The sequence below is a fragment of the Thermostilla marina genome (assembly GCF_054657455.1).
In genome coordinates, this window is the sequence record NZ_BAAHYR010000001.1 from 3054338 (window position 1) to 3112008 (window position 57671).

Consider the following 57671-nt stretch of genomic DNA (forward strand, 5'->3'; position numbering starts at 1 on the left):
GCGCCCGCACCGGTTTCTTGAACCGGGCGGGCACAAACCCTTGGGAATCCTGTTTCGTCAGCTACCGCATCCCGCTATGCCGATCAAACATCGGGCAATCGAATCGCGGTGCTCAATGACTCAAATCACACCACCGTGCGTCCGGTAGGGCGTGCATTGATCCGGATGGTCGAGCATCCATGCTCGTTCCCATTCATCCAGGATCAAGCGCAGGTTTTCTGATGTGAAGATGAGTTGCTGGGTTCGCCGGGCAGGATCCGCCGAGTAAATCGGCACGACGCACCCGACGGTCGAGCTGACCAACAACCCGAGCGCCACCACCAAGAACAGTTTGCGAATCATGACCAACTCCCAAAGGGTTATGCGACTCGTCCGCCGCGAGTCGACCCCGACTCCAAACCCGGGGTCACCAATGTTACTCACTCCGATCACGCACCGCGTCTGTCGCCGGTGCGTGCGCACATACCGTTACCCCAAACGCAGCAAGGGGTTGCGCTGCACTTCACCGAGAGTGAGCCAAAGCCCAACGGGGAGAAGGTCAAGCTTGTCGTCGAGGAGTCAGGCCCCGCAAATTCAGCCGAGAGAGGCCTCGGCCGACGGCGTGACGGCGGATTCGGAAGAAGCCTCGCGACCGTTGTCGCCGACGTGGCCCACCTCCCCGCCGGCGGCCGGCTGAGCAGGCTCCGCAGAGCCGACCGTATTGCCTTCGCCTTCCGAGAATTCTTCCAGCTTGCCGGTTTGAGCCAACTGCTCCGCCTCGAGCTGCCGAATTCGCTCCTCCATTTTCTTACCCGGCTTGAACGTAACGACGAATTTCGCCGGCACGTCCATGGGTTTCGACGTCTTGGGATTTCGCGCTTTTCGCGGCTGGCGCAATTTCACTTTGAACACGCCGAAATTCCGCAGCTCGATCTTACCGTTCGTGACCAGAGCCTCGATGATCGCGTCGAACGTCTTCTGGACGATTTCTTTCGTTCGAAGCTGAGTCATCCCCAGCTCTTCCGAGATTGTCCGAACGATCTCTTTCTTGGTCACTGTATATGCTCCCAAAACGACATTCCCAGGGGCTGAAGGCACCGATCGACCGGCACCGCCAAGACGCTCCAAGTGTAGACGCACCAACAACTAATGTCAAGCGGCCGCCGCTTCGGCCACCGCCTGCACCGAGGACCGTCCCAGACACAGCAAATCGCCGGACGAATATGGCCGGACAACCGACCACCCGGGAAAATGCAGCGCAAACCCTTGTTATCAAAGAACTTACGGCCAGCAACCGAAACCAGCCGAATATTGATTCACGTAACCTCTTTTCATTTAATAAGTTACGCGCAAAGACCGGCGCGGTCTCAGCGTCGGCTGCCGTCGTAATTCTCTATCGGCCGCACATCCGGAAAACTTCAGCCAGCCTGCAAAATCCGTCCAATCTGCAGGCAGCCGATAGAAAGCTCGCACACCGACGGACGATTTACCGGGGCACAGAAACCCCAAGATGGCCCGGAAGCCCCAAGATGATCAGACGTCGATGATATCTCGAAGACGGTCGATCTCGTCGGCGGAATGCCACGTACCGCGACCGCATCCGGGACATCCTCGGCACGTGTCGTCCCATGCTGTCTCGTCAGCCAGATTTGAGTTCCAGAAGGGCCAAGTTCGGCATTGACGGGGCCGCAATTCGTAGACGCGACACCCCTTGGTCACGGGGTCGAAGAAAACGCAATCGCCGTTGGGCCGCTCGATTAGGCTCTTCTCTCGGCCGATCGGGCGCACAAATTGCGCCTCGAACTCGGCAACCGTCATCCCGCAACGTTCGGCCAGGGCTGCGATTTCGCCGTCGTCGACATAGACGAATCCCGGCTCACCGGTGCAGCAGGCACCGCAGCCGGTACATGCAAAGCGCAGGCCTCCTTCGTACCACCGCTTTTTGGATCCCAAAACGTACGCTCCTGTACTTCGAACTCCGAATTTTCCCGCAGCCTTTCCCAAAGACAGTAACTTCTCGAGAGACGCATCAGCCGCCGATGTCGTTCATCGCACGACCGCCGCGGACCAGTACTCCTTCCTCGTTGCCGTGTTGACGATGTTTCGACAGCACCGCCTGTCGGATGGTTTGGATCACCTCTTCGTCGGTCGCGCCGCTGCGCAACAAGGATTTTACATCGACCGGTTCACGACAGAAGAGACAGTTCAGAATCTTTCCGTCGGCGGTGATCCGCAGTCGGGTGCAGCGATCGCAAAACGGATGTGTCACCGTGGAAATCATCCCGACCGCCCCACCCCCGTCTCGATAACGATAGACTCTCGCCGGACCGTCGAGTTCGACTTCCGATTCGGGTACCAATTCCGCGACCGAGGTGTGAATGATCCGGTAGATCTCCTCTGCCGACAGCACTTTCTCGGGCCGCCATTCCCCGGATGCATCCAGCGGCATGAATTCGATGAAACGCAACTGAAGGCCGCGATCACGAGCAAACTGCGCAAGTCGCGGAATCTCCGTTTCCGTCTGTCCGCGAATGGCCAGGGCGTTCAGCTTGATCGGTGTAAATCCGGCCTGAATGGCCGCATCGATACCTTCGAGAATCATCGGCAAGAGATCACGGCCGCTGATCTCTCGAAAATGCTCCTCACGTAACGTATCGAGACTGATATTTACCCGTTGCAATCCCGCGTTTCGCAGCGGACCTGCAAGTCGAGGCAACAAGGTGCCGTTCGTCGTCATCGCGAGATCTTCGATCCCTTCGATGGCGGCCAATCGTCGCACCAAATCGCAAATGTTCCGCCGAACCAGCGGCTCTCCCCCGGTAAGGCGAACCTTCGAAACTCCGAGATGCGTGCAAAGTCGGACAACTCGTTCGATTTCCTCGAACGACAGGATTTCTTCCCGCGGACGAAACTCGGCAACTTGCGCGGCGATGCAATATCGACAACGGATGTTGCATCGGTCGGTCACCGACAATCGCAGGTCGTCGTGGATTCGTCCGAATCGATCGATCAGCAGATGCGGGTCGGGCATGGTTTCCAAGCTCAAAGCGCCGACGCCGGACGTGTCGCCCGGCCAGGTTCCTCTCAATGCATGACGACAATTGCGTCGGTCAAAACTTGCATTATCCCTATTGTACCGCTACCGGTCACTGCGACACCGTTCTGCCTCAAGAAGTCTTCGATTTCTCCCCATGCCGCACATCACAGCCGCCCCGTATCCCGTGTTCGAGGATGTCCGCTGCACTGTGGTCCCACCGTTGTGTCCCAGCTCACTGTAAGGGATAATCAAGCCGATCCACGGAAGCCGTCATGAGCTGCCTTTTCGCCCGAACAACATCATGCAAGTTCTGGGAATTGGAACCGACATTACGGAGTGCTTACGAATCGCCCGCATGATCGAGCGGCACGGAGAGCTATTCCTCACGCGAGTCTACACCCGCGTGGAAATCGACTACTGCTCGAATCGCAAGCAAGCAACCGAACATTTCACCGGCCGTTGGGCGGCGAAAGAGGCAGTCTTGAAAGCCCTAGGAACGGGCTGGGTCCGGGGAATCAGCTGGCGGGACATCGAAATCGTCAATCAGCCCGGCGGCAGACCGATCGTGAACCTCTCCGGTGGTGCCGAAGCCGCCGCCAAGCGCCGGGGAATCGCGCACGTATTCGTCAGCATTTCTCATTGCCGAACGCACGCCACCGCCTTCGCCGTCGCCGTGGGCGAGGACGACATTCCTTGATTCGGGCTCCCCACAACGACGACGCTCACGACGACTTCTTTTTGGCCGACGCTTTCGCCGTGGACGTCTTTTTCTTCGCTTTCTTGCGTTTAGGAGGGCTGGAAGCCGCTTTTTCGGCCAACCATTGCAGTGCCTGTTCGAGCGTCACGGTTTCGGGGTCGGTACCCTTCGGTAGGGATGCGTTCGTCTCGCCGTCGGTCACGTACGGGCCGTAGCGCCCGTCCATTACCCGAACTGGTTGCTCGGTCACCGGCGACGTTCCCAACTCGCGAAGCGGTTCACTCCGTCGGCGCCCTCGCGTTTTCGGTTTGGCCAGCAACTCGAGGGCTTGGTCGAAAGTGATATCGAGTACGGAGACGTCGGCAGGAATCGAGCGGGTCTCGTCGCCGCACTTGATATACGGGCCGAATCGACCGTTTTGCGCCACAATCGGTTCGCCGGTCTCGGGATGCTTACCGAGCGTGCGAGGCAGGCTCAGAAGCTTGAGAGCGACCTCAAGCGTGACATCTTCAGGCTTCATGCCTTTCAGGAGAGAGGCGTTTTTCGGCTTCTCTTCTCCGTCGGCATCCCCCAACTGCACATAAGGCCCGAACCGCCCCATCTTCAGATACACCGGCTTGCCCGTTTCGGGACAAGTGCCGATCGGTTTGTCCCCCTCTTCGGCCTTCTCGAAAAGCTCGAGCGCCTTTTCGACGGTCAGCTCATCGGGAGGCAGCCGCTCGGGAATACTTGCACGACGATTGCCCCATTCCAGGAACGGGCCATACCGCCCCACGCGAACGCGAATCTCCGGATCATCCGGTCCTGCGTCGGCCGGTTTGCCGATCGGAATGGTACTCGCCGACCGAGCGTCGATCTCAGAAACCTTGTTCTCGAGCAACTGCTTCAGCCCCGGCCGATCGTTCCCAAAATAAAACTCGCGCAGGTAGTCTAAGTATTCCAACTCGCCGCGACTGATCGCGTCGAGTTCGTCCTCCATTTGGGCCGTAAAACCGTAATCGACCAGCGCCGGAAAATGCTCTTCAAGCAACCGGCAAACAGCGAATGCCGTCCAGGTGGGGATCAACGCATTGCCCCGCTTAAACACGTAATTACGTGCCAAAATCGTGTCGATGATCGAGGCATACGTGCTCGGCCGACCAATCCCGAGTTCTTCCAGCGTGCGGGTCAGTGAAGCTTCGGTGTATCGATTCGGCGGCTGCGTCTCGTGTCCCTTCGGTACAACCTCGTCGATGCGCAACACATCCCCCACCTTCACCGGCGGCAAAATAGTTTCGCGGTCGGCCAACTCGGCTTCCGGCGAATCTGCGCCTTCGACGTACGCCCGCAAATACCCCGGAAAATCGATCGTCTTACCGCTGACCTGGAACACGACGCCGTCGGCATCGATCGTCACCGTGGTTCGGCGCCCGCGGGCATCGGCCATTTGGCAGGCCATCGTTCGTTTCCAGATCAGTTCGTACAGCTTGAACTCGTCATCACTGAGTTCGTTTTTCAACGACTCAGGATGCGCAAACGGGTGTCCCGCAGGACGAATCGCTTCGTGGGCTTCCTGGGCATTCTTCACCTTGGTCCGATAAACGCGAGCTTTTTCCGGCAAGTAATCCGAACCGTACAGTTCACGAATCTGATCCCTTGCAGCGACGATCGCCACATCGGCAAGGTTGGTTGAGTCGGTACGCATGTACGTGATATGCCCCGTCTCGTACAACCGTTGGGCGACGTCCATCGTTCGCCGTGCCGTAAAACCCAACTTGCGGTTCGCTTCCTGCTGGAGTGTGCTTGTCGTGAACGGTGGATACGGCCGGCTCACGAACGGTTTTTCCACAACATCCTTGACCACCGGTTGCGACGCCGAAACACGTGCCGCCAACTCGCGTGCGGCCTTTTCATCCAGCAATAACGGCTCTTGCGACTTGAGTTGACCGGTATTCGGGTCGAAGTCTCCGCTTCCCGCGATGCGCCGCCCATCGACCTCGATCAAGTCGGCAGCGAGGCATCCGTCCGCGGCGGTGAGGAACTTCGCCGAAAGATCCCAATAACTCGCGCGCACGAATTTCATGCGCTGCCGCTCGCGGTCGACAATCAACCGGACGGCCACGCTTTGAACCCGGCCTGCCGAAAGCTTGGACTGAACTTTTCGCCAAAGCAAGGGCGATACTTCGTAGCCGAACAGGCGGTCGACGATTCGGCGAGCCTCTTGTGCCTTCACCAGATGCTCGTCGATCGAGCGGGGATGCTTCAACGCTTCGAGGATGGCGTCGCGTGTAATCTCATGAAAAACGAGTCGTCGGACCGGTACTTTGGGCTCCAAGACCTGGCACAAATGCCAACTGATCGCTTCCCCTTCACGGTCTTCATCGGTCGCCAGATAGAGTTCAACCGCTTTGCGAAGCAACGACTTCAGTTTCTTGACCTGCTTCCCTTTTCCGCGGGGAATCACGTACACGGGGTCAAAATCCTTTTCGACGTTGACCCCCAGATGTGCCCACGGCTCTTTGCGAATCTCTTCCGGGCACTCCTTGGCCCCTTTCGGCAAGTCACGAATGTGACCGATACTTGCCTCGACGACGTAGTCCGACCCCAAGAAACGACTAATCGTCCGTGCCTTGGCCGGTGATTCCACAATGACGAGCTTCTGCGTCGCTTGCGATTTCTTTGCCATAATCAGCCGCCCCCGCCGATGGGGGAATCTGTCCTTTCCTATTTCAGCGTGCGACGGCTCCTAGCAACTGCCGACCTGTCGCACGTTCCTGTACAACGTCACCAAGGCTTCCGCTTGCCCCACGCGAACACCGCTTCCACTTTGACTGCTTCGGCGCGACGGCCATTCTTACCCCTCTACAAAGGGAGGAGCGTTTAGAAATGCACCGTTTTCCTCTATTCGGCGCATGTCCGCCCAGCGTGAAATGGTTTCGCCCTCAAAACAAGGCAGCAATCGGCTATTCGTGTGCGGCAACCGCGACACAATACACTTTATTGGTCCGAACCGCAACCGAAAACACCCCTCTAATAGGGCAAACCAACTGTATCTCCTCGCATCCACATCGACTACTTCCCATCAGAGGCAAACGGAAACGCTGGTTGGCATTGCAATTACCACGATTGATTTTAGAATGACCGGATTCAGTCCGGCCGTTTTCTCCCTTTCGCCTCCAGGGCCCGCTGGAGGAAACAGCCCTTACGATGGATCGCATTCTCAGTAAACATCGGTAGGTTGCACAAGATGGCAAGCCCTTTCAAGGTATTTCGCAAGAATGCCACCATCCTGATGGTTGGATTGGTGATCCTCTCGATGGGCGGCTTTGTCGTCCTCCCTAGCCTCCTCCAAATCCTGGGGGGTGGAGGAGGCGGACAGAGCCCGACGGCGGTGGTCGTTCGCACGAACAGGTACGGCAATTTGACCGAACAAGATTTGCGCACGCTTCAAGGCGAACGGCTGCAATTGCGGCGGTTTTTCCAACTGCTCGCGGAGTCCGTGGCCGCGAAGCAGGGAGATTATATGACCGTCCTGCGGGAGGTGGATCGGCTGTCGCTGGGGCAAACCGATGAGCAAGGATGCGTCGACGCCTGGCTACTTGCGCAGAAAGCCAAAGAATTGGGTTTGCGCATTTCGGATGAAGCCATCAACACATACATCACCGAGCTGGCGACCAGCGAATCGCAAAAACTGACGATCGACGACGTCGTCGACGTTCTCCAGCGGATGGGGCTCAGCGAAGGTCGCTTGTTTTACTTGTTGCGACGTGAACTGGCGGCGGCGTTGGTTCGCGACCAATTCTATCCATCGTTGGGCGCGCTGACGCCGGTGCAACGGTGGGATTATTTCCTGCGGCTCCGTCAAAAGGCACGCATCGAGCTGTGCGGGGTCGAGGTAGACGAGTTCCTCGACCAGGTTCCAGCCCCGTCCGAGAGCGAACTCCGAGAGTACTTCGAAGAACACAAACTGGACCTCCCGTTGCCGAACAGCCCGGAACCGGGGTTCCGCGTCCCCAATCTGATCACCGTCCAATATTTGAAGGCCGACATTGCCGATTGGGTGAACAAAATCCAACCGACCGAGGAAGAAATCCGAGCCTACTACGAAGAGCACAAGGACGAAAAATTCCTTGCCCCGCTGGCCCCCGAAGTCGGGAACTCGTCGTTGCCTGTCTCGGAATCGGAACTTCTCGGCACCGGCACCGAGTCACGCATGGTACCGGTCACTCCTCCAGCGAAATCGGGGGATGCCGAATCGACGGAAAACTCTCCACCGACGGGTGATGACGCCACGTCGGAGGAGGAGGAGGGAAGTAATCCCGTCGATGCCGCCGGCACCGAAGACGTTTCGGAGGAAGACGCCGACGACGCCGGCAATGACAATGCCTCAAGCGGCGAAGCCGAAAAAGAACCGGCCCAACCCTCTGCAACGCCTGAAACCCCGGCCGCGGACGAGCAGTCGTCGAATGTACGAACACCGATTCGCTTCGTTTCCTTGCAGGAAGACGACGAATCGGCCGACGCGAGCAACGATGAAAAAAGTTCGCAATCCGACGCGCCGGATGCCGCACAGTCGGACGATTCTTCAGCAGGAGAGGAGACGCCTTCGGAACCCGCGCAAGAAACGTCGTCCGGCCAAGTTGCTGATGGAAACTCGGCCGAGGACGGATCGGCTCCCGCAGCCGAACCGTCCACTTCCCCCGAGGGCGAACAAGCAGACCTTGATTCTGCTGAAAACGATTCCGAAACCGCTTCGAACCCGAAGTACCGACCACTGGAAGAGGTCCGCGACGAGATCATCACCGATTTGGCGCGGACGAAAATGAGCGAGGCAATCAAAGCAGCCGAAAGTGCGATGAGCGCCTACCGCGAAAAATGGTTGAAAAACCAAGAAGACATCGAGAAGGCGAAAGAGGAGGATGTCCCGGAAGACGAATGGCCTGCCGAGATCGAACCGCTCGACCTGGAAGTGCTTGCGCGTGATTTAGGACTGATCGCCCGCAAACTACCGCCGATGGCTCGCTGGGAATTAGCCGAGATCAAGGGGCTCAGCGCCTCGAACACGGAGGACGGCCGCGGTTTTCTCGATGCGGTTTTCGGTAGTCAACGCCGCCTCTACCTGCCGATCCGCACGACCGACCAAGACTACAATATCTACGTCAGTTGGGTCGTCGATCGCGTGGAAGACCACGTACCGAAGTTTGAGGATGAAGGCGTCCGCGAGCGTGTGCTCGAAGCGTGGAAGCGTAAAGAAGCTCGAATCATCGCCGAACGGACGGCCCAAGAGTTCGCCGACAAGGCGAACGAATCGAACCAATCGTTACGGGAGGTGGTCCCCGCCGACCGAAAAGACAACGTCGCCGAAAGCGAACCGTTCAGTTGGTATACGTACGGCGATATGGAATTCGCTTGGCTCCAAGGCGCATCGCCCTGGTTCGATCAAATCGTCGCGCGAGTCAAAGACCCTGCCAGCGGTCTGATCACAACCAAGGAACTAGTCGACTCGCCGGGCGACAAATTCATGGAATCCGTCTTCTCCCTCGAGGTCGGCAAGGCGGGTGTCGCATGGAACCAACCCGAAACCGTGGTGTATGCCGTTCGGCTCCTCGAACTGGCTCCACCCGCCGAAGAACTGGCCGACACGTTCCTCTCGCAAAACGTGCAAACCTATTATGGAGCAAGCCGAAACGAATTCACGGGCGCGTTCCGAAAATGGTATGATTTGCTGCGAGAAGAAGCCGGCCTGAAATGGGAAAGGCCGCCGATCACCACCGGCGAGTGACCGCGAGCCGACGGTCAACCTCTACCTCATACCGAGAAAGCCGCCGGGGCTTCGCAAGAAGTCTTCGGCGGCTTGTTTGTTCTGATCGCTCGGTGCATCAACCGTCACATTACGGTGCGCTATGTGTTCGGTCCTTCTGCCTCGCCGTTTTTCGGCGTCGAAGTTTCGGGCTCACCGGACGGCTTTTCCTTCTCATCATCGGACGGCTTGCTCGCCAGCCGCCAATCCCGACGTTTCCTCGAACTGGGGATTCCCATCATTTTTCGATACTTGGTGACCGTCCGCCGAGCCACTTTGACCCCGTGCTTCGCAAGCTCTTGGACCAACTCGTCGTCGGTAAACGGATTGGAACGATCTTCGTTGTCGATGATCTCTTGGAGTTTCATGCGGATGACATCCCAGGCAACTTCTTCGCCGTTTGCATCCGTCGTGCCGCTCACGAAAAAGCGTCTTAACGGAAAAATCCCCTGGGGAGTTTGAATCCACTTGTCATCGACTGCTCGGCTGACCGTGGTCACGTGGACCCCGACACGATCCGCAATCTGCTGCATCTTCAACGGCTCGATGGCGGCGGGACCTTCTTTCAAGAACCGCCGTTGATGCTCGACAACCGCTTGGGCGACCTTCAATAGCGTGTTGCGTCGTTGTTCGATCGCGTCGACCATCCATTGCGCCGCGGTCAATTTTTTCTTGAGATATTCTTTGGCCTCGGGCGTCAATTGGCCGCGGGAAATGAGACGCCGATAATACGGACTGATCCGCAGTTGAGGCGTTCGACCGTCTTCCAGATACACGTGATAGTTGCCGGACTCGTCCTCTTCGACGTACACATCGGGCGTGACCAGAGGCGCACGTGTCTCACTGAAAGCGGCTCCCGGCTTGGGATTGAGACGCCGCAACTCCTGGATCACGGCGTCGAGCGTCTCGATCGAAATCCCCATCTTCTTTGCGATTAAAGGCAATCGATTCCGCTCCAGATCTTCTAAGTGATCGCGAATCAATTGCCGCAATTGATGCTCATACGGATCGCCCGGTCGCACCTGCAGCAAAAGGCATTCCGCAAGATTTCTTGCCCCCACCCCGGGCGGATCGAGTTTTTGCACGACTTGAAGCGCCTGTTCGGCCAGTTTTCGGTCGTCGTCGCTCGCATCAGGTCCGAGAAGATCGTCGAGGCTGGTTTGCAGGTAGCCGTTCTCGTCCAAATTGTTGATGATCCGTTCGGCCATTGCCCGCAAATCATCGGGCAAGTCGAACCAGGCGAGTTGATCGCACAGATAATCTTGAAGCGTCTGCGGCTGGGCGGGAGCATTCGCCATCGTATCGTGGTACCGCTCTCCGGCTTCCTCAACACGATTCCGCGAAGGCTGCGATTGCTCGTTCAGCACCTCGTCCCACTCTTCGCCCAACGCTGAAAGGCGCTCGAAGTCTTCTTCGTGGTTCTCGTCTTCGCTGATGACCAACTCGCGTTCCGATTCGTCGTCGCGATCCGACACGTCCTCTTCCCGTTGCTCGGGAAGATCGGGATCTTGTTCGCGAAGTTCCAGCGTCGGGTTTTCCATCAATTCCTGCTCGATGCGAGCTTCCAGCTCCAAGATGGGCAACTGGAGGATCTCCATCGACTGAATCATGCGAGGTGCGAGAATTTGCTTCTGCACCTGCTTCATTTGCTGGCCGAGTGACAGCCGCATGATCGCACCTTTTCTCTCTGAAAGGCTGGTCCTTGCCGGTCGACAAACGTCGTCTGTTGCTCGCTTACAGGGAGCAACTCCCGCTACGCAATTCTACCGTTTGCCGACGCAAAGCCCTAGCCGAAAGCATCAGGAAATGGCCCGCACGTCCGCTTCCGAAGTATGCGCCCCGGAACGCAACCCACCGCCCACAAACAGGTTACATCAACGGGCCATACAAGCGATAGAATCTGCGTCTCAGAGGGGCAGGACCGTAAAGTCGCTATAGATTGCACTCTCGTCGGGCTCCGCGACACAGTCTTGTGCCTACCCCCGATCCGGAAGCCACGCTCTTTCGTTAGAACTGCTGCCTGCCCTCGAGCGCGTCCGTCAAGATTTCCTTATTGGCAAATTCGATCACGCTGCCCGGTGTGATGCCACGGGCAAGGCGTGTCACCTTGACGGGAAACTGCGAAAGTTGATTCGAGATGTACAGCGCCGTACCGTCGCCCTCGGTCGTCGGATTCGTGGCCATGATGACTTCTTCGATAGGCTCCTCCTGGACACGCTGGACCAGTTGGCGGATCGTCAAGTCCTCCGGCCCGACATGTTCCAAGGGCGCAAGGTGCCCCAACAACACGTGGTACAGCCCGTGATAGACGCCGGTGTTTTCAAGGGCAATCAAGTCTCGCGGTTGCTCGACCACGCAAATCACGTTTTGCTTCCGAGAAGGATCTCGGCAAATCTCACACAATTCGTCTTCGGCTAAATTGAAACAACGTCGGCAGTGTCGCACGTTTTCTTTGACGGCCCTTATGGCGTCGGCCAGTTGGAAGGCCGTTTCTGCCGGCTCGCGCAGCAGAAAATAGGCAATTCGTTCGGCCGACTTCCGGCCGATCCCCGGCAGCTTCGAGATCTGTTCGATCAAATGGACAACCGACTGCGTGAGTTCCGCCATCCGTCTCCTCCGTGTTGCCCGCGGCGAATCACGATTGCGGTACGGCCCTCACGACGGCTGGGTATCGGAAGGCTCGGTCGCTCCGAAAAAGGTTCCCATCGCTTGATCCAAGCCGGGAATTTCCAGGCCGTTCGTCATTGCGCGAATCTCTTCTGCATGCGCCTGCTTGGCCTTGGCAATAGCCTGGTTCATGGCCCCGACGAGCAAATCCTCCATGAGCTCTCGGTCTTGCCGCGCGACTAATTCCGGATCGAGTTTTACCGAAAGCACTTCGAGGAGACCGTTGGTTTCGATTTCAACCATTCCCCCGCCCGCCGACGACTGAAGGCGCATCTCGCGCAGTCGGTCGGACATCTTTTTCATCCGCTCTCCGATCTCACCGGCATTTCGCAAAATCGATCCCAACGCGGAAAGTCCCGAAAGTCCTTTGAACACGTAACACCTCCTGTTTGATCGTTTTCGACACTAACTTGCCGGAGACGTTCACTCCCGCAGATCGTGTGGCCACATCCCTGTAGCGTCTTCGCCACCAGCACGATCGAGCTTGGGGAATTATTGACCAAACTACTTTTCCCGCAGTTCCGGCGTATTTTACCTAGATACGGCATGGCGTGGAACGATTACTTGATCGCAGATTTTCTCAGCCGAGGTTCGTCCCACGAGCGTCCCCGGCATCAACCCTATTCCTCGTGGTCGGTATCTCCCCTCGAGTCGGGTTCCTCAGCCGGCGGTTCCGGCCTCGATTTTGTTTTCGCGACACCGGTCGGTCGTGCTCCGAACTTGTCGATGGCGTACTTCACCAACGGATGCTTGGCCTTTTCGAACAAAAGCTGCTGCGGCGCAAGCGTGTTTCCCCCGCCGATCGCCGTTCGCCGCGCACTGCCCTCGACCACGGCAAATTCGATTCGCACGCGTGTGCCCAGTACCTTCGAAACCGCCGCCTGCAATCGAGCGAATTGCTCGGGCTTTTCGCAGTAGTTTTTCGAGAACGAATTCTGAGAACGAAAATATACGACCATTCGTCCCGGTTCGGGCACATCGATTCGTTCGTACCGCTTGGCCTGATCGGCCGTCAGCGAAGGAACGTGCTTGAGAGCCCTGCGCCACACTTCCATGGCGGTTTCCCGCGTCAGCTCGACCGAACCGCTTTGCGCGGCATCGACTTCTTCAGCCTTATCGGACGCCGCCTCAGTCGACGAGACACTGCCCCCCACCCGGGGCAAATCTGCGGCACCGGATGACGCGGGGCGGGGCGATCGCCTTACGGCCTGAGGAGCTACCGGTTGGGGATCAACGAAGTTTTTTTTTACGCCGGGATCTCCACCACCCGGCCCAACGGCACCGGCCACCTGCAATCGACGCAAAACTCCAGCAATATCATCCAGATTGGCAAGATTGGCCAATCGCACGAGAGTCAGGTCGGCCAAAATCAAGTCATGCGTAACCAAACGCAACCGCGCGAGCGTCTGATCGATAAGCTGCATTGCGGTAGTAAGCCCCGTCACCCCGAGTTTGTTTCCAAGTTCCCGCAACGTGTCGAGCGAACCGGGTGAAGCCGCAACAAGATATTCCCCTGAACAGCCGACCGACGCCACCATGATATCGCGGTAGTAGGCCAACAGCTGCTCAAGCAGTAACGACGCATCAACACCCGCGGCAACGGCCGCGTGCAGCTCTTCGATCGCTTCCTTGGCACGTCCGGCAACCAAGTGCGAAACAATCGCTTCGAGTCTGTCCGTGCCTGCGGTTCCCAGGGCACGATGGACGTCGTCAGTCGTCAACTCCCCCTCGCAAAAGGCCAACAACTGCTCGAGTAACGACTGCGCGTCGCGCATGGAACCGGCCGCACGCCGAGCCACCAATTCGAGCGCCTCGGGTTGGGCCGTGATGCCTTCGGCCTCGGCAATTTGTGCCAGACGTTGGACGATCGCGGTGGTCTCGATCCCGGCGAAATCGAATCGCTGACATCGCGAAAGGATCGTGATGGGAACTTTGCCGGGCTCTGTGGTACAGAAGATGAACTTGACGTGCGGCGGCGGCTCTTCCAGCGTTTTCAGCAAGGCGTTGAAGGCCTCGCGGGTAAGCATGTGGACTTCGTCGATGATGTAGATTTTCATCCGGGCCCGCGACGGCCGAACGGTCACGTTCTGACGAAGTTGCCGGATCTCGTCGATCCCGCGGTTACTGGCACCGTCGATCTCCAAGACATCGACGTCTTCCCCTTCCGCAATGCTCCGGCAAATATCGCAGACATTGCACGGCTGGGGAGTCGGCCCTTTTTCGCAATTCAGGGCCTTCGCCAAGATGCGGGCAGTCGACGTTTTCCCGACTCCACGCGCGCCGGTGAACAGGTAGGCATGCCCGACCCGATTGTGCCGAATCGCGTTGACCAGCGCTTTGGCGACATGGGATTGTCCGATGAGTTCATCGAACGTCTGGGGACGATAACGCCGTGCCACGACGACGTATTGCCGTGCACCCTCATCGTTCGGCGTCGAAGCGGTTGACTTTTTGCGACGCCCAGCCATGACCACATCTCACCGGAAAGAGCTTCGTAAACAGCCCATCCCGCCGACTCCACGACAGGATTACGGCAGGCCCTTTAATTTTAGAAAAATCGCCGGCGTCGGGCGAGGAACCCACCACACATGAGGTTGGCTGCTTATGGCTGCTGGCTTTCGCCCCTGACCAGATTCACAGCTCCCCATTGTGGGGGCCCCTCGCCTGACGTCGGCAAGGATAATGTCCTTTCTCAGCACCGTCTACACCGCCCGGCCACACTCATGTTTTACGCGGTTTGCTCGCGGCCGTCAAAGGGGACACACCATCATCCCACAGAAGTGCTTCGCCTTGGATCTTCAACGCGGCTGCACTTTCATCGGCGAAAGATCTTCGCGCCCGGGCGAAGGAAACCGAGCCTCGAGACACTCTGCATCGCGCACCTCGGAACCAAACTCAGCGTTACCTTTCAATTGAAATCCGCATGCGTTGAAAAAGTTGTACAAGAGAGAGAATCCCTGCGGTGTAAGCAACGATTCAGGATGAAACTGAAGACCGCAAATCGGCAAGGCTCTATGACGAATCGCCATCACGGTGCCCGGATCGTCTCGCAATCGAGCCGAAACTACGAAGGTATCGGGGAGGCTGTTATCATCCACGACCAACGAGTGATAACGTCCGACCAACAAGGGGTTCGGCAAACCGCCGAATTCTCGCTCCCCATCGTGGTCGATCCATGACGCACGACCATGATACGGATCGCAAGAACGAGTCACCTCTCCCCCGCCGACGACGGCCACAATCTGATGTCCGAGACAAATTCCCAGGATGGGACGTCGCCCCCAAAAACGTCGAGTGATCTCGCACGCTTCCGGCGCGTCTTCCGGCCTCCCCGGTCCGGGCGAAAGGACAAGGGCCGAATACTCCTTGGGGCGAATCGACGCCAAACGCGGATCATTCCGCCGCAGCACATCGACACGCAATCCCAAGCGAACGAGATAACGCCCGAGATTGTGAACGAAGCTGTCCACGTTGTCGACGAGCAAGACGGGACGATCCGAGGCATGCATCGAGGCAAACGAGCAAGCACCCCGATTCGAGGTGCGAATGGAATTGAGCCTACCGTCACACATCGTCAACCGACTTCCTCCGTTTGACGAGCGTGACTTCGTTTCCCTTATCGTTGAAGCGCACCTCGTCCATGAAGGTTCGCATCAACGAAATTCCTCGGCCTTGCCCCAGTGATTTTTCATCCGACGGTTCACGTGTCAGGGCCGAAACGTCAAAGCCCGGTCCATCGTCGCGGACCACAAACACGGTTTCGTCGCCTCCGGCCGTCACCCGCACGTGGATCCGCCGCTCGGAATACGGTGACTCGGACGACCGCTTCTCGACCAGGCTGAGATCGTCCTCGGCCAACAAATGATCGGAAACCGCTTCGATTTCTTCCTTGCCGATTTGCAGGTTGCCGTGAAACAACGCGTTCAGCAGAGCCTCTTTCAGGGCGATGCCCATCTGCAACCGGCCTGCAAAATCGGCGAATCGCATGCCGCTGAGAATCTGCTGGACAAACGAAACCAACGGCTCGATCAGTTCGGGATCGTTTTCCAAGACAAACTCGAATTCCATCTGCTTGAGCGACTGCATCAGCCGCTCGCGACTGCGTGTTTGCTCGGCGATCCGCAGTACGCTGTCGGCCGTCTCCGGTAAGCGGACGGCAAGTTGTGACTTCGGAACGTAGCTGGCCGCTCCCAGTTCCAAGGCTTCGACCGCCAGCGCGTCACTTCCGTAGGCAGTCATCAAGATGACGGGAACCTCGGGATAAAGCCGTTGCAGTTCCCGCACGAGCCCCAAACCGTCCATCTCGGGCATCGTCAAATCGGTGATCACCAAATCGGGATTGACCATCCCCATCCGCGCCAGCGCTTCGATACCACTGGCGGCATACTCGATCTTCCATGCGAATCGCTTCTCGAGCAGTCCGCCCACGAGCTTCCGGTCGACGGGCGAATCGTCCACGACAAGTATGGTCGTCATTGTCAGGCACTCCCGCAGCCGAATTTTCTCCGGCCGACACGTGTCACCGTCTTCGCCTCAGCCCCGCGGCCTCGTTCCTGAGTCCACCGATCAGTGTACCGCCGGACGACGATCGAGGAAACCGAATTGTCGGGCTCGCCCCTACTGCTGTCGCAGCCGCAGCTCCCCCGTCAGGTTGCCGCTTGAGAGACCGCCGTTCAAGCTGCCGAGTCAACGGACGCTTCCTCGGTTCGCTCCTCATCGCCGTTCAACGTTTCTTCTTCAGATTCTCGAGCTTTGCCGTTTGCCAGTTTTCCTTCTTCGGAAATCAACCCACTGGTCAGCGCCTTCTCGACTTCTTCCTGTTCGACCTCAATCGTAACGACTTGCGAATACAACAGATAGAACGTAGGCGCGAGGAGAAGCACCAAAACGGTGGTCGCCATCAACCCAAAGGCCAAGCTCGCCGCCATCGGGATCAACACTTGGGCCTGAAACGATTTCTCGAACATGATCGGTCCCAAGCCCCCCACCGTCGTTACCGAGGTCAGAAATACGGGCCGAAAACGCGAACGACCGGAATCCACCAATGCCTGGAACACCGGCACGCCGGCACGCACGCGATGGTTGATGAAGTCGATCAACACGATCGAGTCGTTCACGACCACTCCTGTCAAGGCGACGATCCCGAAAAGGCTGAACAACGTAACCTGAAGGCCCAATAAATAGTGCCCAAAGATTGCCCCGACCATGCCGAAGGGAATCACCGCCATGATGATGATCGGCTGCGTGTAGGAGCGGAATTCCATCGTCAACAACGCAAACATCGCCACCAGCGCGATCAACAGCCCGCGAATCAGTCCGCTGATGGATTCCTGCGTTTGCTGTTGCATTCCTTCCCAGCTCACGCCGAGGCCGCGGTATTCGGTGCGACGGAGCAGCTCGGGCAGGAATTTGGATTTCATTTCCGCGATGATTTTGGCGGAGTTGCCGACATTCTCGTCGACGTCTGCCGTGATTGCGATCGACCGACGCTGCCCTAGACGGTTGATCTGTGAGTAACCGCGTTCGACTTTCACATCGGCAACCTCGGTGATCGGCAGCATCCGTTCCCCCACACGAATGCGGATATCCTCGAAGCGATGCAACGAACGGCGTTCTTCTTCGGGATATCGCACCATCAGCTTCACTTCGTGGCGTCCGCGCTGGAGCCGCATCACTTCTTCCCCGTAGTATGCCGAGCGGATCGTGCGCGCGATGTCCGTCGTCGTGATTCCCAGTGCTTTGGCCTGGTCTTTCACGCGAATCTGAAATTCCCATTTTCCCGGCCGGGAATCGTCTTGAATGTTGTAAACACCTCGCTTCGACGCGAGGTACTCCTTGCATTCTTCAACGGCTTTTTCAAGCACCTCCATGTCACGAGGAACGGCCGTCAGCCGAAACTCGATCGACTTGCCGCCCGGCCCCATGGCCTGGGCCGCGAATTCGACGCTTTCCGCCCCGGGAAAGTAATTCCCCATCGCCTCCGCTCGGGTTCGCCACAGCTTGATGATCTCTTCACTGTGCAGCTCCCGCTTGTCGGGCTCGACGAGCTCGACTTCCACCTGCCCGGAATGACTTCCGGAAGGCAGCTCGTTTCCGATCCGTAAGGCATCGGCCACCAAGTCGCCGACAAGACGATGCGTGGCAACGATCAGGTGCCGTCCTCCATGCTTTTCAGCCCATTCCTTATCAATGTCCAAGATGGCCTTTTCCATGATCTCCACCGCTTCGGCCGTCACTTGGACCGGAGTGCCGTCAGGATAGTAGATCTTGGCGTTGATCGTCGGAGAATCCATTTTCGGGAACGAAACGAACGGTACGATCCCCGACCGCACGAATCCTATCGAAATCAGCAACACGGCAACCGCCGTTCCCACGGTTACCATCGGATGCCGCAAGGCCGATTTGAGAACAGGAGTGTACAGACGGTCGATCACCCATTGCATGCCTGCGTCGGCCTTCTCGTTGACCACGCGAGAAAACTGCAACAGCTTTTGCCACGCGACTCCGAAATTCGACAACAAGGCAATAACGGCGATGACCACGAATACCGTCATTCGCAGCTCAAAGGAAATCTGCGAATCGCCCGCGCCGCGCGCCCATCCGAACACGGCGATCAACAGGCCGAATGTGATGAAACGCCAAATCCACATCAGACGGCGCCGCAACCGCAGTTTTTCCGGCGGCACGTCCTTTTCTTCATCGTGCGCCAGATGGCACGGCAAAACGAAGAAGACCTCCAATAGCGAAATCGTGAGCATTGTGATCACACCGATCGGCATGATCGCGATAAACTTGCCCATCACTCCCGGCACAAACAACAAGGGAACGAATGCGATGATGGTCGTCATCACCGAAGCGAATACCGACGGCAGTACTTCGTACGTCCCATCGATCGCTGCCCGCAAATAGCTTTTGCCTCGCTGTCGATGCTCGTATACGTTCTCGCCGACTACGATTCCGTCGTCGACCAAGATTCCCAACGCCATCAAAAAGGCAAACATCGAAAGCATGTTCAATGTCTGCCCCATCGACAAAAGTACGGCACACGCCCCCAGCATCGAGACGGGAATACCCAACGCCACCCAGAAGGCGAGACGCAATTCGAGAAACACCGCCAAGACGACGAACACGATAACCAACCCCTGCGCTCCATTCCGGAGCAACAGGTTCAAGCGATCTTTCACGTGGACGGAAATGTCTTGCCACGTGATCAACTCGTACCCCGGCGGTAATTTTTTCTGTGCAAGGTACTCACGAACTTCGCGCGTGATGGCGATCAAGTCTTCCGATTGTGTCTTGCTTACCAAAAGCGCAATGCCGGGACGACCGTTGATCAGGCTGATCGTCGACAAGTCGGCGAAGCCGTCTCGCACTGTCCCCAAGTCGCCGACGGTCAGCACACTACCATCGGGCCGCATGATCACGGGAAGTTCCGCGATTTCCTTTCCCGTCAAATACTTGTTTTTGCCGCGCAGCAAGATCTCCTGCGACGACGTCTTCATCGTCCCGGCCGGCAACTCGATGTTCTGCATTCGCAGAACCTGAGCCACTTGCTGCAACGTCAATCCATAGCGGCGCAACGTCGATTCCGATATCTCGACCGAAATCTCATAGGGCTTCGTACCCATCAAGCTGACTTGCGACACCGAGGGCAGCTGCAACATCTCGTCGCGAATCTCCTCGGCCAACTCTCGGAGCGCGATTTCGGCCTTCGGGTCGTCGCTGTTCGGCCCGAGCAGCCCTACCGTGATCGCCTCGCGGCGAAGCGTGATTTGCTTGATCACGGGATCTTCCGCCAACTCGGGAAAGCTGGGAATGCGATCGACTTCGGCACGCACTTCATCCAGCACCTTGGCCGGATTGGCCGAAGCCTCGAGTTCCAAGATCACGGAGCCTGCACTTTCCCCGGCCACCGAGTACATCTTTTTGATGCCGGCGATGCCCGAAACGGCCTCTTCAACTTTCTGGCAGATGCCTTCTTCGACCTCCGCCGGACTGGCCCCCGGATACGGAACCGTCACAAGCACGATTTCCAAGGCAAATTCGGGAAAGACCTCGCGGCGCAAATTCACCGCACTGACGACGCCGATGACCATGGCGCCGACCAGCAGCGTGTTCATTGCCGGTGTATTTCGAACGGCCCACGTCAATAGGGATTTCATCGGACCTCTTGCTCCTCGACCTCGATCCCCTCACCCTGCGTCGTCAAAGGTGCGTTCTCCAAGAACGGCGTCGGCGATACAGCCACGCGATCCCCGAGCCGCAGCGTGTCGCTGTCGGCCAACACGATCACCATGCCGTCTTGCGCATCGACCGGTTGCACCGAAACCATTTTCAAGAACCCGTTTCGCACACGTCCCACTCGGTCGCCCGGCCGCAAAGCGTCTTCGGGAATTTCCCACAACGTTCGCTGCGGATCGACCTGCACCTCTACGGACACAAACATGCCGCGAACCAGCGCCGGCGGCGTGAACGCGCCGCTTTTCCCCTCCGCTTGCACGGCAAACGGATCATCGACGCGAATACGGCACGGCACCATGCGGGTCAGTTCATCGAACCCGGCGTTTTCGTATCGCGCCAACCGCCCCGTCCATGTGAATCGTTCATCACCCACCTCGTAAGTCACGCGAGCGGGCAACGGCGGCAACCGAAAAGCTGCCGGTCGCCGATCGCCCGGTTGCTGTGACAACTCGCGTCCGACCATCGGCCAAATCCAACTGATCTGATCCGTGCGAAAACTGCACTTCACCTCGACCGCCGACGTATCTTCGACCATTACAACCGGCGTCCCTGCCCGCACATAGGAGTCTTGTTCGACCATGTCTTGTACCACGACCCCGTCGACGGGCATGACAATCTTCGTTCGCTCGAGGTCCAACCTCGCCTTTTCGAGCATGACCATCACGCGGTCTCGGGCTGCTTCCAACCGCGACTTGCTGACGTTTTTGGCCCGATATTGATTCTCAAGCTGCAAGAGAGACGATTCGGCCTGGAGCAACGTTCGACGGGCTTGATCGAACTCGGCGTCCGTCACGACGCCCCGCTCGTGCAGCTCCTGCAATCGCTGAAAGTCGCTTCGCTGCAATTCCAGTTGTGCCTTGGACACGTCGATCAGCTTTTGCGTGTTTTCCAGATCGACCTGCAATTCGACCAATGCGTTGGCCGCCTGTTCCAAATCCTCCTCCAGTTGCCGAACCTGAATGCGATAGTCGCGATCATCGAGCTGCAAGAGCAACGTTCCAGCAGGCACGAAATAGCCGGCCCTGCAAACGTCGGCTTTTTGGACGATTCGGCCGCCCACTTCGGCCGCCAACTCGATCTGCCGGTACGGGACGACGACGCCGTCGGTCTCGAGCGTCAGGCCGCCTGCGTGCTGCTGGATCGCTGCCGTCTTGACTCGATAGACCGGCTCCGGAGGCACTACCTCTTGCGGCGGTTCGCGCATACTTTCGAGCACGAAGAACCCACCGATGCCGACGATCAACACGGCAACCAACAACCCGACGTCGATCAGGTTTCCAATCCAACCTTTTGCGGTAATTCCAGAAACGCTCATGGCCCGAGCGGCCTCCTCAGTATTGACGGCAATCTCAAGAGAAACCCTGCGGCGTCGCCTGCCGCCCCCAATGCAGACGATGGTCACCCGCCGCAGCTGCTGTCTGCGTCCCCGCTCACTTTAACGTTCGCCTCACCGCACGAGCCGGATTCGTCGTTCCGCTGAAAAAGGTCTCTCAGCGTAGGCCCGAGCCCGAGCGAGGCAAACACGAATTGGGTGATGTGCTCGGCTATGCAAGCCGGTGTAAAGCGGGACGCATACAGATCGGGCGGCACCAACTCACGAATGATCTCCGCGGCTCCGCGATAGTGCACGCACTGCGAAATGACACTGAACGCTGTTTGGTAACGGCGATGTTCAGGCGTGCCCGGCGGTAACAACTGATCGAGGATCGACAACAACGCCTGGAAATTCATCCGAATGTGAGCAATGAACTGTTCGCGGCACAAAGACGACTGCGAGAGCATCTCCCGCATCACGAGCATCGCCTTCCAAACCGGTGCGGGCCGGCCCAACATATGCTCGACCAACGTCCGAATGAACAACCGCAGTTTGTCTTCCGGCGTCATGCCCGCATCGGACGCCACGGTGGTGAAATCCTCTGCCAAGACAGGCATCGCGCTGCGGACGACCTCGGCATACAGGTTTTCTTTGCTGCCGAAGTAGTAATTGACGGCCGCAACGTTGACGCCGGCCGCATCACAAATCTCGCGCGCGGTGGCGCCCTCGAAGCCCTTTTCCGCAAAAATGGGCCCGGCCGCTTCTATGATTCGTGTTTTGGTATCTGCTTCTTGCGCCACATCAAACCTCCATTTCAAACAGCCGTTTAAAACAATCGTATCAAACGGCCGTTGAAAATCAACGAAAATTCCACCCCAATTTCTCTACCTCTCCAGATCCTCGCCTCCAGTCCGACCTTGACCGAGATCATCCTGGTCGCATTTCTGTTTTTATCCTCCCGTTCGGAAATTCCAGCTCGACTGAATACGACCGCCCTGATTGGTCGATTCAGTGGAACGGGCAGATCCGGCACAACCGGTGCGCGCGATACATCTCCGCCCACCTGGGGGCAAGATAGCGCTTGCCGAGCGGATCGGTGCCAAACTATCCCGCTTCGGACGGCAAAAAACGAACACAGAGTTGATGGATTTTTTCAGAGATCCGGCGATAATTTGGCAAAATTCTTTCAAGCAACTGCTTGAAATCTCGCACAAATCGAAACACAATTGAGGTAACGTAAACCTGGAGAACCTACAAAGCACATGGCGACGGGAAACTCCGCGGTCGGCGTCCAAGAGCGTCGTGCCCAGCTACTTGAGCTGATCAGGACGCATCGATTTGCCACGCTGGACGAGCTGGCAAAGGCGCTGTCCGTCTCGGAATCCACGATTCGCCGTGATTTGGACTACTTGGAAGAGCAAGGGGACGCTCGCCGCATCCACGGCGGCGTCCTTTACACGGGAAGTTCACCGAAGCTGCCCGACTTCGACGTTCGCCAGCCCATCCGCTGGCACCAGAAGAAGGCGATCGCCAAGAAAACCGTCGAGTTGATCGAACCCAGTGATGCCATCCTGCTCGACGGCGGTAGCACGACCTACGAAGTCGCGCGACTGTTGGTGGGCAAACCGTTACACGTTGTCACCAATTCACTGCCGGTGGCTAATTTGTTCTCGTCCGATGCGGTCAGTGATTTGGTGTTGATCGGGGGGAACATTTGTCCGCGCAGCGGGGTCGCCAGAGGCCCTTACGCCGACAAGATGATCGCGTCGCTCCGAGTTCGGAAGACGATTCTGAGCGTCGCCGCCATCAACGAACAGGGTTTTTTCAACAACAACCTTTTGGTCGTCGAGACCGAGCGGGCAATGATGCGGGCGGCCGACGAAGTCATCGTCGTTGCCGACAGCTCCAAATTCGGCCATCAAAGTCTCGCGCATCTCTGTCGCCTGGGCGAGGTCCAGTACCTCATCTCCGACGACGGGTTGAGCGACCGATGGTGCCGCCTGATTGAACAAAGCGGAACCAAAGTCATTTTGGCGACCGTTCCGCAACAAGAAACCGAAGCCCGCATCCAAAGTGAGTCCGGCAGCAGCCGGCCGTCAAACCGTACGTTGTCGTCCAAAAGTGAACGACCCAACCAACGAGAACGGACGTCGAATTAGATGAGCACCGTTTCCAACATCGATCGCAGCCAAGTCGAACAAATCGTGCGAGAAATCGTCCTTCGCTTGGTCGATGGCCCGAAGGACAAACCGAAACTCGTCGTCAGTGTTTCGGCCCGCCACGTCCACTTGACTCCCGAGCACGTCGAAATCCTCTTCGGACCGGGACACGAGCTGAAGCCCGCGAAGTGGCTGTACCAGGACGGTTTCTACGCCGCAGAAGAAACCGTCATGATTGTCGGACCGCGGCGCCGGATGCTCCCGACGGTTCGCGTTCTCGGCCCGACGCGAAAACAAAGCCAGGTCGAACTTGCGTTCACGGACGCAATTTCCCTGGGCATCGATGCCCCGGTTCGGCCCAGCGGCAAACTCGACGGCACACCGGGATGTGTGCTGGTCGGTCCGGCGGGCTCGGTCGACTTGCATGAAGGCGTCATCCGTGCCGAGCGACATGTACACATGAATGTCCGCGATGCCGAGTACTACGGCGTGAAAACCGGAGACCGCATGAGTTTGCGGATCGAATCGGGCACGTGCACGACCGTGTTCGAAGGATTGCTCGTGCGGGCAGATGAAGCCAGTAAACTCGAGGTTCATTTGGATACCGACGAAGCGAATGCCGCCGATTTGGATCACGCCACCAAGGTAACTTTGTTCAAATCCTGATCTCGCGCGGCAAATACGGCAACAATCGATCGTTTTTCGCCGCTACCGCAGCGGCATGCAATATCACGATTTCAATCACAGTACGTTGACCCTTTTTTGACTCGGAGAATCAGGTCATGGCAAAGGCGATGGAAGCGTTGGGCATGATTGAGACCCGCGGATTCGTCACCCTGGTCGAAGCCACCGACGCGATGCTCAAAGCTGCCAATGTGCAGTTCTTGGGTTGGGACAAGGCCGGTAGCGGCTACGTAAGCGTGTACGTCACCGGAGACGTGGCCGCCGTCAAGGCTGCCACCGATGCGGGGGCCGCCGCGGCGAGCCGTATCGGCGAAGTGATCAGCGTCCAGGTCATTCCGCGACCGCACGACGAGCTGTCGGCGGTGCTTCCTCAGGCCCCCAAAGGCTCGAAGTCGGCGTGATCTCATGACGGCCAAGGCGCGACGAACAACACAAACAGTCCGTAGAAAGGAAAAGCGAATCATGCAAGACGCTATCGGTTTGATCGAAACGAAAGGTTTGGTGGCGCTGATCGAAGCAACCGACGCAATGGCCAAGGCAGCCAACGTCCAAATTGTCAAGCGCGTGCAAATCGGCGGCGGTATGGTCACGACGATCGTCCGCGGCGATGTCGGCAGTGTCCGCGCGGCTGTCGAAGCCGGTGCCAACGCGGCTTCTCAAGTCGGCGAACTGTTGGCCAGCCACATTATTCCGCGGCCCGCCGAAGGCGTGATCGATGCGTACTTGAGCTGACGATCTTCGTCACTCTTCCGTCGATCCGCTTTTGTCGGAATGCAGCGTGAGAAGGAGGCATGCGCAATGAAGATACTGGTGGCGAATCTCGGTTCGACCAGCTTCAAATACCGCCTGCTCGATATGGATACCGAAACCCAGATCGCGCGAGGCGGTATCGAGCGAATCGGCGCCGAGCAAAGTCCGTGCTTTGCGGAGATCGGGGATCACCGGTTGGAGGAAACGCGACCGATTCCCGATCATGCCGAGGCCGTCCGCCAGTGTCTCAAGCAACTGACCGATCCCGACCGCGGCTGCCTTTCGGATCCCTCCGACGTCGCCGCGATCGGATTCAAAGCGGTTCACGGCGGCCGAATCTCGGGCGTGCAACGCGTCGATGAGAACGTCCTCCAAGCCATGGAGGAAATGGCTCATGTGGCTCCGGCGCACAATCCGCCCTACATCCGGGCGATGCGTCTATTGCACGAGTCGTTTCCCGAAATACCGCTGGTAGCCGCTTTCGAAACCGATTTCCACAAGGACATGCCCGAGCGGAACAAGTACTACGCGGTTCCGTTCGAATGGTCCGAATGGGGCGTTCGCCGTTGGGGATTCCACGGGGCCAGTCACCGCTACATCGCAACGCGGACGCCCGAAGTCGTGGGACGTCATGATCTGCGGATCATCTCCTGTCATCTCGGCGGATCGAGTTCGTTGTGTGCCATCCGCAACGGCAAGAGTGTCGCCGTGAGCATGGGTATGAGTCCGCAAACCGGCTTGCCGAACAACAATCGCGTCGGCGACTTCGACCCGTTCGCCATTCCGATCGTGATGCAGAAGACAGGAAAGACGCTGTCGGAAGTCCTCGATGACTTGGCATGCCGAAGCGGCCTGCTGGGCGTCTCCGGCGTGAGTACCGACATGCGTGATATCGTCCAAGCTGCTCGCGACGGAAATCAGCGGGCGCAACTGGCGATCGACATGTTCATCGGTGCAATCCGCCATTACTTGGGTGCGTATCTGGTCGAGTTGGGCGGGGCCGATGTCGTCGTCTTCACTGGTGGGATCGGGGAACACAACCCGTGGCTGCGTGCCTCGGTATGCGAGAACCTGGAGTCGCTGGGAATCCTCCTGTCCTCCGAACGAAACGAGAATGCCGCGGGTGAATCGCTCATTTCAGACGATTCGAGCCGTACTCAAGTGTGGGTCATTCCCACAAACGAAGAACTGATCGTCGCACGGCAGGCAAAAGAACTTTTGGCAGGGTAGGCCGATGTTTCTCGCGAAGGTGACAGGCTCGTTGGTTTCTACACAAAAGGTCGATGCGATGACGGGGCGCAAGCTCCTCATCGTGGAACCTTATCGCTTGGAAGCCGACAGCCGCAAACGACTCGTGTCGACCGGTCGCACCTTCGTAGCCGTCGATACTGTCGGCGCTGGAGAAGGCGAACTCGTCCTGATCGTCCAAGGCTCGAGTGCGAGGCTTACCCCCGAAACGAAAAACCTGCCCGTCGATACCGTCATCGTCGGAATCGTCGACCAGGTCCATGTCGACGGAAACAGTGTCTACGACAAGGAAACCTCTGAATCGGGAACGTCCTAAGCGAAAGTCACTTCGCCGATACCTGAAACACCAACCCAGTTCAGCCCAGCCGAGCACCGCAACAAACGTCGTAAAGGCTGAATACCAGAAAACGAGAAGACGCCCGCCCCAACGTGGAGGGAAATATCATGCAAGTCAATGAATCGCTGGTCAAGAGCGTCGTCGAAGAAGTCCTGCAACGTCTCAACAGTAACGGACGGGCCGGTACCGTCGCCGCGGGCAGCTACCAGGGACGCCTGGGCCTGTTCACCGACGTGAACGAAGCGGTCGCTGCCGCGAACGAGGCGTTCGAACTGCTGTCCCGACGTCCTCTGGAAGATCGAAAACGCGTCATCGATCACATTCGCCGCATCTCCATCGAACAATGCGTGGAACTCGGCACGATGGAGATGAACGAAACCAAGATCGGGCGTCTCGAACACAAGATCGAAAAACTCAAGACCCTCGGTGAGCGAACCCCGGGCGTCGAGTTCCTTCGCTCCGAGGTCTTCAGCGGCGACCACGGCCTGGCGGTCATCGAACACGCGCCGTTCGGTGTGATCGGTGCCATCACCCCGGTCACCCATTCCTTGCCGACGTTGACGGGCAATGCCGTCAGCATGATCGCGGCGGGCAACACACTCGTCGTCAATCCGCATCCCAGCGGAAAGCGGGTTGCCGCCGAAGGCGTTCGGCGCTTCAACGCCGCGATTTACCGCGACGTGGGCATTGACAACCTGATTTGTATCATCACCGAGCCCACGATGGAATCGGCCAACGCGATCTTCAAACATCGCGATGTGGCGTTGTTGTGCGTGACCGGCGGCGCAGGAGTTGCCCGAGCCGCCCTGCAACAAGCCAAGCGGGCGATCGTCGCCGGGCCGGGAAATCCGCCGGTCGTCGTCGATGAGACCGCCGATCTCGATCGTGCCGCTCGCTGTATCATCAAGGGGGCCGCATACGACAACAATTTGCTGTGCATCGCCGAAAAACAGGTCTTCGTCGTCGAAAAAGTCTTCGATAAGATGATGGACGCGATGGAAGCAGCAGGTGCGGTTCGCCTGAACGCTCGCGAAGTCGAGCAGCTTACGGCCAAGGCGATCGTTACCGTCGGTGAAGGCGAAAAAGCACACGACGCACCATCGAAGGAATTCTTAGGCCAAGATGCCGCCGTTCTCGCACGCGGTATCGGAAAGTCGGTCCCCGAAAGCGTCGAATTGCTCTACGGTGAAACCGACTTCCGCAATCCCTTCGTACAAGTCGAACAAATGATGCCGTTCCTGCCTTTCGTGCGGGCAAAAGACGTCGATCATGCCATCGAAATGGCCAAAGAAAGCGAGCACGGCTTCCGCCACACGGCGATCATCCATTCACACGATGTCGTCAACATGACGAAGATGGGCCGTGTCATGGATACGACCCTGTTCGTGAAAAACGGGCCGTGCATGGCCGGCTTGGGACTCGGCGGCGAAGGTTACATTTCCTTCTCGATCGCAGGTCCGACCGGTGAAGGGATTACGACACCGCTGACGTTTACCCGCGAACGACGCTGCTCGATGATCGATAGTCTGCGCATTTTGGGCAAAGTCGGCGTGTGACATCCGAGGCACGAAACGAGCCGAAAGGAATCCATTACCGCGAGGACTCAAACCGGAACGGACGGCGTTGGGAAACGGACATCCCTTCCGGTTTGCCGGGACGACGCAAATGTTGGCAGCACGTGTGGTCGGCACCGCAACGGCGACCGTCAAACACCCAACCATGCAAGGCTGGAAACTGCTTGTCGTGCAGCCGTTGCTTTGCGACGGCCGAACGCCCGACGGCTTCCCGTTGTTGGCGGTCGACAACTTGGGAGCCGGCACGGGGGATTGCGTGATTATTTCCAGCGACGGTCGACACACCCGCGCACTGATCGGAAATGACAACACCCCCGTTCGATGGTCGGTGATTGGATTGGCGGACGAATGAACACAATACCTGTGGATCCGGAACTCGTCGCGAGCATCGTTCGGCAAGTACTGGCCGAAAAGCTCGCTGCTGCGCCCGAAGCCGCAGCCGGTTCCGCGAGTACACGTCCTGCCGTGGTTCCCGCCGGCGAAGTCCCGAGGCCGCCGAAAGGCGAATCGGTGTCGAAAACTGCGGCCCAAGAACGGCGAATTCCTTCCGACGCGCTCGTTTTGAAGGCACGTGTCGTGACGCTGGCGGCGGTAGAAGACAAGCTCGGCAGCATACGCCGATTAATCGTGCCGCCAAGAACCGTCATCACCCCCGCGGTTCGCGACCTGCTCGAACAAAAGCATATCCACGTCGTATTCGACGGCGACGAAGCGAGACACGAATCGCACGTTTCGTCGGGCACATGCGATTTGACGATCTTGCTCATGGGGTCGCGAATCAGCGAAATGCAAGTTGGGCGAATCCTTCGCGACGCCGCCTTTACAGCAACATGCGAACGATTCAATTGTTTGATCGCCGCCACTGATCGGGCAGAGGAAATTGTGGACAAGCAAGGCGCCGTGGCCATTTTGAGTCGACACACGGCTGCGGCTTGCTGCTTAGCCAACCGGCATCGTCGCGTAAGGGCAATCGTCGCCCACGACGTACTGAAGTTGGCGGAGGATACCGCCGCCGTCGGGGCCAATACGATCATCATCGACCCGACCCCCGGAATGTTCGTCGTCAAACGAGCTCTTGTGACGTTCATGGAAAACTTCGGAGCCGAATGCCCCGAGGTCTTCCGTGAACGGCTCGCCTGACGATAACGTGTGAATTTTTGCGAAACGGTGAAGGATTGACGTCGATGCGAATGGGAAAGGTCATTGGAACAGTCACCCTGCACAAGAAGCATCCCGCTTTGGTCGGGGGACGGTTCAAGATCATCGTCCCGTACATGCTCGACGACTTGTTGATGATTGACGAGGTTTCCTTGCCGAAAAACGAAGAACTGATCAGCTACGACGATCTCAACGCCGGAGTCGGCGAACTGGTCGCCTTCAGCGAGGGCCCCGAATCGGCACGGCCGTATTTCCCCGACCTGAAACCGATGGATACGAACATCACGGCGATCCTCGACACCTTGGACGTCGTCCCCCTCGATGAAGTCCAACCGTGAGGCAAAGACACGAACCGGACAATACCCGCAAACCTGAATCGACGCATTCGGAGCGACAAAAATGTTGAACATTCACAAAGTCAAACAGCAAATCTGTGAGATCGGGCAGCGCATTTACAAAAAGGGATTCGCTGCGGCCAACGACGGCAACATCTCGTGGCGTGTCAGCGAAAATGAAGTCGTCTGCTCGCCCACGATGATCAGCAAAGGGTTCATGAAGCCTGAAGACCTGTGCGTGGTCGACATGGAAGGCAACCAGCTTTCCGGTCGCCGAAAGCCGACCAGTGAAATCAAGCTGCACTTGGCGATCATGAAGTCGCGGCCCGATGTCAAGTCGGTCGTTCACTGCCATCCGCCGCACGCGACAGCCTTCGGCATCGCCCGCGAGCCCGTACCGCAATGCATCCTTCCCGAAGTCGAAATCTTCCTCGGCGAGGTTCCCATTGCGAAATACGAGATTCCCGGCAGCCAGGAGTTCGCCAATACGATTTTGCCCTTCGTGCAGAAATCGAACGTGATCATCTTGGCGAATCACGGCACGGTCAGCTTCGGCGAAGACGTCGAAAAGGCCTACTGGTACACCGAGATTCTCGATGCCTACTGCCGCATGCTCATGCTTGCCCGCAGCTTGGGGCGCGTAAATTACTTCAGCGAACCGGAAGCACGCGCTTTGCTCGACCTCAAAGGCAAATGGGGCATGAAGGATCCGCGTCTGGAACTCGAAAACTGCGAACTCTGTTCGAACGACGTGTTCCGCGGAAGTTGGCAGGAAGCCGGTGTCGAACAACGGGCCTTCACGCCACCTCGGTATGGGACGGGTAGCTGCTCCACGTCGCAGGCACCGGCCGGCAACAACGGAAAATCGGTTGCCGACAATCGTGAAGCCCTGATCCAAGAGATCACCGACCGGGTTATTCAGGCATTACGTCAGCAAGGCTGATACACGCGTCGCTCCGAATCTCAAGCGAGTTTCTCACGCCGTTGCCGACCGGGCAGCGGCGTTTTTTTTGAGCTTCGTTTCGACGACGGCCCACGCTTGCACGGCCGAGAACTCGACGACACAATACCGGAAATTCGGTCGCGGCGATCGGTGCAGCATGAACCGTCGGGAGAAACGCCTGCGCCGGCCGACGACATCGCAACCCCGCACACGAGCATCCCGTTCGATTGAGACACGGGGCAGGATCGACCTCGGATGTTGGCTAAACTGACTACGTTTTCGCTGTTGGGTATCGATGCAGCAACGGTAGAAGTCGAAGTCGACGTTTCCCCTTCCGGGCTACCGAAGACCGTCCTCGTCGGGCTCCCTGAAGCTGCCGTGCGGGAAAGTACCCATCGGGTCGACCGCGCGATCGCGAATTCCGGTTTTCAGCGCCCGCAAAATCGTACCGTCATCAACTTGGCTCCGGCGGACATCCCCAAGGATGCCGCATCGTTCGACCTTCCCATCGCACTCGGCATTCTTGCCGCCAGCGGTCAGTTGGATCAGCAACGGTTGAGCGAATATGCCGTGGTCGGCGAACTGGCATTGGACGGCGGCCTTCGCCCGATCCGCGGTGCCCTATCCATGGCCATGGAGGCCGCCAAGCGTCGTTTGAGAGGCATCGTTCTTCCACGGCAGAATGCAGCCGAGGCGGCCGTCGTCGAAGACGTCGAGGCGGTGCCCGTCTCGACGTTGACCGAGGCGGCGGCATTTCTCGGCGGAAACTTGGACATTCCCCCGCATCCTTGCTGCGTGGCCGAAATCTTCGACCGCTCGTCGCAATACGAGGTCGACCTTGCCGACGTGCGCGGCCAGGAAATGGCGAAGCGCGCGTTGACGATTGCCGCGGCCGGCATGCACAACTTGCTGATGGTCGGTCCACCCGGGTCCGGCAAGACGATGCTTGCCAAACGCATCCCCACGATTTTGCCGCCGTTGACGCCCTCCGAATCGATCGAAACCACGCGGATTTACAGCGCCGTGGGTCGCATCGGTTCCGATGAACCGTTGCTGACAACGCGTCCTTTCCGAGCCCCTCACCACACGATCAGCGACGCGGGGCTCGTCGGCGGCGGATCCACACCCATGCCCGGTGAAATCAGTCTAGCGCACAACGGTGTGTTGTTCTTGGACGAACTTCCGGAATTCAACCGCCGCACGTTGGAGGTCTTACGCCAACCGCTGGAAGACCGCTCGGTCACGATCGCAAGAGCGACTTTGACCTCGACGTTCCCCGCCAATTTCATGCTCGTGGCGGCGCTCAATCCTTGTCCCTGCGGCTACCGCGGCGATCCGCGTCGAGATTGTCATTGTTCGCCGCTCCAAGTGGAACGATACATGTCGAAAATCAGCGGTCCGCTGCTCGACCGGATCGACATCCACCTCGAAGTTCCCGCCGTTGCTTACCGCGATCTGACTACCGCACGGCCGGGCATCTCGAGCGACCGTGTGCGCGAGCAAGTCGTTCGCGCCAGAAGCATTCAGGAAGAACGGTTCCGGAACTCCAAGACACGATACAACGCCGAAATGAGCCATCGCCAGGTTCGGCTACATTGTCGCATGACGGATGAAGCCAAAACGCTTCTCGACGCCGCGATGAACGATTTGGGGCTTTCCGCGCGGGCGCACGACAAAGTGCTGCGTGTCGCCAGAACGATTGCCGACCTGGACGGCAAGGAAACGATCGACGTGCCTCACCTGAGCGAGGCGGTCCAGTACCGAATGCTCGATCGCAAGCTGTGGCGATGATTCGACCGAAAGGGCCGCTTACTTCTCAATCTTCAACCCGAGTTCGCGGAGTTGATGGGGATCGACTTCGCCCGGCGCACCGGTCATGAGATCCGTTGCCCGCTGCGTCTTCGGGAAGGCAATGCAATCCCGGATCGTTTCGGCCCCCGAAAAGATGGCCGCCAATCGGTCGATTCCAAGGGCAATCCCGCCGTGCGGAGGGGCACCGTATTGCAGAGCCTCGAGCAAAAAGCCGAAGCGGTCCTTGGCCCGCTCTTCGTCGATTCCCAACAGTCGGAACACGCGCTGTTGGAGCTCTTGATCGTGAATTCGCACGGTTCCGCCGCCGACTTCCGAGCCGTTCAGTACCAGGTCGTAGGCCTTGGCGCGACACTTTGCCGGCTCCGACTCGAGGACGGCAAGGTCCTCGTCCCGAGGCGACGTAAACGGATGATGCATCGCGGCCCACCCTCCGGTCTCCTCGTCGTAAGCGAACATCGGAAATTCGACGATCCACGATAGATGCATTTCACTCGGATCGTACAATTCCAGCTCGGCGCCGAATCGGCGACGCAAACCGTACAATGCCCGGCAAGTCAACTCGAACGCGTCGGCTACGAACAGTAACATGTCGCCCGGCTCGGCATCCAGCCGCTCGGCAATCCTCTGCAAATGCGATTCGCTAAAATTCTTAGCGACGGGAGAATTGAGCTTCTTGTCGTCGTCCACCTTGAACCAAACAAGTCCTTTGGCGCCATAATCTTGCTTCAGCCACTCGGTCAGTTCATCGATCATCTTGCGGGAATAGCGAGGAGCCGCGCCCTTGGCGTTCAAGCCCCGTACTCGTCCCCCCGATTCGGCCGCCATACGAAAGACGCGAAAATCGCATTCGGCGGCGATATCGGTAACGTCGACAAGCTCCATGCCGAAACGCAAGTCCGGCGCATCGTGACCGAACCGCTCCATCGCCTCGTCGTACGTCATCCGCGGCAACGGCAGCTCGAGCTCCCGGCCCAACAGCTCGCGGAATAGTTTGGCCATCAGGCCTTCGATGATGGACATGACATCGTCGGCATCGACAAACGACATTTCGAGGTCGAGTTGCGTAAACTCGGGCTGGCGGTCTGCACGCAAATCTTCGTCTCGGAAGCAGCGGGCGATTTGCACGTACCGGTCGTATCCCGCCACCATCAAGATTTGCTTGTACAGTTGCGGCGATTGCGGCAGGGCATAAAACGCACCGTGTTGAATACGGCTGGGCACAAGGTAATCTCGCGCGCCCTCCGGCGTGCTGCGACCGAGCATCGGGGTTTCGATCTCGACGAAATCATGCTCGTCGAAGTAATCCCGCATTGCTTTGATCATGCGATGGCGCAACACCATCCGCTGCTGCATCTCGGGCCGCCGTAGGTCGAGATAGCGATAGCGCAGCCGGATGTCTTCGCCCGGCAGGTCGGGTGCCCCAGGGACGAACGGCGGTGTCTTGGCTTTGTTCAACAAGACGCACTTTTCGACGCGCACTTCGATCTCGCCGGTTGCCAGCTTCGGGTTCTCCGTCCCCTCCGGCCGCGGCTCGACCATACCGGTCACCTCGATGACGAATTCGCTGCGCAACGACCGCCCAAGATCGCGAACGTCTTCGCCGCTTTCAGGCGAGAACACCACCTGCGTTTTCCCATACCGATCCCGGAGATCGACGAAAACAACGCCCTTGTGATCCCGAACGGTGTCGACCCATCCGCACAGGGTGACCGTCGTGCCGATGTGCTCTTTCCGTAGTTCCCCACAGGTGTGTGTGCGTCTCAAGGCTTCAAGCTCCCAATACCGTCCCCGCCGAATTGGGGGGCAATCACGTACCATCCGATTTCCGGATTCCGCGTACCCGCCGTCACAATAGGGCTTCAATCCCAACGGCGCAATGTCGGTGCGAAAATGCGGAATCGTTCATTGTAGATTCCCTGCCGGAACTTGGCTAGACACACCGGGATACGGCAATCCTGTGCAGAGGGACGAACCTTGCCGCTGCCGACCCGTGTCACTCCGCGTTTGCCCGATCGACAAGGTCTTTCCAAAAGACAACGGCCTTCTCATAGGCAGCCAGATCGACTTCCCGCGCGGTCGGCGTCTGACGCAACTCCCGCAGCCGTGATTCCGCCCACGCAAGAAAGAATTCGGCAGAGCGTCGATGAATCGTCGGGCCTCCTTCGAATTCGACAAAGTACGGCGCCGACATCGCGAATCGGTAGGTATCCTTTACGTCGGTGGCTGCCCGCAGCAAGAACCAACCGCTGCGTCGGAAGGTCACCTTCGGTAGCCGTCCGGTCGACGCGTAGTCTTCAAATCGCACCGATTGGACGACCTGTCCGTCCTGAATGATATCGAGATACGTAATCGGATCTCGCGTGGACAACGACAAGCCGATTTCCAGGTCGATCGGGTCGCTCCCCGTCACGCGAAAAACGGCTCCCGGCGGTTGACCATGTACGCTGGGACGCATCAACGGCCCGTTGGTGACGACGACTCGCCCATTACGGAAACCGTCGAACCAAGCTGCCGCGTCGAACTCGCCTTCGTGGTAAACGTACATCCGGTTGTAACCGGCCGGGTTCGGACCGATTCCGGCGTCGCTTCCGGCCGAAGGCGGGATACGAATGCCGCAATTGAGCAAGTGAAAATAGATTTCCTGCCCCCATCGAGCATGCCCCCACATGTCGGGATATCGCTTCCGGTCGCGGGCGAGCCCTTCGGTCTCTTCGGCCACCGTAACGGTTCGCTGCATGTTGCCATAGGCCAAAGCGATCGAATCGACAGCCCCCATCGCAACCAAGGCGGGCAAGTCGGCATTGTACGGCCTCGCAACATCGATCCACGGTTTGCCGGGAAGGTTCCGAAAACCCACCGCCGCTTCGATCAACGACGCCGAATGGGTTTCATCCACCGACGGCTGTTTGGCCAATCCCAAGACATGGAGGGATCCATCTTCTTTCGTCCATTTGCCGGAGAAAACGCGACACACGCGGTCGTTATCGAATGGAAGTAACTGCTCGGCCGGGCAAGACGGTTCGCGAGCGTCGTTCCACCACGTTTGAAGAGCCATGAAGTGCAAATCTTCCGCCCGCATGATCCATTCGGCCTCACGCGGTGGGCGTCGCACACTCAGATCGCCGGCCCACCAACCCTCGCCCGCCATGTCCACGATTCGTCGGAGCGCGACGGTCTTCGTATCGTCGGCGAAACGATTCAGAACAAATCGGCCGGTAACCTGGAGATACTCCGGCCCTCGCTCGAGCAGAAAAGTGTACTGCCCCAAAGGCAACACCAAATCGGCCGTCCCGTCGACGAGAAAATGCTCTCCCCATCCGACGGCGCGACGGGGCTGAACAGGGCGCCCGCGGTCGTTCCACAGGTGCATCCGACAAGCGATGGGCCGGCCGGTATCTTTATCGACGACGTGCAATTCGAGGCGGCCGGTGGCCGCATGAACCGAATCCGCGCCCGCCCAGACGACCGACAACAACAGACCGACAAACAGCACGGGATTGATCCGTCTCAGTCCGCAGCCGGCACGATTCGGTAACTCCTTCACACCGATCGGCGTGTCCATTCGCCACCTCGCTTTCACGATCCGATTCCACCGACAACCAGCATGTTGCCGCGACCGTGCCGCGTTCAGGTCGTCTCGCCGTTTGGAGTGATTCCCAGGCGACGTTGGATTTGTTCCAACGGGATGCCCTTCGTCTCGGGCATAATCAGCAACACCCACAACAGTTGCAGCACCATCATGCAGGCATAGAAAGCGAACGGCAAGCCCCCCGATTTTTCGGCAAAGATCGGAAACGTCCAGGAAATGGCAGCACACATGAACCAGTGGGTAAAACTGCCCAACGCCTGGCCGCGCGCCCGAACCCGGTTTGGAAAGATTTCGCTGAGAAACACCCAAATCACGGCCCCTTGTCCAAAAGCGTGCGACGCAATGAAGACCAGCAGGCTCACCAAGACGACCGTGGGCCCGATACCTGCCGACTCGATCGCCTGCTGAAGCTGTGACTGGGCGGCTTGAAGGGCAGCCGGATCGTTCGGTGCCGTTTCCCGCAGTTGCTCGATCAACTTCAACGCCTCGCCCGCGGCATGGAAGGAATCGGCATAGGTAAAGAAGGCCCAAGCCGTGCAGCCCAGGCTGAGGATATAGCCGATCGAACCGACGATCATCAGCTTCTTGCGTCCGAAATGATCGATGATGGCCATCGCGGCCATCGTGACGATCAAGTTGGTCACCCCGACGGCTACCGCCTGCAGCAACGCCGAATCCTCCCCGGCTCCCGCCATGCGGAAAATCCGAGGACCGTAGTACATCAACGCGTTGATGCCCGACAGTTGATTGAACGCCGCAATCGCAATCGCCATCAAGATCGGCTTCAAGTATGCCTTTTGGAAGAACCGTTCTGCCGCGGCCTCTTTTTCACTTTCGATCGAGCGAACGATTTCCTGGATTTCGGTGTCGATGTCGTCGGTATCCGTCCCCAGCTTTGCCAAGACCTTGGCGGCCTCATCAAGTTTCTGTTGTGCAACCAACCACCGAGGACTCCGCGGCGTCAAGAAGAGCAAGATCCCGAATGCGGCCGCCGGAAACGCCTCGACGCCGAACATCCAACGCCATTCGAGGTCCCCCAAGTCGAACTGGGCAATCAGATAGTTGGAAAAAAACGCCAGGAGGATACCAAGGACGATGTTGAACTGCGTCACGGCGACCAGCCTACCCCGGTAACGCGCGGGAGAAATTTCGGCGATATACAGGGGCGACACGACGGAAGCTCCACCGACCCCCAATCCGCCGATAAATCGAAAGATCAACAGCGAATACCAATCCCAGGCAAAAGCGCACCCGACCGCCGAGACGAAGTACAAAGCGGCAATCCAAATGAGCGTGGCTTTCCGACCAAACCGATCGGCAGGACGACTTGCCGCAACCGCCCCAATGATCGTGCCGATCAGGGCGCTCGCCACCGTGAAGCCCAGCCAGAATTCCGAAAGCGAGTAAATCGTCTGGAGAGCCTTTTCCGTCCCCGAGATGACGGCCGTGTCGAAGCCGAACAGCAGCCCCCCTAAAGCGGCAATGATGGTCGATCCAATCAAGTACGACTTCTTTCCGGCGGCCATACGTTCCTCCTTCGCCTCGTTCTCATGAGCCGAAAGGCGCCCGCTGACGGGGCGCAAACGCCCAAAGTATCCTTTCCCCCGCCCCTCGATGCAAGCAAACTCCCCACAGAAATAGGGACGCAACAATCCGTCCCCGGTCGACAACAAATATAACGGTCGGGATTCCCTGCCGCCCGCACCACAGCAATCCTCTCCTACCGCCGGCCACGCCGACGAACTACCTCATCGACAGTAGGCCCACTATAATCATGCAGACGGGGCGAATTCCGGTGGGAAGCGTATGTTCGCAACAACGAAACGGGCCTATCGTCGAAGATTGCACCGCAAAATTGCAAGGAATGCATCTTTGAGTGAGGCCCGATGCCTATGGCAACACAAAACATGACCAAGGACTACTACAAGATCCTGGGAGTCAGCCGCGGAGCCACGGAAGCCGAAATCCGGAAGGCTTACCGGGAACTTGCGCGCAAGTACCACCCGGACATGAACCCGGGCGACGAAACCGCCAAACAAAAGTTCCAAGAGGTTCAAGAGGCGTTCGAAACCCTTAGCGACCCCAAGAAGAGGGAGATGTATGACCGCTACGGGGGCGCATTTCAGTTTCAAGGAGGCGGTCCCGAGGGGTTCGGCCCCGGCGGTGCCACGTTCCAGTTCGAAGACATCGACCTCGGCCAGTTTTTCAGCGACCGGTTCGGGGGCGGAACCTCGGCATTCGACCTGGGAGACCTGTTCGAACATTTCCGCGCCGGCCCCGGCCGTACCCGTCCGCGGACGCGGCGACGGCCGGAACCGAGAGGGATCGACGTCCATCAAGAAATCATGATTCCCTTCACGCTGGCGGTCACCGGTGGCGAGTACACCGTGAGGCGACGGCATCCCGACGGCAAGATCAACACACTCACCATCAAGATCCCAAGAGGGATCGAAGACGGCAAGAAAATCCGCCTTCGGGGGCAAGGCGAAGCGTCGCTACCGGGCGGCAAGCGAGGCGACCTACTCCTCACGGTGCACATTCAGCCGCACCCTTACTTTGAGCGCAAAGGCAAGAACCTTTACGTGAAGGTGCCGGTAACCGTCGGCGAGGCCGCCTTGGGAGCGAACGTTGAAATTCCTTCGCCCAAAGGCAAGCTGTCGCTTCGTATTCCGGCCGGCACGTCCAGCGGGAAAAAACTGCGACTGAAAGGTTGCGGCGTCGACACGGGAAGCGGTGACCCCGGCGATCTGTACGCCGAAATCCAGATCGTCTTGCCCGAAACGTTGTCTGCCGACGCTAAAGAGGCCTTGGCTCGGATCGAGCGGGATTATCGGGAATCGCCGCGTCGCTCGTTACACTGGTAATCCTCGATCGATTCAAGGCCGATGACCGATTTCCGTTTTCGCAAGCGCGACCGCCTCCGACTGCAACGTGATTTCGATCGCGTCTTCCGGCGGCGTTGCGCAGTGTCGAACAGTCGGATCGTCGTGTATGCGTGTGAAAACGGCTTGGACCACGTTCGGCTCGGCTTGTCGGTCTCGCGGAAGGTCGGCAAAGCCGTGTTTCGAAATCGGTGGAAGCGATTACTACGTGAGGCGTTCCGTCTGCGCCGCGATCTTTTTCCAACCGGGCTCGATTATGTCGTGATTCCACGCCCCGGGTGGGAGCCGGACTTGAAGACACTGATGCGGGATCTTCCTTATCTCGCTCGCCGGGCTGCAAAAAAATTGAAGCGCTTGCCGCCTCGTGACGTTGCCGCCCCCGGGGCCTCCCCCGAGGCGAATCAATTGCCGGCGGTCTCTTCCGAGCCAGAAAACGACCACTCGCGAGAGGCCTCGTAACGGCTTACTTGCGGCGCAACTTCTCGACGATCAGTCGCTTTTCCACCGACGGTTCGAGAACGATCGCCATTCCCTGGGTGGTCGCTTCGCGAGCGTGAAGCACGCCCTCATCGCCTGTAACATCCCGGATGCGCACGGATTCATCGGACGAAACCGTGAACCACTCGGGAAACTGATTGATACGGGGATAGTCGATCGGCAAATGCATTACCTCACGATGCCGCGGTCGATCAAAAACGATCCGACCCCCCCAAGGTTCCGTCGCGACCAAGCTGACGCAGATACGCCCGTCGGGTAAAGGAGATGCTCCCAATCGCACATCCGGCCGCCATGGCTGCACATACATTCCTTGCGTTTTCCAGAAATGGTACATGATCGCCGTGCGTGCCGAGTTGCCGTCGCCGTGCCAGCCTTCGACGACGCCGTCGGGGCGTTGAGGCCGCCACATGTCGCGGATTTCCGAGTCCATCCACTCGGCGGCTGCGGGAACCGGCTCTCGATTAAAAAGATTCAAAGCCCCCTCCACCGAATCGGCGTATTCATCGGCGACACCCCAGTGATAATCGATCAACTCCGGCAGATGTGTCAGTGCCGAGCGGACGGCCTCGCGGTAGTCCTCTCGATCGTCCACCAGGTACACGGCGTAGATGCCGTTGTAGTTGTAGCCCCACGTATCACAGATACCGGACGTATGATCGCCGGTCTGCGGATTGATGCTGTTGTACAACATGCCGCGAGAGTCGCGCCCGATTTCCAGAATTCGATCACACATGCGATGGATCGCGTCTCGGTATTGTTCTCGCTTGGCCGTGTCGGCGAAGGCGCAACACACGTACAACTCGCACAATCCCGAAACGATCTCGCAGCCGTGATCTCGCAAACGCAGACTCGTGAAATCGTCGGTGGGATGTCGGCCGCCCAAAAGGTAATAATCTCCCAGCCGCTGTGCCCAACGAAGGTATTTTTCCTCTCCGGTCAACCAGTACAAACGGGACAGAACCTGAAGTTGCTCGCCGTTCACCTCGACGTTCGTCGACGGAATGTTCCCATACGGTGTCTCGACCGGCGCGTATTTCCAAATGTCGTTCTCGATCTCCAACAAACGATCAAGCCACGGACTCGGGCCCAACCACTCGGTCAACGGAAGCAAGCCGTCCTTCACATACTCCGAGGCATCGAAAATGACGGCATTCAGATCGATCTCCTCGCGTAGGAAACCTTTCTTGCTGAAGGAATATACATCCGGCATCGCCCCGACCCGACTGGTCAAGCGGCGTTCCGTCTCGAGCATCTGCCGCATTCGCCCCTCGAAGAGCTCTCGATCGGTCAAGGCGCACGTCAACACCATGAACGGATAATTGTCGGCCGCCGAATCGCGCCCGTTCCAAATATCTTTGCTTTCGCGCAAGTTTCGCGGGATGAGCCCGGTCTCGGGATCCGCATTCGCAAGCCACCCGTCCACGTACTTGCGGCAACGGAACAACATCTCGTTTGCGACGCGTCCGTTCTTTTCGGCGGCCAGGAACGCCGCCTCGAGATCCTTGTCGTCGCACACGTGCCGAACAATCTCCCGGCGCCCCTCCCAAACGGCCACCATTTCCGGATACGCTTCGGCAAACCCACCGTCGATCGGTCCGCGCTCCGTCACGACCGAGGCAATGGGCTTCAACTTCGTCCCCAATGTCACGGCACCTCCTGTCGGACTGTGCACAACCACGCGTACCCGCGAGAGGAAGGCGGGCTTTCCCGGTCCGGCCGTCAAACGAATGACGTGCGGCTTCACATTGCCGTCGGACATTTTCAATTCCGATAGCGTCATCCAACGAAATCCGTCGAATCCCCCGTATCGGAGCGTCCGACGCGTGTTTCCTGAAACCACGATGGCCGACCGCTCATCGTTCTTACAGCCCATGTATCCCTCGAGCACGGCCGTTCCAGGCCATCGGCCGTCGACCGTAATCTCGACATCGAAACGCCCCAACCACGCGTAGCGAACGTCGCGATACGTCTGCGAAGGGTCTGGATCGCAAACACCTGCTTCGGCCGTTGCAGTGGAATGCGTGACCGGCTCTCTTGGCTCAACCGAATTTGCGGCGATCAGGGCGAACGATGTCGTCAGCGCAACCAGGAAGAATGGACTCTCAAATCGGCACGTTTTGCGCGATTGTGGGTATTGCATTGCCATGGCTCGAATCTCGTTCGATAATCCGGTGAACAATACGGTCGGTCACAGGCCCGTACATCGCGCCTTCGATTGTGCCTGCGTACCCCGGAATTCGCAAACAATTTCAGCAATCCGCGGTCGCGTACGTTCCCCCAACATGCAACCTCCGTTGAGAGCGTCAAACCATGTCTGTCGATCCTGCCTTTTCGTTTTCTCGACTCGACGCTGCTTCAGAGGATATCCGCACGCACGGTCCGGGCCCGCAAGGCGAGCTGCCATTTACCGATTCATTCTTGCGGCACCGTCCCAGCGGAGACGCATTCGGTTTGACTCAAAACGTCGGAATGGGTTGGAATCCCGATGCACTCACCGGTCCGCAGGTTCTTCTCATCAGTACGCTCGGCGGTCTGCGGGGAAGTTCGGGCGATCCGATCGCGCTCGGTTATCACACGGGCCATTTCGAACTGGACGAGGCGATACGCCACGCCGCCGAGGCGTTACGCACGCACGGTGCCGTTCCCTTTGCAGCCCATTGCAGTGACCCTTGCGACGGCCGCACCCAAGGGACAACCGGCATGTTCGACAGCTTGGCCTACCGCAACGACGCAGCGACCGTCTTGTGCCGACTGGTCCGCTCGTTACCCACGTGCGAGGCGCTGATCGGCGTCGCCACGTGCGACAAGGGACTCCCGGCCGTCATGATGGCCTTGGCTGCGAACCGGCATTTGCCCGGCGCGTTGATTCCCGGCGGCGTGACGCTGCCGACATCCAACGGCGAAGATACCGGAAAGACACAATCGATCGCCGCACGATACGCCCGCGGAGAGGTCACCCTGGAGTATGCCCGTCGCTCGGCCTGTGCCGTCTGCGCCTCCTCCGGCGGGGGCTGCCATTTTCTGGGAACGGCCGCGTCTTCCCAGGTCGCCGCAGAAGCCCTCGGCATGACGTTGCCGCACGCGGCACTCGCCCCTTCGGGACAGCCGATTTGGCACTCGATCGCCGCCCAAACTGCCGAAGCCGTCCTGGCGATGGCGCTTCGCCGAGAAACCCTCGCCGACGTGTTGAGTGAAGATGCACTTCACAACGCGATGGTCGTCCATGCCGCGTTCGGCGGATCGACGAACATGATCTTGCATCTACCTGCCGTCGCCTTCTCAGCGGGATTGCCGCGTCCCACCATCGATGACTGGATCCGTATCAATCGCTCTGTGCCCCGCTTGGTGGACGCGCTCCCCAACGGTCCCCAGAACTTTCCCACGTTGTTCGTTTTTCTCGCGGGCGGTGTTCCCGAGGTCATGTTACACCTCAGAGACGCCGGCCTCCTCCGCCTCGAAGCCCGCACGATCACAGGCCACCACCTCGAGCAAGTTCTCGAATGGTGGGAGGGATCTACCCGACGCAAACGCCTCCGCGACCTCCTTTTCGAGCGTGAAGCCGTCGATCCCGATCAAGTCATTTTCTCGCCCGACCGAGCTCGCTCGCGTGGAATCACCCCTACCACGTGTTTTCCCCGCGGCAATCTCGCTCCTGAAGGCTCGGTGGTGAAAAGCACAGCGATCGATTCCCGGACACTCGACGACACCGGAGTGTATCGGCACACCGGCCCGGCGCGCGTTTTCACCACCGAACGCGCCGCCATTGCCGCCATCAAAGGCACCGCCGCTCCCTCGATCCGACCAGGCGACGTGATTGTCTTGATGGGCCGCGGCCCGCTCGGCGCCGGCATGGAAGAAACCTACCAATTGACCGCCGCATTGCGGCATCTTTCTTGGGGGCATAACGTCGCCCTCTTGACCGACGCTCGCTTCTCCGGCGTGAGTACCGGCGCCTGCATCGGCTGGATCACGCCTGAGGCCCTTGCTGGCGGTCCGCTCGGCAAGCTCCGGGACGGCGATCGCATCCGCATCGTCATCGATGGCCGAAATCTCGACGGCCGGGTCGACTTCCTCGGCCCTGCTGATACCGATCTATCTCTCGAATCCGCGACTGCCCTATTGGCCGAACGCTCCCCTCACCCGAATCTCGCCCCTGATCCGAACCTACCGGCACAAACGAAGATTTGGGCGGCCCTTCAACACCTTTCCGGCGGCCCCTGGGCCGGCGCGGTGTACGATCCCGCTGCAATTCTGAGTACTATCCACCCCCCACAATCGTAGTGCCGAAGACCTCCAATCAGCGATCTCTCGCCATTTTTCTCCGCGACGTAAACCAAGGCAAAGCAAATACTAGCGGAGAACTCATGTAATTTTTGCCAATTCCGGCAATGCAGTACTTGAAACCTCCTGCCGGTCCGTTATGATTTCTCATGTTGAGATTGAGTCTCAGGTGCATAAGCAGCAACACACCGATCAGTCGTTGTCTCGTGTGAAAACATGCTTTCTCGCAAAGGAGGTATCTCGAATGAAGTCCTTTCCTGTGCCCCGTAACCGTTTGTGCCGCGGATTCACGCTTGTCGAACTGCTCGTGGTGATTGCAATCATTGGTATTTTGATTGCATTACTTTTGCCTGCCGTTCAGGCCGCCCGGGAAGCTGCTCGGCGCGCCTCGTGCACCAATAATTTGAAGCAGATCGGCCTCGCTCTTCACAACTTTGAAAACGTGCACAAAGAATACCCCGCCAGCTACGGCGGCCCGAAAAACACCGATTGGTCCGGCCAGGCGTTACTATTGCCGTACCTCGAACAAGGCAACCTGTACGAGCACATCGACTTCGATCAACCGTACTCGGCTGCGGTGATGCCGGACGGCAGCCCGCTCAGCGCCCATCGTGTCGATACGTACGTATGCCCCAGCGAAATCCGTGCAGAAGTGCGACTGGAAGGCGGTCTACCCAAGCACTTCCCGATCAACTACGGCCTCAACCTGGGCACTTGGTTCGTGTACGACCCGGTCACGAAACGCGGCGGAGACGGCGCGTTTCGCCCTTACTTCGGCCACTCACCGGCTGATTTCATCGACGGCCTCAGCAATACGTTTGCCCTCGCGGAGGTCAAAGCGTATACGCCTTACTACCGAAACGCGGCCATCACGCCCGCGCCCCCGATGCCCGACACCCCCGCCGAGGTGTGTCCGCTCGGCGGTTCGTTCAAGACAGAAAGCGGGCATACCGAATGGGTCGACGGTCGCGCGCATCAAGTCGGCTTCACAACCGTTTTCACTCCGAACACGAAAGTCGTGTGCTCCGTCGGCGGAAAAGAGTACGATCTCGATTGGACGAATCAGCAGGAAGGCAAGTCGGACAGCGTTCCAACCTACGCCGCTGTCACCTCCCGCAGTTATCACCCCGGCGGCGTGAACGTCTTACTGATGGACGGATCCGTTCAGTACGTGCAGGAAACCATCGAACGCTCCGTGTGGCGTGCCCTTTCGACTCGCCGAGGCGGTGAAGCTGCAAGGCTGCCGTAAGCTTGCAACTCGAGCCGCACATCAACGCTCTCCGACCGCCCTGCTTGGCCGTTTCTCGCGGGCTCGGCCGAGTGGGGCCTTTTCGTTTTTTTCAACGTCATACCACGAAGCACACCGGCAACGAGACTCCTGCTGCATCGGAGAACGATTGCCGTTCAAGCGTGCGTAGCATCAAGTCGAACGGCAGAAATATGCAACGGCATAAACGAGCTTGTACGCGATATTGCACCGCGTCAAACAGAAAAACGGATTGGCGAAAAACGAAACACCCTCGCGTCCCGAGTTGCTACAATCAGTTCCATCACCCGCGAATGGAAAGCAACCTGCTTTTGGATGCACATTTCAGTTTCCTGCAAAGGGGAGGGGTTTCAATGTCGTCGAGTCACCCAATGCATCGACTTTTTGTGCCACTTGCAGCGGCCATTGCTTCGGTTGTGATATGGTCGGTCGGGGCCCGCGTCGGTTTGTGCGAGAAGCCGTACAAGCCTGAATGGGAATCGCTGGCAAAGCATGTCGATCCCGAGTGGTTTCGCGACGCCAAGTTCGGCATCTACACACATTGGGGCCCGATCACCGTTCCGGCCGAAGATGGTCCGAGCGGCGTCCAATGGTACGGCCGCAACATGTACATCGAAAAAAATCCGACCTTCAAATATCACCGCGAAAAGTATGGTGATCAGCATACATTCGGGTACAAGGACATCATTCCCCTGTTCAACCCGCAAAAGTTCGATGCCGATGCCTGGGCCGAACTTTTCGCCAAGTCGGGTGCCAAGTTCGCCGGGCCGGTAGCCATCCATCACGACAATTACGCCATGTGGGATTCGGCCGTCACCCGTTGGGACTCGATGGACCAAACTCCACATCGCGATTTCACCGCCGAATTGGAAAAGGCTATCCGCAAGCAGGGCATGCGATTCATTGCCACGTTCCATCACTCGTTTACTTGGCAGTACTTCGAACCGGCTTACAAATACGACGCCGCCGACGGCAAGAATGCAGACCTGTACGGCGAACCGCACGAACCGGGCACGCCCCCCTCAAAGCAGTTTTGCGAGCAGTGGCTGGCGAAAATCAATGAGGTCGTCGAAAAGTATCGTCCTGACATGATTTGGTTCGACTTCGGGCTCGGGAAAGTCATACCGCCCGAATACCAAAAGCGAATGTTCGCCGATTACTACAACTGGGCCGCCGAAAACGACATGGAAGTGTGCGTCGCGCACAAACACTGGGAAATCCACGAGCACACGGGCATCATCGATTTTGAACGAGGGCGTCTCGACAAGCTGACCGAGTTCCCCTGGTTGACTGACACCTCGGTCGGACCGTGGTTTCATCAGAAAATCATCGGCTACAAATCGATCAACCAGCTGGTCGACATTTTCGTCGACATCGTCGCCAAGAACGGATGTTTGTTGCTGAATGTCGATCCGACTGCCGACGGCGAAATTCCCCCGCAATCCCGCGAGCTTTTGCTCGGAATGGGACGTTGGTTGAAAGTCAACGGTGAGGCCATCTACAACACGCGGCCGTGGCTGATCTACGGCGAAGGCCCGACGAAAATGGCCAAAAGCGGAACATTCTCCGAACACTCCGAAGTGAACTACACCGCCGAAGACGTGCGATTCACCCGCTCGAAAGACGGCAAGACATTCTATTGCATCGTTATGGACCGCCCCGAAAAACCGATTCGATTACAATCGGTAAAGGCGGCTCCTTCGCCGGGAGCCGAAATCGTATTGCTGGGAACCGACAAGCCGGTGGCATTCTCCGTCGACAAGGCCGGATCGTTGACGATCGACCCGCCGAAGATCGACGTAAAGGACGAGGCCCTCGATGCCGCGTACGTCTTCCGCTTGAAGGGTTTCGAGCTCTCCCTGGCCCAACCTGCTGAATAATTTCCCTCGCTGGGCAAGCAACTTCTTTCGCGGTCGCCCGCACTCGGGCGGCCGCTTCACATTTCTTGACTCGGCGCGGACAAACCATGGGCCCGCACCCATTGTCTGTGTCACTACTCAATATCGTTCGTGCGGTCCCGCGCCGGGCCCACCGCCCTCCCTATCTGAACTTGCACAAAACGCCGAAATTGCCGATCATACGCGCATTCTTCATCAAGCGTACAACCGACACGGACGAATCGGCAAAACAGAGAGACTAAGAAACATGCACAAGACCACTCACTTCACGGTGATCTTCATATTGGCGTTCGCAGCGATCACATTAGGCAGTGTGGGGTGCCGCAAGCCAGAAACTCCCCAATCCGAACAATCTCAAGCCGCCCCCTCGGAATCTGCCGCCGACGCCACAACTCCCGCGACTCCTCCGAAAACTACAGAAAGTTCAGCAGCCGACCGACGATATCGTGAGTTGCATCCGCGGATCGTCATTGAAACGAACTACGGTGACATTCCGATCGAACTCGATCGCGAAAACGCTCCACAAACGGTAGACCACTTTCTCGATTTCGTCGCACGTGGATTCTACGACAACACCCTCTTTCACCAAGTCTTCAAAGATTATGCGATCATCGGCGGTCTGATGGATATCGACTTCCAGCCGAAAGAGGTAACCGACACCGTTCGCAATGAAGCCCGCAACGGCCTGAAGAACCTTCGCGGAACGATCGGCATGTTGCGCCAACCGGAAGTCATCGACAGCGCCACGACTCAGTTCTTCATCAACGTCAAAGACAACCCCGAATTCGACTACAAGGGCTGGGACGCCGACGATCCGAACGCCGATCCGGCCGATTACGGCTATTGCGTGTTCGGCAGGGTGATCGGCGAGGGCATGCAGGTAGTCGACAAGATCGCTCAAGTGCCGGTAAAAGACACCGACGAGTTTTCCGCCGTTCCCGTCGAAAAAGTAATCATCAAGACGATTCGAATTGAACCGTGATCAGCGGCTGCAAATCGAGCCAACCGTCAGTCAAGGATCCCCTCTGTTTAGGTATTTTTCTCTTCTCCCTGATCTTTTCTTCGGTCGAAATCCCGCCTCGACCGATTCTCAACGGCAAGCGGCTTAGCGTTCGCCAGAAAAAATACCCGGCGATTTGCGCGAACCGCGTTGCCGTTGGATGCGTCGAGAAAAACGTTGCTGCTTGGAATCGATCTTCTTAGGCAGGAAGGCCGAAATGCCGACAATTCTCATTTGGCCCCTCTTTTTAAGGGGGAGTGCCATGTTTTTTTGACGCGACCGCTTGAAGAAAATCGCCAAAGCGGTAAGATAATTCTGGCTGTTACGGATGGGAAAACGGCAAGGAGTCGTTGGGATGGCCCCCACATACTTCGTTCAAGGATGTCCAACCTGCGGCCGTCGATGCCAGATTCGCGTCGAGCATCTCGGCAAACGGGTCGTGTGTTATCACTGCAAAGCGCAGTTCATCGCGATCGATCCGTCGAGCGAACCGGTCGAAGGTTCGTTTCGAAGCTTGCGGGACGCGAGACTCGACGACGAACTCGGCACACTTTGTGCCATGCATTTCTATTTTTTTCCGGATGACGCCGACGAGACGCGGTCTCACTCCCATCCGCAGGTAAGAACGCGCGACTGATCTCTCGCTGACCGGCCGGTTCCGTGAAGCGTACATGGGACAGGTCGGGAAATGCGTCTAGACGATTGTGGGGCGGCATTTCCGGAATCGGCCCCCATTGACGTGTTCCAAGTCACGTGTTATCAAAGGGTTTTCGTCGATCTACGGTCCGGATACACCGAAGTATGTGACCGGCGAGAGAAAAAACACGCCGCCGGCATCGTTACGATAGGGAGGCTGACCAGTGCCGATTAGTGAACGTCGACGAGAGCTTCGCCGCCGACGACACCGTCGAAAGAAACTCGCTTTGTACAAACGTCGTCTTGAGAAGGCGAACGCGGCCGAACGAGCGGCAATCGCCGAAAAGCTGCGACGGCTGACGCCGGGTGCCGAACAACTCATTCGTGATTGGGGGTTGGAAGACCAAGCCTGAATGAAAGGCCCCTTGTCGAAGCGATCGTTTCGTGCCTCACCACAATCGGTGGGGCCGTTTCGTTTCTTGACGACTCCGTCGCTGTTTCTGCATACAATCAACAATCAGTCCCACCGTTCCCTCTCGTTACGATCAGAATCCATCGATGGCCGTCGATACTCAAATTCACCTGCGAGGCGTGCGCGTCCACAATCTCAAGGATATCGACCTCGATCTACCCCGCGGCCGCTTGATCGTCATCTGTGGTCTCAGCGGCAGCGGCAAGAGCTCCCTGGCGATGGACACCCTGTACGCCGAAGGGCAGCGCCGTTATCTCGAAAGCTTCTCCACCTACGCCCGCCAATATCTTCAACAACTCGAACGCCCCGAAGCCGAATCGATCAGCGGACTCCCGCCGGCCGTAGCAGTGACCGGCACCAAGGCAAGCCGTTCCAACCGCGCCACGGTGGGCACGGCCACCGAAACGTTGGACTATCTTCGCCTGTTGTTTGCGAAAGTCGGCCGAATCGTCTGTCCCGGTTGCGGAAGGACGATCCGGAGGGAAACTCCCCAGTCGGTAGCACAATGGATTGCAGGGCACCCCGACGGCCTGCGAGCCATGATTGGATTCCGCGTCGCCTATACCGGTCCCGAAGATTGGAACCGACAACAAGCCAAATGGCTCGAATCGGGTTTCGTTCGAGGCATCGTTGGGGAAAGCACTCTACCTTTTCCCGTGCCGCCGACGGATACGTCGTTCCCGAATTCCGGCGAGTGCATCATACTAGTCGACCGCATCAAGACCGGTGATACGGACACGACGCGACTGCGAGATTCTCTCGAAACCGCATTTCGCTTCGGGAAGGGCAGGGCTTCCGTTCTGATCGAGGCAGAGGAATCCGTGACGCGCGAAACCCCGTTGACGCCGCGTCGTCTCGACGGCCGAGACTTTCTTTTCGCCGAGTTCACCGATGCCTTGGATTGTCCATTGTGCCGCAAGGAATTTCTGCCTCCTGAACCACGGTTATTCAATTTCAACAGCCCTTGGGGAGCCTGTCCGAAGTGCGAAGGGTTCGGCAATGTGATCGACACCGACATGGACCTGATCGTGCCGGATGCGCAAAAATCGATCCGTGACGGTGCCGTCGCTCCTTGGAACAGCCGCTCGTACCGCAAAGAACTCGATTTCCTGTTGAAGAACGCGAAGAAATTGGGAATCCGTGTCGACGTACCGTTTGCCGAGTTGACCGACGAAGAAATCAAGCGGCTGCGTTACGGGGTACCCGAAGCCAAGTTTGCCGGAATCGAAGGATTCTTGGCTTCGCTCGACAAACGCAAGTATCGGATGCACATCCGTGTGTTTCTCAGTCGATGGCGGAGCTATCGCGAATGTGACGCGTGCGGCGGCTTGCGTCTGCGCCCCGAAGCCCTTGCGGTGCGGGTGGGAGATTTGAATCTTCCGCAAATATGCCGGCTGTCGATCGATGAAGCATTGTCGTACGTGAAATCGCTCGACCTCTCAGCATGGGACCGCGAAGTTGCCGCGGTAATGCTGGAACAAGTCGAGTCCCGCCTGGACTATTTGCACCGAGTCGGGCTCGGTTACCTGACACTCGATCGGTCGCTGCGGACACTCAGCGGAGGAGAATTGCGGCGTGTGGCCCTGGCGGGCGCGTTGGGTTCGAGCCTGGTCAACGTGCTGTATGTCCTCGACGAGCCGTCCGTCGGCCTTCATCCGGCCGACATCGACCGCTTGTTGCAAGCGGTGCTCCGATTGCGACGCCAAAAGAATACGGTCGTCGTCGTCGAACACGAAGAGGCTTTCATTCGAGCAGCCGATCATATCGTCGAGGTCGGCCCCGGAGCCGGCGAGCACGGCGGCGAAATCGTGTTTCAAGGCCCGCCGTCGGAAATCACCACCTGCGAACGCAGTCTCACCGGTGACTACCTTGCCGGTCGCCGCGGTATCACCGTTCCTGCTAATCGTCGCCCACCCGAGTTCGGCTGGATTCGGCTCACGGGCGCCCGGGGGAACAACCTCAAGAACATATCTGTCGAGTTCCCCCTCGGCGTGCTATGTCTCGTGACGGGTGTAAGCGGTTCCGGAAAAAGTACGTTGGTCGAAGGCACGTTGTATCCTGCGCTGTGCCGGCGACTTCACAAGGACGCCCCCAAGCCGTATCCCTACGACGACATCTTCGGCGACGGCCAAATCGACGATATCATTCTGATCGACCAAAACCCGATCGGTCGATCTCCGCGTTCCAACCCGGCAACGTATCTGAAAATCTTCGACGCAATTCGAGCGGTGTTCGCCGACACGGTCGATGCGCGAACACGAGGCTTCACGCCCGGTCACTTCAGTTTCAACTCGGAGCAGGGTCAGTGCCCTCATTGCCGAGGCGAGGGAATGCTCCAAATCGATATGCAGTTTTTGGCCGACGTCTACATGACGTGCGACGCCTGCGGAGGCACACGATATCGCGACGAAATCCTCGAGGTAACTTACCGCGGCCGAAACATCGCCGAAGTGCTCCAAATGACCGCCCGCGAAGCCCTGGTGTTCTTTCGAGGCCAGGGATTGGTGCAATCCAAATTACGGCGACTGATCGACGTGGGCCTCGACTACTTGCGACTGGGGCAACCCGCCAATACGCTTTCCGGTGGAGAAGCACAGAGATTGAAGCTGGCGGCGTATACATCCTCATCGCACCGCGGTCGATGCTTGTTCATCCTCGATGAACCGACGACCGGCTTGCATTTCAACGATATCGTGCATTTGCTCGACTGCTTCGACACACTATTGGGATTGGGGCATTCCTTGATCGTGGTCGAACACAACCTTCAAGTCATGAAGGCGGCCGACTACATCATCGACCTGGGGCCCGGCGCAGGCGATGCAGGTGGACGCATCATCTTCGAGGGAACGCCCGAAGAATTGGCCGGTTGCCCGGAATCGATCACCGGTCGCTTCCTCGCCCAAACCTTGGCCGAACACACTGCCTGATGCTGCCGAACAGTGACGAGCGCAGACATGCGACACCTCGAGTCAGGGGAGACTATTCCACGATGCAGGATCTGAGTCGATACATACGCCAAATGCGATACACCCCATTCGGCGAGGACGGCCAGCGGGCGCTCTCGCAAGCCCGCATTCTCGTCTGCGGTTGCGGCGCCTTGGGTAGTGTCGCGTCGAACCTGCTGGCCCGCGCCGGTGTCGGATTCTTGCGCATCGTTGATCGCGACTTCGTAGAAACGAGCAATCTCCAGCGGCAAGTTCTGTTCGACGAAGCCGACGTCGCCGAAGGACTCCCCAAAGCTGTTGCCGCGGCCCAAAAGATCCAACGCATCAATTCGCAGATCACGGTAGAACCGACGGTAGCCGACGTCACGGCGCTGAATATCGGCCGGTTGGCCGACGATGTCGATCTCATTGTCGACGGCACCGACAATTTCGAGACTCGCTTTCTCGTCAACGACTATTGTGTGAAAAACGGCAAGCCCTGGGTTTTCGGAGGATGCATCGGCGCCGAAGGCCAATCGATGACGATTCTTCCCGCCGAAACACCGTGTCTACGGTGCCTGATTCGAGAATGTCCCGCCCCGGGAACGACGCCCACCTGCGACACCGCCGGAATCCTCGGCCCCATCGTCGCCGTCGTAGCCGCCATTGAGGTGATGGAGGCAATGAAGATCGCGGCCGGAAAACGTGACGCCGTTTCGCGCAAATTGACCGTCATCGACATGTGGGACGGCACTTGGCGCACGGTCGATGTCGCCCCTCTTTTTGCTCAAGGCGATTGCCCGTGCTGTCACAAGAGGGAATTCCCTTTTTTGCAGGGCGAGCGATCAACCCGAACCACCGTGTTGTGTGGGCGCAACTCGGTTCAAGTAACACCCGCCGAACCCGGGCCCACGCTCGACGAACTGGAGAGCCGATGGCAAGGGCTGGGCACCGTCACGCGAAATCCTTTTCTCGTTCGCCTTGAAGTCGACACGTACCGGATCACGGTGTTTCCCGACGGCCGGGCGATCATTGGAGGCACCGATGACGAAGCCACGGCCAAGACGGTTTATGCCAAATACGTCGGGAACTGATCGTTCCCCCGGATGGCCCGCCCGCGTCACGGCGCGAGAACCACTTGCTCCCGCAACTGATGCATCGCTCGGGCGAACTGCACGCCCAAATCGATGAACCCGGCCGTGTCGTAATGCGCCGGGTCCGAATAAGCGTATTCATCGGTTGAGGTCACGATGGCCGCAGCCGGATCGGCTTCCACGAAGCTCTGCTGCGCCTTCCGGACGATCTCTCCAAAATCCCACACGTGTCCGTCGGCATCGCGTCCGCTGTCGGAAATCCGACCGATAATCACGGGCAAGTCGTCTTGTCGTAGCGCGGCGCGGAACAAGTCGATCAATCGTTCGAGGTTGTCGGCGTATGCTACGGCACTTGCTTCTTGCGTCGCATCGCTTTCTCCTTGCATCCACACGATGCCGGCGGGAATCAGCCGATCGTCTTTACCATCGCCGTCGATGTCGCGAACTGCCGTCGCCCGTCGCAAAGCGGCCAAGAAGTGATCGTATTGATTGTAGACGGGTTTTCCTCTCACGGAGTCGTCGAGAAAATCGGGATCCCAACAACCGTAGCGACCGGCCGCTTCGGGAGCGATGGACGTTCCTCCCCGCGAGCACTTGAGCAACGCGATCGGCTCGTTCGGGCGCAGCCTTCGCAATTGTTCGGCGAACGACAACTCGACGCCAAAACGGTCGCTGTAACGATTGGTGTTCCCGTCACTGGTAAACCCACGACCATGTCCGGGCCTCAACTCTTCCCAAATGCCTTGCCCGCCCAGTTCTTCTCCGTCGCCCGGCATATTGCCGTGGTAGATCCAGACACCCTTTTGAACGCGGTTCAACTCCGGCGGCAATTCCTCGATCTTGCCGTATCCGTCCATGTTCGATTGCCCCGCCAAGAGATACAACTGAAAATCAGTCGCAAACGCCGCTCCGCTAACGCCCCCCAATGCAAGAACGATTCCACAAACGGCAGCTCGAACTCCCATGATGCATCCTCGTCTTTTCTGTAGGCCCCGCCAATCAACCAATGGCTCCTGTCATACCATCACACAAGGCCAAACTATGCACCCCAAAGAGTCGGTATACCAATCGTCGTCACAACGACAATCCGCGGCTAGACTCGCAGATCGTCCCGCGATAGTTCCGGCACATCCTCCGAATCATCGGAAGAGGGCAAGCGCCCGCCCGCCACGTAGATTCCCACAAGTCGCGCCACGAGGACGGCCAAGTAGACTTGGCCGCATACCGCCTCCAATACAACCAGCATGCGCATCGTGATCGTGCGAGGCAAGATGTCGCCGTAGCCCAGGGTGGTGAGCGTTACAAAGCTGAAATAGCTGGTTACGACCGTCAATCCGACGGGGTCTTCTCCGAGCGACTGCATTCCTGAGCCGATCAACGCGTCCGGTTGGAAACGCAGCAGCAATGAATACGCCATCGACCACATCAAGCCGATCAACAAATATGCGCATATCGATGCCCAGATCGCCCCGGCGGTCACTCGCCGAATCCGAAACAACACCCGCAAGAGCAGGTAGTTGGTATAAGCAAGGAAGACCAAACTCAAAAGATCGGACACGACGGCCAGCATAACGCCCCATGTGACGAAAAAATTGTGCAAGACGTTGCAAGCGACCGTCGGCACCGCAAGTCCCATCCCCACCCAACGTGATCGATCTTCGTCGCTGACCGCCAGAACCGCCGACGAGACGATCAGCGCAAACCACACCGACGCGGCAACTTGTCCTACCAATGGATGCAGCAACAATCCAATCGTATAAAAGGCGGGCACCAGCAAGAAAAGCGACACCAAGCACACCAAGAGAATATCGAACCTGGCCGACAAGCGTCGGCGCACGTTCGCTATTCGCGTGCGTAGCGATAGCCCGATTCGGGTGGAGGGCATGATTACCGGTGGTCAGGGAATGGTCTATGCCGGCTATTCCGGTTTGACGCGGAACAGCAATGTGTACAGAATCGGCAACAAAATCATCGTCAACAACGTACCGAACGCCAACCCGAACATGATCGTGACGGCCATCGATACCCAAAAAACGTCGGTCAACAGCGGTACGACGCCCAACACCGTCGTTGCTGCAGCCAGCGCTACGGGGCGCAAGCGGGACATCGCCGCCTGGATCACCGCCTCGTACCGGGAACGCCCGGCCGCCAATTCAAGGTTAATCTCATCCAGCAGCACAATGGCGTTCTTGATCATCATCCCCGACAAACTCATCGCACCTAACAGTGCGACAAAGCCGAACGGCTGCCCCGTCACGAGCAGTCCCACCGTGATTCCGATCGCAACAAAAGGAACCACGAACAAGATCACAAGTGCGGGTCGGTAGGCGTTGAACAAGCCGACGACGATCAGCGCCATGATCACACCAGCGGGAATTATTCCCGGAATCAATGAACGCTGCGCATCTCGTGAATCTTCGTATTCGCCGCCCCACTCGACAGCGTAGCCCGGTGGAAGCGTCTCGGCTAGTTCATCGATCTGGGCAATCAACGATTCCCGCAGCGAGTCGGCCGTCACCCCCGGTTTGGGATTCGCCTGGACGGTGACCGTTCGCCGCCGATTCCAGCGCCAGATCAACTGTTCTTCCCAGTCGACAGAAATGTTTCGCACGACCTGACGCAAGGGCACACCGCGCTCTGCAAAGTCGGGCTGCACCGTCAGGATCGCCAACTTGTCGGCCAAGGCGTTGCGATCGTCTTCTTCGTTGCGCAAAAGGATGGGTAATAGTTTGTCTTTCTCACGAAACTGGCCGATCGGCAGCCCGTCGTAGGCACGCTTTGTCGCTTCCGCGATATTCCGGCGACTCACACCGGCCCACCGTCCTCGCTCCGGATCGTACTCCAACCGGATGCGCTCCACCGGCTGGCGCCAGTTCAATTGAGCCACTCCGCAAACCGGTGACGACTCGAAAATCTCCAAGACCTGGTTCCCGAGTTTCCGTAGTGACGACAGGTCGGCGAGTGCGGGTCCACTGACGCGGGCTTCGACTTTCCATGTCTTGCTCGGCCCCAACCCAAAACGCCGCACGACCACGAGCGCCTCGGGAACGTTTTCCTGGCCCCACGCATCCATTTCGTCGATCAGCTCATTCAGTTCATCGAGCGAGCGCACGTTTACGATCAATTGGCCATAGCACGAATAGACCTGCTCCGGTTCGACCGGCAAATAGAAGCGTGGCGGCCCCATGCCGATGAACCCACTGACCGATTCGACCCGTTCGTCGGCCAGTAGCTTGTCTTCAATCCGCTGCATTTCTGCCGACACTCGATCGATCTTCGTACCTTGCGCCGCCCAATAATCGATCATGAACTGTAGACGCGCCGACTCAGGAAAGAACGTCTTGTCGATCCATTGAAATCCGACTGCCGCGATTACCAACAACCCAATCGTGCCAACCAACACCGGAATTCGAAACCGGATGGCCCGTTGCAATGTTGCACGAAACAGGCGGAAGAACCGGTTGTCGTACGGATCCTTTTTCTCTTGCGACGCTTTTGGTTCCGGCAGCAACCACATCGCCATCAACGGCGTCACGGTCACCGAAAGCACCCAACTCAAAAGAAGCGAGATGGCCACCACCTGGAAAAGGGAGGCGCAGTACTCCCCGGCCCCTTCGTCCGACGCATAAATCGGATAGAACGCCAATACAGCGATAATCGTCGCCCCCAACAAGGGAAATGCGGGCTGCCAGGCCGCTTCGATCGCGGCTTGCTTGCGATCCATGCCGCGTTGGATGCGGACCATGATACCGTCGACCACGACGATGGCGTTGTCGACCATCATCCCCATTGCCACCACCAGCGCCCCCAGCGACATTCGTTGAAGATCGATTCCCCACAACCACATCACCAAGAACGTGGCCACGATGACCATGGCAAGGCCGCACACACCGACGACAAAAGCCGTGCCCAACCCCATGAACAGCCACAGCACGACCAATACAATCAACACCGCCTGGATCAGGCTGACGATGAAACTGCGAACCGATTCGCTGACGAGCGTCGATTGCCACGAAATTGCGTGGACCTCGATGCCGATCGGAAACATCCCTTCGAGTTCCCGCATTCGCTCTTCGATGGCCTGCCCCACGTCGACAATGTTGACGCCCGGCCGATTGCTGATCGCGATGCCGATCGCCGGCATCCCGTTGTAGCGCATGATCGCCGTACGGGGCTCCACATAGCCGCGATACACCTTGCCGATATTGCGGACATACAGCAACTCTTCTCCCGTGGCAATTCCGCCCTCGGTTTGCATTCCGCGCAACTCGTTGAGAGATCGCTTTCCTCGAATCACCAAGTTGCCGATATCCTCGAGCGAAGAAAAGGCTCCCGTCGGCTGGACCCGCAACCGGTTGACCGGAAAGTCGACACCTCCCGCATCGACTACCAAGTTTTGCTGTTGCAGTGTTGCC

At 58.3% G+C, this 57671-nt stretch carries 45 protein-coding genes and 1 other RNA gene (1 of these 46 cut by a window edge); 24 read left to right on the forward strand and 22 right to left on the reverse strand.

The features are described from left to right. Nucleotides 1–120: 120 nt before the first annotated feature. The 4 genes from ACYQ2I_RS11180 to moaA all read right to left on the reverse strand — a co-directional run bounded on the left by ACYQ2I_RS11180 (nt 121) and on the right by moaA (nt 3010). On the reverse strand, nt 121–342 hold the full coding sequence (locus ACYQ2I_RS11180; RefSeq protein ID WP_460167095.1) for a hypothetical protein: 222 nt from the start codon (nt 340–342) through the stop codon (nt 121–123). Nucleotides 343–573: 231 nt separating this feature from the next. Beyond that, entirely contained in the window at nt 574–990 is a 417-nt protein-coding gene (locus ACYQ2I_RS11185) for an HU family DNA-binding protein (RefSeq protein ID WP_460167096.1), read from the reverse strand. Nucleotides 991–1512: 522 nt separating this feature from the next. Then, entirely contained in the window at nt 1513–1932 is a 420-nt protein-coding gene (locus ACYQ2I_RS11190) for a YkgJ family cysteine cluster protein (RefSeq protein ID WP_460167097.1), read from the reverse strand. 76 nt (nt 1933–2008) lie between these two features. Continuing rightward, nucleotides 2009–3010 carry a GTP 3',8-cyclase MoaA gene (gene moaA / locus ACYQ2I_RS11195; protein WP_460167098.1) on the reverse strand — a complete coding sequence of 334 codons (1002 nt, stop codon included), beginning with the start codon at nt 3008–3010 and terminating at the stop codon, nt 2009–2011. A gap of 307 nt (nt 3011–3317) precedes the next feature. Between moaA and acpS the strand changes: the two genes are divergently transcribed. Next, nucleotides 3318–3713: a holo-ACP synthase gene (acpS, locus tag ACYQ2I_RS11200; protein WP_460167099.1), complete on the forward strand. Its 396-nt coding sequence runs from the start codon at nt 3318–3320 to the stop codon at nt 3711–3713. Between the two features lie 25 nt (nt 3714–3738). Here the strand turns inward: acpS and topA are convergent, their stop codons facing one another. Then, a complete protein-coding gene (gene topA / locus ACYQ2I_RS11205) occupies nt 3739–6378 on the reverse strand; it encodes a type I DNA topoisomerase (RefSeq protein WP_460167100.1) in 2640 nt (879 codons plus the stop codon). Nucleotides 6379–6939: 561 nt separating this feature from the next. Between topA and ACYQ2I_RS11210 the strand changes: the two genes are divergently transcribed. Continuing rightward, nucleotides 6940–9474: an ICP22 family protein gene (locus ACYQ2I_RS11210; protein ID WP_460167101.1), complete on the forward strand. Its 2535-nt coding sequence runs from the start codon at nt 6940–6942 to the stop codon at nt 9472–9474. Nucleotides 9475–9593: 119 nt separating this feature from the next. Here ACYQ2I_RS11210 and rpoN read toward each other — a convergent pair whose 3' ends face one another. The 10 genes from rpoN to ACYQ2I_RS11260 all read right to left on the reverse strand — a co-directional run bounded on the left by rpoN (nt 9594) and on the right by ACYQ2I_RS11260 (nt 22515). Continuing rightward, a complete protein-coding gene (gene rpoN, locus ACYQ2I_RS11215) occupies nt 9594–11162 on the reverse strand; it encodes an RNA polymerase factor sigma-54 (RefSeq protein ID WP_460167102.1) in 1569 nt (522 codons plus the stop codon). A gap of 337 nt (nt 11163–11499) precedes the next feature. After that, entirely contained in the window at nt 11500–12099 is a 600-nt protein-coding gene (recR, locus tag ACYQ2I_RS11220) for a recombination mediator RecR (protein WP_460167103.1), read from the reverse strand. 48 nt (nt 12100–12147) lie between these two features. Then, the gene (locus tag ACYQ2I_RS11225; RefSeq protein ID WP_460167104.1) at nt 12148–12534 is read right to left on the reverse strand and encodes a YbaB/EbfC family nucleoid-associated protein; all 387 of its coding nucleotides are present in this window, start codon (nt 12532–12534) and stop codon (nt 12148–12150) included. A 245-nt stretch (nt 12535–12779) separates the two neighbouring features. Next, a complete protein-coding gene (gene dnaX, locus ACYQ2I_RS11230) occupies nt 12780–14627 on the reverse strand; it encodes a DNA polymerase III subunit gamma/tau (RefSeq protein WP_460167105.1) in 1848 nt (615 codons plus the stop codon). Between the two features lie 98 nt (nt 14628–14725). After that, an RNA gene (gene ffs / locus ACYQ2I_RS11235) (signal recognition particle sRNA small type) lies at nt 14726–14824 on the reverse strand. A gap of 133 nt (nt 14825–14957) precedes the next feature. After that, entirely contained in the window at nt 14958–15731 is a 774-nt protein-coding gene (locus ACYQ2I_RS11240) for an anthranilate synthase component II (RefSeq protein ID WP_460167106.1), read from the reverse strand. Continuing rightward, nucleotides 15724–16635 (reverse strand): response regulator, encoded by a 912-nt coding sequence (locus tag ACYQ2I_RS11245; protein ID WP_460167107.1) that lies wholly within the window; start codon nt 16633–16635, stop codon nt 15724–15726. The genes ACYQ2I_RS11240 and ACYQ2I_RS11245 overlap by 8 nt, the downstream gene beginning before the upstream one ends. 197 nt (nt 16636–16832) lie before the next feature. Continuing rightward, nucleotides 16833–20321: an efflux RND transporter permease subunit gene (locus tag ACYQ2I_RS11250; protein WP_460167108.1), complete on the reverse strand. Its 3489-nt coding sequence runs from the start codon at nt 20319–20321 to the stop codon at nt 16833–16835. Beyond that, entirely contained in the window at nt 20318–21715 is a 1398-nt protein-coding gene (locus ACYQ2I_RS11255; RefSeq protein WP_460167109.1) for an efflux RND transporter periplasmic adaptor subunit, read from the reverse strand. The genes ACYQ2I_RS11250 and ACYQ2I_RS11255 overlap by 4 nt, the downstream gene beginning before the upstream one ends. Nucleotides 21716–21798: 83 nt before the next feature. Then, nucleotides 21799–22515: a TetR/AcrR family transcriptional regulator gene (locus tag ACYQ2I_RS11260; protein WP_460167110.1), complete on the reverse strand. Its 717-nt coding sequence runs from the start codon at nt 22513–22515 to the stop codon at nt 21799–21801. Nucleotides 22516–22977: 462 nt separating this feature from the next. Here ACYQ2I_RS11260 and ACYQ2I_RS11265 point away from each other — a divergent pair, with 462 nt between their 5' ends. From ACYQ2I_RS11265 to ACYQ2I_RS11320, 12 genes are all read left to right on the forward strand, one after another. After that, nucleotides 22978–23874, forward strand: a complete 897-nt coding sequence (locus tag ACYQ2I_RS11265) for a DeoR/GlpR family DNA-binding transcription regulator (RefSeq protein WP_460167111.1) — start codon at nt 22978–22980, stop codon at nt 23872–23874. Next, the gene (gene pduL, locus ACYQ2I_RS11270) at nt 23875–24540 is read left to right on the forward strand and encodes a phosphate propanoyltransferase (RefSeq protein WP_460167112.1); all 666 of its coding nucleotides are present in this window, start codon (nt 23875–23877) and stop codon (nt 24538–24540) included. 116 nt (nt 24541–24656) lie between these two features. After that, a complete protein-coding gene (locus ACYQ2I_RS11275) occupies nt 24657–24959 on the forward strand; it encodes a BMC domain-containing protein (RefSeq protein WP_460167113.1) in 303 nt (100 codons plus the stop codon). Nucleotides 24960–25020: 61 nt separating this feature from the next. Next, nucleotides 25021–25290, forward strand: coding sequence for a BMC domain-containing protein (locus ACYQ2I_RS11280; RefSeq protein ID WP_460167114.1), 270 nt, complete (start codon nt 25021–25023; stop codon nt 25288–25290). Nucleotides 25291–25356: 66 nt separating this feature from the next. After that, the gene (locus tag ACYQ2I_RS11285) at nt 25357–26538 is read left to right on the forward strand and encodes an acetate/propionate family kinase (protein ID WP_460167115.1); all 1182 of its coding nucleotides are present in this window, start codon (nt 25357–25359) and stop codon (nt 26536–26538) included. A gap of 4 nt (nt 26539–26542) precedes the next feature. After that, entirely contained in the window at nt 26543–26872 is a 330-nt protein-coding gene (locus ACYQ2I_RS11290) for a EutN/CcmL family microcompartment protein (RefSeq protein WP_460167116.1), read from the forward strand. 128 nt (nt 26873–27000) lie between these two features. After that, nucleotides 27001–28449 (forward strand): aldehyde dehydrogenase family protein, encoded by a 1449-nt coding sequence (locus ACYQ2I_RS11295; RefSeq protein WP_460167117.1) that lies wholly within the window; start codon nt 27001–27003, stop codon nt 28447–28449. Nucleotides 28450–28558: 109 nt separating this feature from the next. Further along, complete coding sequence (locus tag ACYQ2I_RS11300; RefSeq protein ID WP_460167118.1) at nt 28559–28819, forward strand: EutN/CcmL family microcompartment protein; 261 nt, start codon at nt 28559–28561, stop codon at nt 28817–28819. Further along, complete coding sequence (locus ACYQ2I_RS11305) at nt 28816–29607, forward strand: hypothetical protein (RefSeq protein ID WP_460167119.1); 792 nt, start codon at nt 28816–28818, stop codon at nt 29605–29607. Before ACYQ2I_RS11300 ends, ACYQ2I_RS11305 begins: the two co-directional genes overlap by 4 nt. Before the next feature lie 44 nt (nt 29608–29651). Then, entirely contained in the window at nt 29652–29963 is a 312-nt protein-coding gene (locus tag ACYQ2I_RS11310; RefSeq protein WP_460167120.1) for a EutN/CcmL family microcompartment protein, read from the forward strand. A 61-nt stretch (nt 29964–30024) separates the two neighbouring features. Beyond that, nucleotides 30025–30903, forward strand: coding sequence for a class II aldolase/adducin family protein (locus ACYQ2I_RS11315; RefSeq protein WP_460167121.1), 879 nt, complete (start codon nt 30025–30027; stop codon nt 30901–30903). 255 nt (nt 30904–31158) lie between these two features. Continuing rightward, entirely contained in the window at nt 31159–32694 is a 1536-nt protein-coding gene (locus ACYQ2I_RS11320) for a YifB family Mg chelatase-like AAA ATPase (RefSeq protein ID WP_460167122.1), read from the forward strand. A gap of 18 nt (nt 32695–32712) precedes the next feature. Here the strand turns inward: ACYQ2I_RS11320 and aspS are convergent, their stop codons facing one another. The 3 genes from aspS to ACYQ2I_RS11335 form a co-directional block, all read right to left on the reverse strand. Beyond that, nucleotides 32713–34479: an aspartate--tRNA ligase gene (gene aspS / locus ACYQ2I_RS11325; protein WP_460167123.1), complete on the reverse strand. Its 1767-nt coding sequence runs from the start codon at nt 34477–34479 to the stop codon at nt 32713–32715. 229 nt (nt 34480–34708) lie between these two features. Next, the gene (locus ACYQ2I_RS11330; RefSeq protein WP_460167124.1) at nt 34709–36277 is read right to left on the reverse strand and encodes a CehA/McbA family metallohydrolase; all 1569 of its coding nucleotides are present in this window, start codon (nt 36275–36277) and stop codon (nt 34709–34711) included. A 65-nt stretch (nt 36278–36342) separates the two neighbouring features. Further along, the gene (locus ACYQ2I_RS11335; RefSeq protein WP_460167125.1) at nt 36343–37830 is read right to left on the reverse strand and encodes a sugar porter family MFS transporter; all 1488 of its coding nucleotides are present in this window, start codon (nt 37828–37830) and stop codon (nt 36343–36345) included. Between the two features lie 366 nt (nt 37831–38196). Between ACYQ2I_RS11335 and ACYQ2I_RS11340 the strand changes: the two genes are divergently transcribed. Then, nucleotides 38197–39168 carry a DnaJ C-terminal domain-containing protein gene (locus ACYQ2I_RS11340; protein WP_460167126.1) on the forward strand — a complete coding sequence of 324 codons (972 nt, stop codon included), beginning with the start codon at nt 38197–38199 and terminating at the stop codon, nt 39166–39168. 21 nt (nt 39169–39189) lie between these two features. Further along, nucleotides 39190–39645: a ribonuclease P protein component gene (rnpA, locus tag ACYQ2I_RS11345; protein WP_460167127.1), complete on the forward strand. Its 456-nt coding sequence runs from the start codon at nt 39190–39192 to the stop codon at nt 39643–39645. A gap of 4 nt (nt 39646–39649) precedes the next feature. Here the strand turns inward: rnpA and ACYQ2I_RS11350 are convergent, their stop codons facing one another. Next, the gene (locus ACYQ2I_RS11350) at nt 39650–41830 is read right to left on the reverse strand and encodes a hypothetical protein (protein ID WP_460167128.1); all 2181 of its coding nucleotides are present in this window, start codon (nt 41828–41830) and stop codon (nt 39650–39652) included. Nucleotides 41831–41994: 164 nt separating this feature from the next. On the opposite strand from ACYQ2I_RS11350, the gene ACYQ2I_RS11355 reads away from it, so the two are divergent. The 8 genes from ACYQ2I_RS11355 (at nt 41995) to ACYQ2I_RS11390 (ending at nt 53256) form a co-directional block, all read left to right on the forward strand. Next, nucleotides 41995–43965: a YjhG/YagF family D-xylonate dehydratase gene (locus tag ACYQ2I_RS11355; RefSeq protein ID WP_460167129.1), complete on the forward strand. Its 1971-nt coding sequence runs from the start codon at nt 41995–41997 to the stop codon at nt 43963–43965. Between the two features lie 244 nt (nt 43966–44209). Further along, nucleotides 44210–45214, forward strand: coding sequence for a DUF1559 domain-containing protein (locus ACYQ2I_RS11360; protein WP_460167130.1), 1005 nt, complete (start codon nt 44210–44212; stop codon nt 45212–45214). 389 nt (nt 45215–45603) lie between these two features. Beyond that, on the forward strand, nt 45604–47112 hold the full coding sequence (locus ACYQ2I_RS11365; protein ID WP_460167131.1) for an alpha-L-fucosidase: 1509 nt from the start codon (nt 45604–45606) through the stop codon (nt 47110–47112). Nucleotides 47113–47377: 265 nt separating this feature from the next. Next, nucleotides 47378–48112, forward strand: coding sequence for a peptidylprolyl isomerase (locus ACYQ2I_RS11370; RefSeq protein ID WP_460167132.1), 735 nt, complete (start codon nt 47378–47380; stop codon nt 48110–48112). A gap of 373 nt (nt 48113–48485) precedes the next feature. Continuing rightward, nucleotides 48486–48767, forward strand: a complete 282-nt coding sequence (locus ACYQ2I_RS11375; protein WP_460167133.1) for a hypothetical protein — start codon at nt 48486–48488, stop codon at nt 48765–48767. 223 nt (nt 48768–48990) lie between these two features. Next, nucleotides 48991–49179, forward strand: coding sequence for a DUF6800 family protein (locus ACYQ2I_RS11380; protein ID WP_460167134.1), 189 nt, complete (start codon nt 48991–48993; stop codon nt 49177–49179). Nucleotides 49180–49324: 145 nt separating this feature from the next. After that, nucleotides 49325–52165 carry an excinuclease ABC subunit UvrA gene (uvrA, locus tag ACYQ2I_RS11385; RefSeq protein ID WP_460167135.1) on the forward strand — a complete coding sequence of 947 codons (2841 nt, stop codon included), beginning with the start codon at nt 49325–49327 and terminating at the stop codon, nt 52163–52165. Nucleotides 52166–52257: 92 nt separating this feature from the next. Then, nucleotides 52258–53256, forward strand: a complete 999-nt coding sequence (locus ACYQ2I_RS11390; RefSeq protein WP_460167136.1) for a ThiF family adenylyltransferase — start codon at nt 52258–52260, stop codon at nt 53254–53256. A gap of 26 nt (nt 53257–53282) precedes the next feature. On the opposite strand, the gene ACYQ2I_RS11395 is transcribed toward ACYQ2I_RS11390, so the two are convergent. The 3 genes from ACYQ2I_RS11395 to ACYQ2I_RS11405 form a co-directional block, all read right to left on the reverse strand. Continuing rightward, nucleotides 53283–54221: a sialate O-acetylesterase gene (locus ACYQ2I_RS11395; RefSeq protein WP_460167137.1), complete on the reverse strand. Its 939-nt coding sequence runs from the start codon at nt 54219–54221 to the stop codon at nt 53283–53285. Between the two features lie 128 nt (nt 54222–54349). Continuing rightward, complete coding sequence (locus ACYQ2I_RS11400; RefSeq protein WP_460167138.1) at nt 54350–55081, reverse strand: potassium channel family protein; 732 nt, start codon at nt 55079–55081, stop codon at nt 54350–54352. Nucleotides 55082–55174: 93 nt separating this feature from the next. Further along, nucleotides 55175–57671, reverse strand: partial view of an efflux RND transporter permease subunit gene (locus ACYQ2I_RS11405; protein ID WP_460167139.1) — the 3' portion only. Its footprint extends 614 nt past the window's final position; only the last 2497 of its 3111 coding nucleotides appear in the window; its start codon lies beyond the right edge, outside the window; the stop codon is at nt 55175–55177.

Bases quoted from the DNA above. Each gene is read 5' to 3' on its own strand.
- ACYQ2I_RS11245 (WP_460167107.1), bottom strand. From the start codon at position 16,635: ATGACGACCATACTTGTCGTGGACGATTCGCCCGTCGACCGGAAGCTC.
- ACYQ2I_RS11290 (WP_460167116.1), top strand. From the start codon at position 26,543: ATGTTTCTCGCGAAGGTGACAGGCTCGTTGGTTTCTACACAAAAGGTC.
- ACYQ2I_RS11340 (WP_460167126.1), top strand. From the start codon at position 38,197: ATGGCAACACAAAACATGACCAAGGACTACTACAAGATCCTGGGAGTC.
- uvrA (WP_460167135.1), top strand. From the start codon at position 49,325: ATGGCCGTCGATACTCAAATTCACCTGCGAGGCGTGCGCGTCCACAAT.
- ACYQ2I_RS11375 (WP_460167133.1), top strand. From the start codon at position 48,486: ATGGCCCCCACATACTTCGTTCAAGGATGTCCAACCTGCGGCCGTCGA.
- ACYQ2I_RS11295 (WP_460167117.1), top strand. From the start codon at position 27,001: ATGCAAGTCAATGAATCGCTGGTCAAGAGCGTCGTCGAAGAAGTCCTG.
- dnaX (WP_460167105.1), bottom strand. From the start codon at position 14,627: ATGGCTGGGCGTCGCAAAAAGTCAACCGCTTCGACGCCGAACGATGAG.
- ACYQ2I_RS11300 (WP_460167118.1), top strand. From the start codon at position 28,559: ATGTTGGCAGCACGTGTGGTCGGCACCGCAACGGCGACCGTCAAACAC.
- ACYQ2I_RS11285 (WP_460167115.1), top strand. From the start codon at position 25,357: ATGAAGATACTGGTGGCGAATCTCGGTTCGACCAGCTTCAAATACCGC.
- ACYQ2I_RS11240 (WP_460167106.1), bottom strand. From the start codon at position 15,731: ATGTGTGACGGTAGGCTCAATTCCATTCGCACCTCGAATCGGGGTGCT.
- moaA (WP_460167098.1), bottom strand. From the start codon at position 3,010: ATGCCCGACCCGCATCTGCTGATCGATCGATTCGGACGAATCCACGAC.
- ACYQ2I_RS11265 (WP_460167111.1), top strand. From the start codon at position 22,978: ATGGCGACGGGAAACTCCGCGGTCGGCGTCCAAGAGCGTCGTGCCCAG.
- ACYQ2I_RS11275 (WP_460167113.1), top strand. From the start codon at position 24,657: ATGGCAAAGGCGATGGAAGCGTTGGGCATGATTGAGACCCGCGGATTC.
- ACYQ2I_RS11315 (WP_460167121.1), top strand. From the start codon at position 30,025: ATGTTGAACATTCACAAAGTCAAACAGCAAATCTGTGAGATCGGGCAG.
- ACYQ2I_RS11305 (WP_460167119.1), top strand. From the start codon at position 28,816: ATGAACACAATACCTGTGGATCCGGAACTCGTCGCGAGCATCGTTCGG.
- rnpA (WP_460167127.1), top strand. From the start codon at position 39,190: ATGACCGATTTCCGTTTTCGCAAGCGCGACCGCCTCCGACTGCAACGT.
- ACYQ2I_RS11310 (WP_460167120.1), top strand. From the start codon at position 29,652: ATGCGAATGGGAAAGGTCATTGGAACAGTCACCCTGCACAAGAAGCAT.
- rpoN (WP_460167102.1), bottom strand. From the start codon at position 11,162: ATGCGGCTGTCACTCGGCCAGCAAATGAAGCAGGTGCAGAAGCAAATT.
- ACYQ2I_RS11180 (WP_460167095.1), bottom strand. From the start codon at position 342: ATGATTCGCAAACTGTTCTTGGTGGTGGCGCTCGGGTTGTTGGTCAGC.
- ACYQ2I_RS11335 (WP_460167125.1), bottom strand. From the start codon at position 37,830: ATGGCCGCCGGAAAGAAGTCGTACTTGATTGGATCGACCATCATTGCC.
- ACYQ2I_RS11365 (WP_460167131.1), top strand. From the start codon at position 45,604: ATGCATCGACTTTTTGTGCCACTTGCAGCGGCCATTGCTTCGGTTGTG.
- ACYQ2I_RS11255 (WP_460167109.1), bottom strand. From the start codon at position 21,715: ATGAGCGTTTCTGGAATTACCGCAAAAGGTTGGATTGGAAACCTGATC.
- ACYQ2I_RS11370 (WP_460167132.1), top strand. From the start codon at position 47,378: ATGCACAAGACCACTCACTTCACGGTGATCTTCATATTGGCGTTCGCA.
- ACYQ2I_RS11250 (WP_460167108.1), bottom strand. From the start codon at position 20,321: ATGAAATCCCTATTGACGTGGGCCGTTCGAAATACACCGGCAATGAAC.
- ACYQ2I_RS11355 (WP_460167129.1), top strand. From the start codon at position 41,995: ATGTCTGTCGATCCTGCCTTTTCGTTTTCTCGACTCGACGCTGCTTCA.
- ACYQ2I_RS11390 (WP_460167136.1), top strand. From the start codon at position 52,258: ATGCGATACACCCCATTCGGCGAGGACGGCCAGCGGGCGCTCTCGCAA.
- ACYQ2I_RS11320 (WP_460167122.1), top strand. From the start codon at position 31,159: ATGTTGGCTAAACTGACTACGTTTTCGCTGTTGGGTATCGATGCAGCA.
- ACYQ2I_RS11280 (WP_460167114.1), top strand. From the start codon at position 25,021: ATGCAAGACGCTATCGGTTTGATCGAAACGAAAGGTTTGGTGGCGCTG.
- ACYQ2I_RS11330 (WP_460167124.1), bottom strand. From the start codon at position 36,277: ATGGACACGCCGATCGGTGTGAAGGAGTTACCGAATCGTGCCGGCTGC.
- topA (WP_460167100.1), bottom strand. From the start codon at position 6,378: ATGGCAAAGAAATCGCAAGCGACGCAGAAGCTCGTCATTGTGGAATCA.
- acpS (WP_460167099.1), top strand. From the start codon at position 3,318: ATGCAAGTTCTGGGAATTGGAACCGACATTACGGAGTGCTTACGAATC.
- ACYQ2I_RS11185 (WP_460167096.1), bottom strand. From the start codon at position 990: ATGACTCAGCTTCGAACGAAAGAAATCGTCCAGAAGACGTTCGACGCG.
- ACYQ2I_RS11210 (WP_460167101.1), top strand. From the start codon at position 6,940: ATGGCAAGCCCTTTCAAGGTATTTCGCAAGAATGCCACCATCCTGATG.
- ACYQ2I_RS11395 (WP_460167137.1), bottom strand. From the start codon at position 54,221: ATGGGAGTTCGAGCTGCCGTTTGTGGAATCGTTCTTGCATTGGGGGGC.
- pduL (WP_460167112.1), top strand. From the start codon at position 23,875: ATGAGCACCGTTTCCAACATCGATCGCAGCCAAGTCGAACAAATCGTG.
- recR (WP_460167103.1), bottom strand. From the start codon at position 12,099: ATGGCGGAACTCACGCAGTCGGTTGTCCATTTGATCGAACAGATCTCG.
- ACYQ2I_RS11360 (WP_460167130.1), top strand. From the start codon at position 44,210: ATGAAGTCCTTTCCTGTGCCCCGTAACCGTTTGTGCCGCGGATTCACG.
- ACYQ2I_RS11350 (WP_460167128.1), bottom strand. From the start codon at position 41,830: ATGGCAATGCAATACCCACAATCGCGCAAAACGTGCCGATTTGAGAGT.